Annotated in this window: 46 protein-coding genes and 2 riboswitches (1 of these 48 running past the window's edge); of the genes, 33 read left to right on the forward strand and 13 right to left on the reverse strand. The window is 66.5% G+C overall.

Going from position 1 to position 57671, the window contains the following annotated elements:
- The first annotated feature begins 141 nt into the window (after window positions 1–141).
- From ABY44_RS20370 to ABY44_RS20405, 8 genes are read left to right on the forward strand one after another with little or no spacing between them, the layout of a single operon-like run.
- A complete protein-coding gene (locus tag ABY44_RS20370; protein WP_059648656.1) occupies window positions 142–438 on the forward strand; it encodes a hypothetical protein in 297 nt (98 codons plus the stop codon).
- Between the two features lie 25 nt (window positions 439–463).
- Window positions 464–1735: a pilus assembly protein TadG-related protein gene (locus ABY44_RS20375; protein ID WP_060084646.1), complete on the forward strand. Its 1272-nt coding sequence runs from the start codon at window positions 464–466 to the stop codon at window positions 1733–1735.
- A gap of 13 nt (window positions 1736–1748) precedes the next feature.
- Entirely contained in the window at window positions 1749–2282 is a 534-nt protein-coding gene (locus tag ABY44_RS20380) for a TadE/TadG family type IV pilus assembly protein (protein ID WP_059688284.1), read from the forward strand.
- Window positions 2279–2722 carry a TadE/TadG family type IV pilus assembly protein gene (locus ABY44_RS20385; protein WP_059688219.1) on the forward strand — a complete coding sequence of 148 codons (444 nt, stop codon included), beginning with the start codon at window positions 2279–2281 and terminating at the stop codon, window positions 2720–2722. The genes ABY44_RS20380 and ABY44_RS20385 overlap by 4 nt, the downstream gene beginning before the upstream one ends.
- Window positions 2723–2744: 22 nt before the next feature.
- The gene (locus ABY44_RS20390) at window positions 2745–3953 is read left to right on the forward strand and encodes an AAA family ATPase (protein ID WP_060084647.1); all 1209 of its coding nucleotides are present in this window, start codon (window positions 2745–2747) and stop codon (window positions 3951–3953) included.
- A gap of 18 nt (window positions 3954–3971) precedes the next feature.
- Complete coding sequence (locus tag ABY44_RS20395) at window positions 3972–5339, forward strand: CpaF family protein (protein WP_060084648.1); 1368 nt, start codon at window positions 3972–3974, stop codon at window positions 5337–5339.
- 33 nt (window positions 5340–5372) lie between these two features.
- A complete protein-coding gene (locus tag ABY44_RS20400) occupies window positions 5373–6350 on the forward strand; it encodes a type II secretion system F family protein (protein ID WP_060084649.1) in 978 nt (325 codons plus the stop codon).
- Window positions 6351–6386: 36 nt separating this feature from the next.
- Entirely contained in the window at window positions 6387–7367 is a 981-nt protein-coding gene (locus tag ABY44_RS20405; protein ID WP_060084650.1) for a type II secretion system F family protein, read from the forward strand.
- Window positions 7368–7647: 280 nt separating this feature from the next.
- Here the strand turns inward: ABY44_RS20405 and ABY44_RS20410 are convergent, their stop codons facing one another.
- The 6 genes from ABY44_RS20410 to ABY44_RS20435 form a co-directional block, all read right to left on the reverse strand.
- Window positions 7648–8910, reverse strand: a complete 1263-nt coding sequence (locus ABY44_RS20410; RefSeq protein ID WP_060174392.1) for a serine hydrolase domain-containing protein — start codon at window positions 8908–8910, stop codon at window positions 7648–7650.
- 135 nt (window positions 8911–9045) lie between these two features.
- Window positions 9046–10002: a SphA family protein gene (locus ABY44_RS20415; protein WP_060174391.1), complete on the reverse strand. Its 957-nt coding sequence runs from the start codon at window positions 10000–10002 to the stop codon at window positions 9046–9048.
- Between the two features lie 36 nt (window positions 10003–10038).
- Window positions 10039–10566 (reverse strand): flavin reductase family protein, encoded by a 528-nt coding sequence (locus tag ABY44_RS20420; protein ID WP_059699362.1) that lies wholly within the window; start codon window positions 10564–10566, stop codon window positions 10039–10041.
- A 5-nt stretch (window positions 10567–10571) separates the two neighbouring features.
- A complete protein-coding gene (locus ABY44_RS20425) occupies window positions 10572–11810 on the reverse strand; it encodes a styrene monooxygenase/indole monooxygenase family protein (protein WP_060174390.1) in 1239 nt (412 codons plus the stop codon).
- Between the two features lie 64 nt (window positions 11811–11874).
- Window positions 11875–12663, reverse strand: coding sequence for an SDR family oxidoreductase (locus tag ABY44_RS20430; RefSeq protein WP_060174389.1), 789 nt, complete (start codon window positions 12661–12663; stop codon window positions 11875–11877).
- Between the two features lie 40 nt (window positions 12664–12703).
- Complete coding sequence (locus ABY44_RS20435) at window positions 12704–13951, reverse strand: dienelactone hydrolase family protein (RefSeq protein ID WP_060174388.1); 1248 nt, start codon at window positions 13949–13951, stop codon at window positions 12704–12706.
- 352 nt (window positions 13952–14303) lie between these two features.
- Here ABY44_RS20435 and ABY44_RS20440 point away from each other — a divergent pair, with 352 nt between their 5' ends.
- Window positions 14304–15329 (forward strand): AraC family transcriptional regulator, encoded by a 1026-nt coding sequence (locus tag ABY44_RS20440; protein ID WP_060084656.1) that lies wholly within the window; start codon window positions 14304–14306, stop codon window positions 15327–15329.
- 348 nt (window positions 15330–15677) lie between these two features.
- Window positions 15678–17855 carry a TonB-dependent siderophore receptor gene (locus ABY44_RS20445; RefSeq protein WP_431641688.1) on the forward strand — a complete coding sequence of 726 codons (2178 nt, stop codon included), beginning with the start codon at window positions 15678–15680 and terminating at the stop codon, window positions 17853–17855.
- 22 nt (window positions 17856–17877) lie between these two features.
- On the opposite strand, the gene ABY44_RS20450 is transcribed toward ABY44_RS20445, so the two are convergent.
- On the reverse strand, window positions 17878–18684 hold the full coding sequence (locus ABY44_RS20450) for a response regulator transcription factor (RefSeq protein ID WP_027792706.1): 807 nt from the start codon (window positions 18682–18684) through the stop codon (window positions 17878–17880).
- Between the two features lie 1145 nt (window positions 18685–19829).
- Between ABY44_RS20450 and ABY44_RS20455 the strand changes: the two genes are divergently transcribed.
- From ABY44_RS20455 to ABY44_RS20475, 5 genes are all read left to right on the forward strand, one after another.
- Window positions 19830–24164, forward strand: a complete 4335-nt coding sequence (locus tag ABY44_RS20455; protein ID WP_060174386.1) for a YadA-like family protein — start codon at window positions 19830–19832, stop codon at window positions 24162–24164.
- Window positions 24165–24341: 177 nt separating this feature from the next.
- On the forward strand, window positions 24342–24590 hold the full coding sequence (locus ABY44_RS20460; RefSeq protein WP_060174385.1) for a hypothetical protein: 249 nt from the start codon (window positions 24342–24344) through the stop codon (window positions 24588–24590).
- A 31-nt stretch (window positions 24591–24621) separates the two neighbouring features.
- A complete protein-coding gene (locus ABY44_RS20465) occupies window positions 24622–25536 on the forward strand; it encodes a hypothetical protein (protein ID WP_060174384.1) in 915 nt (304 codons plus the stop codon).
- A gap of 315 nt (window positions 25537–25851) precedes the next feature.
- Entirely contained in the window at window positions 25852–26259 is a 408-nt protein-coding gene (locus ABY44_RS20470) for a VOC family protein (RefSeq protein WP_027792704.1), read from the forward strand.
- A gap of 237 nt (window positions 26260–26496) precedes the next feature.
- Window positions 26497–27246 carry an SDR family oxidoreductase gene (locus ABY44_RS20475; RefSeq protein WP_060174515.1) on the forward strand — a complete coding sequence of 250 codons (750 nt, stop codon included), beginning with the start codon at window positions 26497–26499 and terminating at the stop codon, window positions 27244–27246.
- Window positions 27247–27280: 34 nt separating this feature from the next.
- Here the strand turns inward: ABY44_RS20475 and ABY44_RS20480 are convergent, their stop codons facing one another.
- Window positions 27281–27811 carry a toxin gene (locus ABY44_RS20480; protein ID WP_060174382.1) on the reverse strand — a complete coding sequence of 177 codons (531 nt, stop codon included), beginning with the start codon at window positions 27809–27811 and terminating at the stop codon, window positions 27281–27283.
- Window positions 27812–28214: 403 nt separating this feature from the next.
- Here ABY44_RS20480 and ABY44_RS20485 point away from each other — a divergent pair, with 403 nt between their 5' ends.
- The 4 genes from ABY44_RS20485 (at window position 28215) to ABY44_RS20500 (ending at window position 36827) form a co-directional block, all read left to right on the forward strand.
- Window positions 28215–29429: an MFS transporter gene (locus ABY44_RS20485; RefSeq protein ID WP_081072695.1), complete on the forward strand. Its 1215-nt coding sequence runs from the start codon at window positions 28215–28217 to the stop codon at window positions 29427–29429.
- Between the two features lie 644 nt (window positions 29430–30073).
- Window positions 30074–31771 carry a M4 family metallopeptidase gene (locus tag ABY44_RS20490; RefSeq protein ID WP_021158125.1) on the forward strand — a complete coding sequence of 566 codons (1698 nt, stop codon included), beginning with the start codon at window positions 30074–30076 and terminating at the stop codon, window positions 31769–31771.
- A gap of 569 nt (window positions 31772–32340) precedes the next feature.
- Entirely contained in the window at window positions 32341–34443 is a 2103-nt protein-coding gene (locus ABY44_RS20495; protein ID WP_060174381.1) for a putative bifunctional diguanylate cyclase/phosphodiesterase, read from the forward strand.
- Between the two features lie 53 nt (window positions 34444–34496).
- Entirely contained in the window at window positions 34497–36827 is a 2331-nt protein-coding gene (locus tag ABY44_RS20500; protein ID WP_060174380.1) for a putative bifunctional diguanylate cyclase/phosphodiesterase, read from the forward strand.
- 104 nt (window positions 36828–36931) lie between these two features.
- Here the strand turns inward: ABY44_RS20500 and ABY44_RS20505 are convergent, their stop codons facing one another.
- Window positions 36932–39043 carry a radical SAM protein gene (locus ABY44_RS20505; protein WP_060174379.1) on the reverse strand — a complete coding sequence of 704 codons (2112 nt, stop codon included), beginning with the start codon at window positions 39041–39043 and terminating at the stop codon, window positions 36932–36934.
- 516 nt (window positions 39044–39559) lie between these two features.
- Here ABY44_RS20505 and ABY44_RS20510 point away from each other — a divergent pair.
- Window positions 39560–39847 (forward strand): hypothetical protein, encoded by a 288-nt coding sequence (locus tag ABY44_RS20510; protein ID WP_226151172.1) that lies wholly within the window; start codon window positions 39560–39562, stop codon window positions 39845–39847.
- Between the two features lie 118 nt (window positions 39848–39965).
- On the opposite strand, the gene ABY44_RS20515 is transcribed toward ABY44_RS20510, so the two are convergent.
- A complete protein-coding gene (locus ABY44_RS20515; RefSeq protein WP_060174378.1) occupies window positions 39966–42110 on the reverse strand; it encodes a tryptophan 2-monooxygenase oxidoreductase in 2145 nt (714 codons plus the stop codon).
- 435 nt (window positions 42111–42545) lie between these two features.
- A complete protein-coding gene (locus ABY44_RS20520; RefSeq protein WP_060084667.1) occupies window positions 42546–43568 on the reverse strand; it encodes an ABC transporter substrate-binding protein in 1023 nt (340 codons plus the stop codon).
- Window positions 43569–43706: 138 nt separating this feature from the next.
- Window positions 43707–43828, reverse strand: a riboswitch (guanidine-I (ykkC/yxkD leader).
- A 434-nt stretch (window positions 43829–44262) separates the two neighbouring features.
- A riboswitch (guanidine-I (ykkC/yxkD leader) is annotated at window positions 44263–44396 on the forward strand.
- A 57-nt stretch (window positions 44397–44453) separates the two neighbouring features.
- Between ABY44_RS20520 and ABY44_RS20525 the strand changes: the two genes are divergently transcribed.
- The 7 genes from ABY44_RS20525 to ABY44_RS20555 all read left to right on the forward strand — a co-directional run bounded on the left by ABY44_RS20525 (window position 44454) and on the right by ABY44_RS20555 (window position 53779).
- Window positions 44454–45209 (forward strand): urea amidolyase associated protein UAAP1, encoded by a 756-nt coding sequence (locus tag ABY44_RS20525; protein ID WP_060174377.1) that lies wholly within the window; start codon window positions 44454–44456, stop codon window positions 45207–45209.
- A gap of 11 nt (window positions 45210–45220) precedes the next feature.
- The gene (locus ABY44_RS20530) at window positions 45221–45877 is read left to right on the forward strand and encodes an urea amidolyase associated protein UAAP2 (protein ID WP_431641703.1); all 657 of its coding nucleotides are present in this window, start codon (window positions 45221–45223) and stop codon (window positions 45875–45877) included.
- On the forward strand, window positions 45874–49482 hold the full coding sequence (gene uca / locus ABY44_RS20535) for an urea carboxylase (RefSeq protein ID WP_060174376.1): 3609 nt from the start codon (window positions 45874–45876) through the stop codon (window positions 49480–49482). Before ABY44_RS20530 ends, uca begins: the two co-directional genes overlap by 4 nt.
- Entirely contained in the window at window positions 49479–51338 is a 1860-nt protein-coding gene (gene atzF / locus ABY44_RS20540; RefSeq protein WP_060174375.1) for an allophanate hydrolase, read from the forward strand. The genes uca and atzF overlap by 4 nt, the downstream gene beginning before the upstream one ends.
- A gap of 64 nt (window positions 51339–51402) precedes the next feature.
- Window positions 51403–52377 (forward strand): ABC transporter permease, encoded by a 975-nt coding sequence (locus ABY44_RS20545; RefSeq protein ID WP_027792689.1) that lies wholly within the window; start codon window positions 51403–51405, stop codon window positions 52375–52377.
- 45 nt (window positions 52378–52422) lie between these two features.
- Window positions 52423–53337 (forward strand): ABC transporter ATP-binding protein, encoded by a 915-nt coding sequence (locus tag ABY44_RS20550; RefSeq protein ID WP_060174374.1) that lies wholly within the window; start codon window positions 52423–52425, stop codon window positions 53335–53337.
- Between the two features lie 124 nt (window positions 53338–53461).
- The gene (locus ABY44_RS20555) at window positions 53462–53779 is read left to right on the forward strand and encodes a hypothetical protein (protein WP_060174373.1); all 318 of its coding nucleotides are present in this window, start codon (window positions 53462–53464) and stop codon (window positions 53777–53779) included.
- A 271-nt stretch (window positions 53780–54050) separates the two neighbouring features.
- Here ABY44_RS20555 and ABY44_RS20560 read toward each other — a convergent pair whose 3' ends face one another.
- A complete protein-coding gene (locus ABY44_RS20560) occupies window positions 54051–54434 on the reverse strand; it encodes a hypothetical protein (RefSeq protein ID WP_431641708.1) in 384 nt (127 codons plus the stop codon).
- A 249-nt stretch (window positions 54435–54683) separates the two neighbouring features.
- On the opposite strand from ABY44_RS20560, the gene ABY44_RS20565 reads away from it, so the two are divergent.
- From ABY44_RS20565 to ABY44_RS20590, 6 genes are all read left to right on the forward strand, one after another.
- Window positions 54684–55124 carry an Hsp20/alpha crystallin family protein gene (locus ABY44_RS20565; RefSeq protein WP_060174372.1) on the forward strand — a complete coding sequence of 147 codons (441 nt, stop codon included), beginning with the start codon at window positions 54684–54686 and terminating at the stop codon, window positions 55122–55124.
- A 15-nt stretch (window positions 55125–55139) separates the two neighbouring features.
- The gene (locus ABY44_RS20570; RefSeq protein WP_027792686.1) at window positions 55140–55547 is read left to right on the forward strand and encodes an Hsp20/alpha crystallin family protein; all 408 of its coding nucleotides are present in this window, start codon (window positions 55140–55142) and stop codon (window positions 55545–55547) included.
- A 153-nt stretch (window positions 55548–55700) separates the two neighbouring features.
- Window positions 55701–55871, forward strand: coding sequence for a hypothetical protein (locus ABY44_RS20575; protein WP_230948777.1), 171 nt, complete (start codon window positions 55701–55703; stop codon window positions 55869–55871).
- A gap of 19 nt (window positions 55872–55890) precedes the next feature.
- On the forward strand, window positions 55891–56454 hold the full coding sequence (locus ABY44_RS20580; RefSeq protein WP_060174370.1) for an Hsp20/alpha crystallin family protein: 564 nt from the start codon (window positions 55891–55893) through the stop codon (window positions 56452–56454).
- 67 nt (window positions 56455–56521) lie between these two features.
- Complete coding sequence (locus ABY44_RS20585; protein ID WP_027792683.1) at window positions 56522–56764, forward strand: hypothetical protein; 243 nt, start codon at window positions 56522–56524, stop codon at window positions 56762–56764.
- Window positions 56765–57280: 516 nt separating this feature from the next.
- Entirely contained in the window at window positions 57281–57466 is a 186-nt protein-coding gene (locus ABY44_RS20590) for a hypothetical protein (RefSeq protein WP_060084676.1), read from the forward strand.
- Between the two features lie 181 nt (window positions 57467–57647).
- Here the strand turns inward: ABY44_RS20590 and ABY44_RS20595 are convergent, their stop codons facing one another.
- Window positions 57648–57671 carry the end of a hypothetical protein gene (locus ABY44_RS20595; RefSeq protein ID WP_027792681.1) on the reverse strand. The gene runs 291 nt beyond the window's last position, so 24 of the gene's 315 nt are visible here — the last part of the coding sequence; its start codon lies beyond the right edge, outside the window; it ends in the stop codon at window positions 57648–57650.

Consider the following 57671-nt stretch of genomic DNA (forward strand, 5'->3'; position numbering starts at 1 on the left):
AGCCACCGCCGCGCGTCTTGCCGCGGCCGGCCCGGCCACACCGGCCCAGCCGACGCACCGGCTCCCGGCGGCCGCCCACGCGCAGGTCGCACGCTCGGAATCCGGGTCCACCGATCGTTGATGCCATCCAAGGGGACACTCATGAAATCCGCCTACTTCGTATTCGTGCGCCGTGCGGCGCTCGCCGCACCGCTCGCCTTCGCGCTTGCCGGCTGCATGTCGTCGACCCCGGTGTGGGACACCCGCTTCGGCGAATCGGTCCGCGCCGTGACGCAGGCCCAGATCATCGACCCGCATGCCGCCGAACACGCGGCCGCGACGACGGTGGTCGACGGCGGCGCGGCAGCGTCGGCGCTCGACAACTACGAAAAGTCGTTCAAGCAGGTCGATCCGCCCGCCAATGCGTTCGTGATCGGCATCGGCAAGGCCACCCAGTAACGACGGCACGCTCAGGGAGAACGCCATGAACAGCGCAGCCCGCTATCCGAAAGTCATGCGTCGCAGCCTGCATCGCCAGCGCGGTGCCGTCGCGATCATCGTCGGTCTCGCACTGGCGGTGATGATCGGGTTCGTCGGTCTCGCGCTGGATCTCGGCAAGCTGTACGTCACGCGCAGCGAACTGCAGAACAGCGCCGATGCATGCGCGCTGTCGGCTGCGCGTGACCTAACTTCAGCCATCAGCCTGTCGGTGGCCGAGGCGGACGGTATCGCCGCCGGCCACCTGAATTTCGTGTTTTTCCAGAACAAGTCGGTGCAGATGTCGACGAACGCGAACGTGACGTTCAGCGATTCGCTGTCCAACCCGTTCCTGACGAAGAGCGCGGTCACGACGCCGGCTAACGTCAAGTACGTGCAGTGCACCGCGACGCTGAGCAACATCGCGCACTGGTTCATCGAGGTGCTGAACGTGCTGCCCGGCACGAAGCTCGCGAACGCGGCGGAGGTGTCGGCCAGCGCGATCGCGACTGTCGGCGGCGGGCAGACGACCTGCGCGATTCCGGTGTTCGTGTGCCGCGCGGCGGGCGCACCGGCGTACAAGGTCGGCGACTGGATCACGTCGCCGTCCGGGTCGTCGTCGACCTACGGCCCCGGCAGCTTCGGCTGGGCCGCGCTCGACGGCTCGACGAACGAAACCACCCTGGCCGGCGAGCTGTCGGGCAACACCTGCAACATCACGAGCCCGCCGGACCTCAGCACCACGGGCCTGAAGTCCGCGTCGCTGCGTGCCTGGAATACGCGCTTCGGCATCTATACGAACGGCGCGAACGGGTCGAGCGGCCAGCCCGACTTCACCGGCTACGCGTACGTCGGCCCTAACTACGGGCCGCCCGGAACGGCCGGCATCAAGGGCGACGCGTACACGCAGTTCGTCGCCGACCGCGCGAGCTTCAAGCCCTACCAGGGCGACGGCGCGCCGCCGTCAGGCAGCGGGATTTCGACCAACGGCACCGCGACGGCGAGCAATTACCAGACCTTCGGCGGCGACCGCCGCGTTGCGCTCGCGCCGGAGGGCGACTGCTCGACGCTGAACGGCAATAGCGGCAAGGTGCACGTCACGCAATGGGATTGCGTGCTGATGCTCGATCCGCTTCCGTTCAGCGCCGGCAGCGGCGCCGTCGTGGCGCACCTCGAATACCTCGGCTCGTCGGTCTCCGGCAACAACCCGTGCGCGACGCACGGCTTGCCCGGCAGCGGCAGCGCGTCCGGGACCCAGGTTCCGATGCTCGTTCAATAGCGGAGAGACGATCATGAAAAAGCCGCCGTTTCGCCGTTCGCGCACCCGTGGCGTCGCCGCCGTCGAGTTCGCGCTCGTGCTGGTACCGATGATCATGCTCGCGACCGGCGTGGCCGAGTTCGGCCGCGCGATCTACCAGTACGAGACGCTGACCAAGGCGACGCGCAATGCGGCGCGCTACCTGTCGGTCTGGCTGCCGACCGACAGCGCGTACCCGGTGTCGCAGGCGCAGTGCCTCGTCGTCTACGGCAGCACGACGTGCGGCTCGTCGGGCACCGAGCTGGTGCCTGGGCTCACGACGTCGATGGTGACGATCTGCGACGCGCAGCGCACGACCGGCTGCAGCGACACGTCCGATCCGTCGCAGTTCGCGAACCTGCCGACCTACGACTCGAACAACAACACGGCAAGCGGGACGGCGACGGGCGCGATCAACGTCGTCGAAGTGAAGATCACGGGCTACAAATACCAGCCGATTCCCGCCTACCCGTGGCTGCCGTCGATCACCTTCAACAACATCGTCACCGTGATGAGGCAAGTGTCATGAACGCACGCCATGCCCCCCAGTCACGCCGCCGCGCCCAGCGCGGCTCGACGATCGTCGAGTTCGCGCTGATCGCGTCGGTCCTGATCATGCTGCTGATCGGCATCTTCGAATTCGGCCGCGTGCTGTTCTACTGGAACACCGCGAGCGAAGCCGTGCGTCTCGGCGCGCGCACGGCGGTGGTGTGCGACGTGAACGCCGCCGGCGTCGCGAAGCGCGTGAGGGCGCTGCTGCCGCTGCTGTCGAACGCGAACGTGTCGGTGAACTACTCGCCGGCGAGCTGCGACGTGAATTCGTGCGCGTTCGTGACCGTCAGCGTCACGAACGTCACGGTCAAGACGATGATCCCGTTCGTGAATGTCTCGGTCAGGATGCCGGCTTTCGCGACGACGCTGCCGCGCGAAAGCCTGACTTCCGCGACCGGCGGCCCAAACTGCAATTGATCGAACAGGCGAGGCACACGACATGATCAACATCCTCGTAGCTTCCGACGATACCGCGCGACTCACGCAGATCGCGCGCCTCGTGGCCGACTGCGGACGTTATCGCGCCACGCGCGCGACCGGTCGCCCGTCGCAGATCGAACATCGCACCGACGGGCTCGACGCGTTCGACATCCTGCTGGTCGACGGCACGTCGCTCGAGCCGTCCGAACTGTCGGCGATCGAGCGCATCTGCCGCGCGCACGCGGGCCTGACCTGCATTCTCGTGACGGCGGACACGTCGCAGCACATGCTGCTCGACGCGATGCGCGCGGGCGCGCGGGACGTGCTGCAGTGGCCGCTCGATCCACAGGCGCTCGGCAATGCGCTCGAGCGCGCGGCCGCGCAAAGCACGCGGCGCGACACCGACGATACGCGGATCGTGTCGTTCATGTCGTGCAAGGGCGGGGCCGGCACGAGCTTCGCGGCCAGCAACATCGCATTCGAGATCGCGGAAGGCTTCAAGCGCCGCGTGCTGCTGATCGACCTGAACCAGCAGTTCGCCGATGCGGCGTTCCTCGTCAGCGACGAAACCCCGCCGTCGACGCTGCCGCAACTGTGCACGCAGATCGAGCGGCTCGACAGCGCATTCCTCGACGCGAGCGTCGCGCACGTGACGGAGAACTTCCACGTGCTCGCGGGCGCAGGCGACCCGGTCAAGGCCGCCGAGATGCGCGAGGACGCGCTCGAATGGATCCTGGGTGTTGCCGCGCCGCGCTACGACTTCGTGATCTTCGACGTCGGTGTCTGCATCAATCCGCTGTCGATGGTCGCGCTGGATCGCAGCGACCAGATCCAGCTGGTGCTGCAGCCTGCGATGCCGCACGTGCGCGCGGGCCGCCGGCTGCTGGAGATCCTCGTGTCGCTCGGCTACTCGACCGACCAGTTGCGTCTGATCGTGAACCGCGCGACGCGCGCGAGCGACCGTACCCGCACCGCGCTCGAGGAAGTGCTCGGCCTGCAGGCGGCCTGCACGATCCCCGACGATGCGGACACCGTGCTCGAAGCGATCAACCAGGGCCATCCGGTGTCGCGGCTCGCGCGCGGCACGGCGGTCGTGCGCGCGTTGCAAGGCTGCGCGAAGCAACTCGTCGACGGGGAGGTGCGCGCGGGGCACTCCACCACGCACAGCGAACCGCTGATGTCCCGGCTTTTCGGCCGCAGGGCCACGCCGAAGCTCAAGTCCATGTAAATCTTTCGGGGAACCATCATGTCATTGCGCGAACAGATGTCGTTGCACCGGGCCCAGCCGCACGCGGCGGGCAGCGAACCGGCCGGCCCGGCGCATTCGTCGGTGCGCGACGCATACCAGAAGCTGCGCCGCGAAATCCACCTGGCCGTGCTCGAACGCGTCGAGCTCGAGCGCCTGTCTCGGATGCAGCAAGAGTCGGTCCGCATGGAGATCGGCGCCCTGATCGCGCGCATCCTCGACGAGGAGCGGCTGCCCGCGAACGACATCGAGCGGCGGCAGCTCGCGATCGACGTGTACGACGAGATGTTCGGCTTCGGCCCGCTCGAAGCGCTGCTGCGCGACCCCGGCATTTCCGACATCCTCGTGAACACGTACCGGCAGGTCTATGTCGAGCGCGCCGGCCAGCTCGAACTGACCGACGTGACGTTCTACGACGATGCGCACCTGATGAAGGTGATCGAGAAGATCGTGTCGCGCGTCGGGCGCCGCATCGACGAATCGAGCCCGATGGTCGATGCACGCCTGCCGGACGGCTCGCGCGTGAACGCGATCATCCCGCCGTCCGCGATCGACGGGCCGCTGATGTCGATCCGGCGCTTCGCGGTCAACCCGCTGAAGATGGACGACCTCGTGCGCTACCACAGCCTGACGCCGCCGATGGCCGAACTGCTCGATGCGCTGTCGCGCGCGAAGGTGAACGTGCTGGTGTCGGGCGGCACCGGCAGCGGCAAGACGACGCTGCTCAACATCCTGTCCGGCTACATTCCGCGCAACGAGCGGATCGTGACGATCGAGGACGCCGCCGAGCTGCAACTGCAGCAGCCGCATGTGCTGCGGCTCGAAACGCGCCCGCCGAACATCGAGGGCAAGGGCGAGATCACGCAGCGCACGCTGGTGCGCAACGCGCTGCGGATGCGCCCCGACCGGATCATCCTCGGCGAAGTGCGCGGCGCCGAAGCGCTCGACATGCTCAACGCGATGAACACCGGCCACGAAGGCTCGCTCGCGACGATCCACGCGAACACACCGCGCGACGCGCTGACGCGGCTCGAGAACATGATCAGCGTCTCCGGCCTGACGCTGCCGCCGAAGACGATGCGCCAGCAGATCGCATCGGCGATCTCGGTGGTCGTGCAGGCGGCGCGGCTGACGGACGGCAAGCGCAAGATCGTCAGCATCCAGGAGCTGACCGGGATGGAAGGCGACATCATCAACATGCAGGAGATCTTCACGTTCAAGCGCTCGGGTGTGGATCGCGACGGCTCGGTACGCGGCCACTTCTGCGCGACCGGCGTGCGGCCGAAGTTCGTCGAGCGGCTGCAGGCATTCGGCATCAACCTGCCGGATTCGCTGTACGACCCGTCTCAGCGGTACGAGACGAACTGACGACAGGGCGCTGTTCGCTGCCGGGGAGGCTTCATGAACACGATCTTTTACGGTTTTGTGATTCTCACCTTCGTCGCAGTGGTGCTCGCGATCGAAGGGGGCTATCAATGGTGGAACGCGCGGCACGGCTCCGCCGCGCGCCGGATCGAATCGCGCATCCGCTCGATGTCGGCAGGCGGCAACGTTCAGCAGGAACGGCTGTCGATCCTGAAGAAGCGAATGCTCGACGAATCGAAGCCGTTCGACCGGTTGCTGCTGCGGGTGCCGCGCGTGCACCGGCTCGATCTCGTGATCCAGCAATCGGGGCTCGACTGGACGCTGCCGAAGCTGATCATGCTGAGCACGGTGTTCACGGCGTTCGCGTGGCTCGTACTGAGCTTCGCGACGCTGCCGCAACTCGCGGTGCTGCCGCTCGCACTGTTCGCCGGATGCGCGCCGATCATGTACGTGCTGCGCTGCCGCGGGCGCCGGATGCGCAAGCTCGAGCGGCAGTTGCCGGACATCTGCGACATGATCGCGCGCGCGTTGAGGTCCGGTCACTCGTTCACGAGCACGCTCGGGATGGTCGGCGACGAGTTTCCCGACCCGATGGGCGGCGAGTTCCGGGTCACCTTCGACGAGGTCAACTACGGCGTGCCGCTGCACGACGCGCTGATGAACCTCGCCACGCGCGTGCCGGTACAGGACCTGCGTTACTTCGTGATCGCGGTGCTGATCCAGCGCGAGACGGGCGGCAACCTGGCCGAGCTGCTCGACAGCATCGCCGCGCTGATCCGGGAGCGCTTCAAGCTGTTCGACAAGGTGCGCGTGCTGTCCGCGGAAGGGCGGCTGTCGGCATGGATTCTCGGGCTGCTGCCGTTCGGCACAGCCGCGGTGATGGCCGTGCTGAACCGAGAATTCCTGTCGGTGCTCTGGGAAGATCCGGCCGGGATCAGGATGGTCGGCACGATGCTGGTGTCGATGTTGTTCGGCCTGTTCTGGATCCGCCGCATTGTCCGCATTCGCGTCTGACGCGCGAATCGTATAACGAACCGTTGCGAGGCTGTCATGCAAAACCTGAGCGTAGTCCAGGCCGTGATGCTGGGCGGCTTGTTCATCTTCGTGGCCGGCGGCGCGCTTGTCGCGATGCTGCTGTTCGCGCCACGCAGCATCCAGCGCCGGATCCAGCAGGCCGGTGGAACCGGGGCGGGCGCGACTGCCGTCGCGGGCACCGGCGACGGCGACGACCTGGCGTCGCGCTGGGTTGCGAAGCTGGTGGAGCTGTCTACCCCGATCTCGAGGCTGTCGGTGCCGAAGCAGGGCTGGGAGAATTCGCCGCTGCGCATCCGGCTCATGAATGCCGGCTGGCGCAACCAGAGTGCGGCCGCGCTTTATTTCACCGCGAAGACGGCATTGGCACTCGGGTTGCCGTGCGCGGCGCTGCTGGCGCTGATCACGACCCGGCTCGGCGACGAGCGCGAGATCCTGTCGGTCATCCTCGTCGCGCTTGCCGGCATCGGCTACTACATCCCGAACATCGTGCTGTCGCAGCGGGTCAAGGTGCGCCAGCAGAAGATCTTCGAGGATTTCCCGGACGCGCTCGACCTGCTGACGGTCTGCGTCGAAGCGGGGCTCGGGCTCGACGCGGCGCTGATGAAGGTGAGCGAGGAGCTGCGGTTCAGCAGCGAGGTGGTCGCGAGCGAACTCGACCTGCTGCTGCTCGAGATGCGCTCCGGTTTCACGAAGGAGACGGCGCTGCGCAATCTTGCGCTGCGTACCGGCGTGGAGGACATCGAGGCGTTCTGCGCGATGCTGATCCAGGCCGACCGGTTCGGCACGAGCATCAGCGAATCGCTGCGCGTGCTGTCCGACATGCTGCGCACGCGGCGCCGGATGCGTGCAGAGGAGCGGGCCGCGAAGATCGCGTTGAAGCTGCTGTTCCCGTTGATCTTCTGCATCTTCCCCGCGCTGATGGTGGTGCTGCTCGGGCCGGCCATGATCCACGTCTATCGCGTGCTGCTGCCGACATTCGTTGGCATCGCACAGTGAACGACGAGCCGGAATTGCGCCGGAATCGACACTGAAGGTTCAGCGTGCCGGGCGGCCACCCCCGCCGGCCGGCACGGCGACAGGCTTCATGGAGGCTCCCTCCCCAGGCGGCGCCGCGAGACAGGTTGACCATAGCGGCGTCAATGCATCCTGGACCCATGGTCGGCCATGGAAGTAGCCGTAGTCCACCGCCTGATCGGCTGCCCCCTACTGCTAACCTGAATGCCGGCAAAGTTTGCCGGCATCACGTTGTACGCGATGCAGCGGTGTTCGCGCGGCATCACGGCCGCCCTTCGCTCGGCACTTCGGCCGCCTTGCTGAGCTCGCCCATGACGATCTGCGCGATCACGTTGGCCGGTGCGCGCCCATCCGGCGCGGCCGCCGTGTTCGCCCACGTGACGATCGTCGTCTTCGTGACCGGGTCGTAGCCCATGAAGGTATTGAAGCCCGGGATCTCGCCCGTATGTCCGTAGAACGTGCCGAATTTGGCCAGGCCCAAGCAGTAGCTGGCCGACCTCGGGTCGGACGAATCGATCGGCGTGCAACTGGCGAGCCGTTGCGCCTGAAGGTTGGCGTTCAGGTAGCCGCCGCCGACCATCCGCTGCACGTATGCGGCCAGTTCCGTCACGGTTGAAATGCCGGAGCCCGCCGTCCACGCCCACGACGTATTCACGCGGGTCACGTTCGTCGGTTGCAGCGTGCCGTTTTTCGCGTCCGCCTGGCGTTGGGGCGACAGCGCGTCGCTGTCGGTCGTCTCGGCATTGGTGCCCCATTGATAGCCCTGCGGCGCCGGTGCCGGCAGCGACGTATCCTGCTGCGGCGGGAGCAAGGTATTGACCAGGCCGAGCGGCGCGAACAGGCGCGCGTTCATCGCATCGGCCGCGCTCATGCCGGTCAGTTGCTCGATGATGAGCCCGAGCAGCACCGTGTTCGTATTCGAGTAGCGAAAATCCGCGCCGGGCGCGAAATAGACCGGCTGGCCTTCGGCGATCCCCAGCAGTTCCGACGTGGTCCACACCTTGTCCGGCTGCGCGTCGAGCGTCTGGTTGAACGCGAGATTCGTCGAATAGTTGTAGAGGCCGCTGCGCATGGTCAGCAACTGTTCGATCGTGATCGTATTGCCGTTGGGCACGTTCGCGACGAACTTGCTGACGGTGTCGCCGAGGCTCAGCCGGCCTTCCTGGACGAGTTGCAGGATCACCGTGCCGGTCCATGTCTTGGTCACGCTGCCGACGCGAAAGTGCGCGTTCGTCGGTATCGGCGTGTTCGTGCCCCGCACGGCCGTGCCGAACGATTCGAGCCAGTTCCCCTGCGGCGATTGCACATAGACGACTGCGCCGGGTGTCTGCGTATCCGCGAGCAGTGCGTTGATCTGCGGGCGCGCCGCGTTCGCGAACGCCGGCACGCTCGAGCCCGGCGAACTGTCGCCGCCGCACGCGGAAACGGCGATGCCGATGACCACGGCCGGCGCGACGGCCACCATGCCGTGCGCCAGCCGCCGCGATACGTTCGACAAGAACCGGGAGGTTGCTGAAGGATTCATCGCGCGGGTCCTCCGTGGTCGTGACGTATTGCCTGCGTTGTCTTCTCCAAAACTATAGGACAGGCGCGCCGGTGCGGGCAGCATGCATCATTCGTCCGATGAAACCGACCGGGCTCGTTCGTCCGGTCGCGGCCGTCACTGAAAGTGATGCACGTACCGCAGCACCATCCGCGTGCCCTGCGGCCGGTTCCGCGCATAGGTCTCGAAATACGCGTTGAACATCAGGTGATCCTGCTGCGAGAAGCTGTACATGGCCCCCGGGCCGATCGCGAACACGGCCTCCCGCGTGCCCGGCACGTCCTGCCCGTTTTCCTTCATGTCGGTGGTCTGGCGCAGCCAGTAGCCGTTGAGCCCCAGCCGCAGGCCGGGGCGCACCTCGTACTCGGTCGCGAAGTTCGCGTGGATCGCCTGGCCGGCCTGCGTCGACGTCACGTCCGGGCCGAGCGACGTGGCAGGCCGATGGTTGGTCGTGTTCCACAGATAGTGCAGCCGCCACGAAACGGTCCATTTCGGCGTGAGCCACAGCGTCGCCGCCCAGTACGGGTCGAACGACCAGACATGGCTGCCCGGGTTGATCGCACGCGACGGATCGTACGCGCCGGTCGGCGCGATGAACTGGAATTCCACGCGCTGCGCGAAGCGCGGGCCTTGCGCGCCCATTACCGGGTCGAACTGGACGAACGGGCCGATCAGCAGGTCGCCGAAGCCGGCGCGCGCATTCAGCGCGACGTTGCCGATGCCGTCGTCGGTCCGCGCCGACGCGACCCACGGCAGGATCACGTCGAGGCCCGGATGCATGCCCGCGAACGTCAGCGGCGACTGATAGACGAGCTGGCTCAGCCCCGCGAACAGGTCGATGTCCTGCTTCGGCAACCCGACCTTGTTGCCCGCGTTGTCGTTGACGCGGCCGGCCGTGTAGTACTGCAGGTACTGCGTGCCGTACCAGCCGGAGCCGGCCGGCGGCATGCCGTCGAGGAAGCTGGTCATGCCGAGGTTGACCGCCGGCAGGTCGGTTGCGCGGGCCGGCGTGCTTGCGGCCATGCCGGCGATCGAGAGGCCCGCGACGACGAGCAGGCGAGAGCCGAATTTCATGTTCACCACCTCCTGGTTGTTTATCGGTATAACTAATCAAACGGTGCGAAAAAGATCGGGGTGATCGGCGATCGCACGATACTGGCCGGCATGGAACACGAGCGGCGCCTTGCCGAACGCGTCGAACTGTTCGATCTGGCCGATGAAGAGCAGGTGATCGCCGCCTTCGTAATGGCCGACGTTGCGGCACACGAAGCGCGCGCTCGCGCCGTCGAGGCAGGGCACGCCGCCGGCGTCCGAATCCGCGTGCGGCACGCCGTCGAACTTGTCGGCGCTGGGCGTCGCGAAGCGGCGCGACAGGTCGATCTGGTCGTGCGCGAGGATGTTGATCGCGAAATGGGTGGCCGCGACGAAATCCGGGCGGCTCGGCGCGACCTTGCGAAGGCTCCACAGCACGAGCGGCGGATCGAGCGACAGCGACGAGAACGAATTGGCGGTGAGGCCCACCTTGCGTCCGTCGGCCGCGCACGTGGTGATCACGGTGACGCCGGTCGGGAACTGCCCGAACGCGGCGCGCAGCTGCATCGGGTCGAGGGTCGGGCGGTCGGTAGCGATCGTTTCCATGCCGGTTACTCCGAACGCGCACTGTGTTCGCGGATGAACGCCGCGCAGGCCGACGGCTCGAACCACCACGGCGAGAACCGGCGCGGATCGTCGAAGCCGTCGACGATCGCCGCGGCGAGCGACGGCAACTGGCCGGCCGCGCCGAGCAGTTCGAGGATGTGCGGCGGCGGCGGGGTGAGCAGCGAGTTGGTCCAGCGCACGACATGCTGCGCATAAGCCCAGTAGCCTTCGAACGTCTGCTGCATCCAGTCTTCACTGAACGGCGCGGCGTCGCGCGCGACGATCGCATCGAAATATGCGTTCGCGCATTTCGCGGCGTTGTTCGAGCCTTGCCCGGTGATCGGATCGTTGACGACCACCGCATCGGCCATCCCGAACACCGTGCGGCCCGACGGCAGCCGGAAGAACGGCTTGCGCACCGTCGGCGCGAAGCGGCCGGCCAGCGTGCCGTTCGAATCTGTGAGCTCGACGTCGCGACAGCGCTCGAATTCCCACGGCACGTATTGCCGCAGGAACGACAGGCTCCGGTCCAGATGCTGCTCGGGCGTCTTCACGTCGGCCCAGCAATCGAGCGGGCCGCCCGGAATGCCTTCGAACACCATGATTTCGCACGGGCCCGTCGTGGTCAGCGCGGGGAACACGAAATACTCGCCGATGCCGGGCAGCAGGTTGAAGCGCACGCGCGAATACGGCTGGCTCGGCGTCATCCCTTTCACATAGGTGAGGGCCAGCGCGCGTTGCGGGCGGTCGAACGCGCTGCGCGCGTCGTCGCGGCCGAGCAGGTTGACGATCTCGCCCTTGCCGGCCGCGAGCAGCACGAGGTCGTGGCTGCGCGCCAGTTCCTCGAGTTCGGGCACGCCGATGTCGCCGATGCGCACGTCCGCGCCGCGGCGGCGCACGCCGTCGAGCCAGTCGGCCATTTTCATGCGCTGGTCGACCGACTGCGCGTAGCGGGTCAGCCGCGACGACCAGTCGATCGCCTTGCGGCCGCCGCCGTCCGGATGCGGCACCGCGATGCCGATCCCTTCGACGGACGGGCACGCTTCCTCCCAGGTGTTCAGGCCGAGGTCGCGTTCGATCTGCAGTGCGGTATGGAACATGCACTGGCTCGACATGACCTTGCCCGTGCGGATCTGTTCGGCGTCGCGATTGGTCGCGAGCGTCACGTGGTAGCCCTGGCCGAGCAGGGCGAAGGCGAGTTGCAGGCCGGACTGGCCGGCGCCGACGATGGCGATGCGTCTCATTGGGATGTCCTTGGTTGGCCGGATGCCGGCCGGAATGATTGCGGGAAGCGGCGGCGGGGAACGGTCACTCCGCGAGCCGCGGAATGGCCGGCACCGCCTGTTCGGGGCCCATCGCGGAATAACCGCCATCGACCGCGTAGTCGGCGCCCGTCACGAAGCTCGCCGCGTCGCTGCACAGGAACGTCACGACCTGTGCGACCTCGGAAGGATCGCCGACGCGGCCGAGCAGGTGGAACGGCGCGGCGACGCGATCGGTCTTCGCGCGGTCGCCGTGCGTCAGCTCGTCCATCACGCGCGACCACGTCCATCCCGGCGATACCGAGTTGACGCGAATGCGCTCGGGCGCGAGATCCATCGCCATGCTGCGCGTGAGCTGGCGGATCGCCGCCTTGGACGTCGGGTACAGCCAGCGGCCGGTCTGCGCGCACTCGGCCGAGATCGAGCTGAAGTTCACGATCGCGCCGCCGCCGCGCCGGGCCATGTGCGGGTGGACGGCCTTCGCGAGCATCGCGGCCGACACGACGTTGACGTCCATCGCGGCGAGCCAGTCGTTGCGGGTCGCCTGGATGCCGTTGTCGACGTAGCTGCACGCGAGGTTGACGAGCACGTCGATCGCGCCGAACCGCTCGACGATCGCCGATATCGCACGTTCGATCGCGCGATCGTCGGTGATGTCGAGCGCGACGAACATGGCCTTGTCGCCGAGCGAACCGGCGACGCGCGCACCGTTGTCCGCGTCGAGATCGAGGATCGCGACGTATGCACCGGCGCGGCTCAGGTCCTGCGCGACCGCGGCGCCGATCAGCGTGGCGCCGCCGGTGACGATCGCGACTTTGCCAGCAAGGGCAGTCATGGGGTGTCTCCGTGAATCGTGGGGTGAGGGAGGGGGCGCGTCAGTGCGCACCCGTCGACGGCTCGCTGTCCTGCCAGCGACGCATCAGGCCGTTCGACGGCACGGTTTCGTCGAGCAGCTTGCGGGCCGTTTCGACGCCCGCGACCGGCAGGCCGGCCGGATCGAGCAGGCCGATCTGCACGAGCACGCTCGCCTGGTCCCAGTAGATATGCTCGTGATAGAGCTTGTCGCCGCGAAACTTGACGATCGCGACGAGTGGAATCTCGACGCGCTTGCCGGTGGGCGCGACGCCCGGCAGCATCCAGTCGATCTCGGTGGTGTGCGTGAAGCAGAACAGCAGCTCGTCGACGACCTGGCTCGCGCCGATCGTGCGCGAGATCGGGGTGATCGTCGTGTCGGGCGGATTCGCATGCACGAAGTGATGCGTGTAGAAGCGCTTGAGCTCGTCGTGGCCGACGCCGCCCGTCAGCGTCGGAACATGGTTGACGTACGGCTCGGCGACCATCGTCGCCATCGTGGCATCGACGTTGCGCGTGGCGAATTCGTGTTCGAGATGCGCTTCCCACAGTGTGGACAGGTCGTAGTGCGGGCCGAGCGCGGCGCGGAACGCGGCGATCGCGCGCTGGTGGGCCATGACCGCGGCGGCCTTGTCGAAATGATCGCCGCCGACGCGGGCGAACGCGTGATCGACGCCCGGATACACATACACTTCGACGCCGTCGCGGCCGGACAGCGCGTCGGCGATGCGCTGCTGCGCGTCGGGCGGGCAGAAGCGGTCCAGCCCCGCGATCTGCAGCACGAGCCGGCCCTGCAGGTGCGCGGCCTCGTCCAGCGCCTGCTCGATGCCCACGCCGTAGTAGCTGACCGCCGCGGCCACGCCCGGCAGCCGGCACGCGGCGAGATAAGCGAGCTTGCCGCCGAGGCAGTAGCCGAGCACGCCGGCTTCGCCCGTGCATTCCGGTTGCTGCCTGAGCGCGTCCAGCGCGGCACCGATGTCCTCGACGCCCTTGTCCTCGTCGAACTCGCGATACAGGGCCATCGCGCGCTCGACATCGGCTGCCGCATGGCCGAGCTCGATCCCCGGCGCCTGGCGCCAGAACAGGTCGGGCACGAGCACCGTATAGCCTTCCTCCGCGTAGTAGTCGGCGGCCTCCCGCATCGTCGCGTTCGCGCCGAAGATCTCGTGACACAGCACGATGCCCGGCCCCTTGCCGCCGGCCGGCGTGCTCAGGTAGGCGCGAAACGTTCCGCCGTCCGGCGACGGAATCCCGATGTGACGTCCTTTCATCTGTCCCTCCGTTGAATTCATTGCTGCGACGAGCCCAGTATTGGCGGACGAAACGTGTGCTTCTATCCGCTTTCTTCGGCCGGTATCCGCGAATTCCGGAAACCTGCGGCACCGGCCGCCGCGCGTGGGCAGGCGCGCGGCCGACTGCGGGTATGTGCGGATGCGGAAAGCCCGCACAGTTTTCTACGATGCGCGAACGGTCCGTTTCTTGCGTCGTTTGCGCGGGACTTGCGTGCTTTGGCGGCCGGACTGTCCGGATTCTCCGGGCGCTATCCGGATCGTGCGGCGAATGCCCCCACACCGGGAACGCATGCACGGCGCGAGTGCAACCGAGCATGACGGGAGAACATCGATGGCGCAATTTTCCGGAACGGGCTGGCTGGACGACACCGCCTGTTTCAATCACGACAACCTGCTGCTGCAGTCGAACGATGTCGACGAGGTGCGCGCGCGTGTCGCCGACGTCTTCAAGCCGCACCGGCTCACGCCGACCGGCGAATCGCGCGCGTTGCACAGCTGCATGCATCATGCGCGCTGGGGCAACCTGTCGTTGAACCTGCTCGATTACGGCGGCGGGGTCAGCATCGAGCCAGGGCCGCTCGAGCACTTCTTCCTGTTGCAGATCCCGCTGCGCGGCGATGCGGAGATCGAGTGCGGATCGGCGCGTTTCGTGTCGTCGCCGGGCACCGCGTCGTTGATCTCGCCGACGCTGCCGCTGAAGATGCGCTGGGGCGACGCGTGTCCGCAAGTCATCGTGCGCATCGAGCGCGAAGTGATGGAGCGCCATGCGCAGCGGCATTTCGGCGACGACCGGCGCGCACCGGTCGAATTCGAACCGGCATTCAGCCTGTCGTCGTCGCAAGGGGCGTGTCTCGCGCAGTTGCTGCCGGTCCTCGCCGGCGCGATCGCGACGGACGCGCATCCGCTGCGTCATCCGCTCGCGTTCGAGCCGCTCGAATCGACGCTGCTCAACCTGCTGCTGCACGGCCACCCGAACAGCGCGCGCAACGGCACGCGGCACCTGCCGGTGGCGCTCGCGCCGTTCTATGTGCGGCGCGTCGAGGATTACATTCGTGCCCATCTCGACGAGCCGCTGACGATCGAGCGGCTCGCCGACCTCGCCGGCGTGAGCCCGAGCACGCTGTTCGCGGGCTTCCGCCATCGCCACGGGATCACGCCGATGGGCTTCGTGCGGCAGTTGCGGCTGCAACGTGTGCGCGAGGAACTGCTGGCCGACGAGTCGCCGGGGCTCGCATCGGTGACGGACATCGCGCTGAAATGGGGCTTCGCGCATCTCGGGCGATTCGCGATCGAGTACAAGCGGGCGTTCGGCGAGTCGCCGTCGGCGACGCTCAGGATGCGGCGCGTGCGCGCCTAGTACCGCCGACGGCAGCCCACGGCCGTTCCCGGGGCGCATGCAGCCTGGCGTTCCCGTCTTTCATCTGCCTTCCTCGCGGGCCGCCGCGCGGATCGATCCCGTGCCGGCCCCGCCTCCAACGCGCCAATCGCCGGCTTTTCCCGCCGGCGCACTTTTTTTAAAGACTCCGTTACGTTCGCCCGGTATGATCGCTGCGCTCGCGAACGACGCCATTGGCCGTTGCATGCCGACTCGCGCGCAACCAGCATCGCCGGCATGACAACACGGGGCGGGCGCCGGCGCTGCGTCGCGCCGAGATCGCGCCGCGATCGGGTCGAATCGGCCACCAGCACGACGGAGCATGGAACGATGGTAACGGGGACGGGCGCGGCGAAACGCGCGATGGTGATCGCCGCCGGAGGCGCGTTGTACGTGGCGGCAGCGGGCGGCGCGCACGCGCAGGCATCGGGTGCGGCAGCGCCGCCGGCGGCCGTGATGCCGGAAATCGACGTAACGGGGAAGGGCGACCGCTCGTCGAGCGGGCTCGTCGGGCTGCGCACCACGGCCGGCACGAAAACCGACACGCCGGTGGCAGAAGTGCCGCAGACGATCAACATCGTGACCGCGCAGCAGATCGAGATGACCGGCGCGACCGACCTGAACCAGGCGCTGCGCTACGTGCCGGGATTCGCGACGTTCGGCGCCGACAGCCGCACCGACTCGTATGCGGCGCTGCGCGGCTTCACGCCGACGCTGTACGTCGACGGCGTGGCCGCGCCGCATACGGCCGTGATCGCGGACTGGCGCGTCGACCCGTACACAATCGACTCGATCGCGGTGCTGCGCGGGCCGACGTCGGTGCTGTACGGCGCGGGCGAGCCCGGCGCGATCGTCGACGCGCACACGAAGCTCGCCGACGGCGAACGCGTCCGTGAAGCCGGCGTGCAGATCGGCAACGACGCGCGCAAGCAATTCATGGTCGATGTCGGCGATACGCTCGACCCGGACGGCCGGTACGCGTATCGCTTCGTCGGCGTGGCGCGCGACGGCAACGCGGAAACCGGCCCGAACGGCGACCGTCGCGTCGCGCTGGCGCCGTCGTTCCGCTGGCGGCCGAACGCCGACACGTCGCTGACGCTCTCGGCAACGTTCCTGCAGGACAGCGGCGATATTTCGTCGAACTTCCTGCCTGCGTCGGGCACGGTGCTGCCGAACCCGAACGGCCGCCTGTCGCAGGGCATCTACATGGGCGACCCCGGGTTCAACGACTACCGGAAGAAGCAGTGGTCGCTCGGCTACGCGCTGGAGCACCGCGTGAACGCGATCTGGTCGCTGCACCAGGACGTGCGCTGGTCGCACCTGTCGCTCGACGACGCGACGGTGTTCGGCAACGGCTTCGCGCCCCGCAGCACCACCAACATGATGCGCACCGCGGGGCTGTTCCAGCTCAACTACAGCCGGCTCGACATCGACAACCACGCACAGGCCCGCTTCGGCACGGGGCCGCTCGAACATACGCTGCTGCTCGGCGCGCAATACGACCGGCAGACGACGACCAACAGCGTGTGGCTTGCGATCGCGCCGTCGCTCAACCTGTATCACCCCGTGTACCGGCCCGTCACGGACGCGATTTTCTCCGGCCCGACGTCGCTCGGCCACGTCGACCAGTACACGGCGATGAACACGTTCGGCGTATACGCGCAAGACCAGATCCGCTGGAAGCGCTGGACGCTGACGCTCGGCGGCCGCGAGGATTTCGTCAATGCGCGGTTCGACGACCGGACGGCCGGCAAGCAGGCGCGGCAGGACGTCAGTGCATTCTCCGGGCGCGTCGGGCTCACCTATCGGGGCGACGCCGGGCTGTCGCCGTATGTGAGCCATTCGACGTCGTTCGATCCCGTCATCGGCGTGCGGTTGTATGGCGGCGGGCTGCCGAAGCCGACACGCGGCACGCAGACGGAAGCCGGGTTGCGCTGGCAGCCGCCGGGCCGGAACCTGATGCTGAGTGCGGCCCTCTACCAGATCGACCAGACCAACGTCGTGACGCCGACGCCGGTCAATCTCGACCCGACCGGCACGACGTCCGTGCAGACCGGCAAGGTCCGCTCGCGCGGGATCGAGCTGAGCGCGGTCGGCAAGGTCACCCGCGAGCTGTCGGTCGTCGCGTCGTACGTCCATCAGGACGTCAAGAACGTGCAGGCGAACGACGCGTCGCTGAACCACTGGCCGGTGGCCGTGCCGCTGCCGCGGCAGATGGCTTCGATGTGGGCCGACTGGACCTGGCGCACGGGCGCGCTGTCGGGCCTCGGGTTCGGCGGCGGCGTGCGTTACCAGAGCGCGTCGGCGGGCGCGCCCGACAACTCGCTGACGGTGCCGAGCGTGACGCTGGTCGACCTGGCGCTGCACTACGAGATGCCGCACTGGCGGTTCGCGCTGAACGTCGCGAACCTGTTCGACCGGCGTTATGTCAGCGGTTGCCAGTCGTACAACGTGTGCGTGTTCGGCAACGAGCGGACCGTGCTGGCCAGCGCGAAATACAACTGGTAGGCGCGAGCGCGCGGAACGCGTCCTACGCGTCGCGTTGCGGCTCCCGGCGCGCGGCGCGTTCACCGGCGTGGCGCTGGCGCCGCCACTCGGTCGGCGTGAGGCCGAAACGTTCGCGGAATGCGGTGGCGAAATTCGCCGGCGTAGAAAAACCGATCTCCTTCGCGATGCTGGCAATGCTGAGCGACGTCGAATCCAGCAGATCCTGCGCGATCCTCAGCCGCTCGTGCCGCAGATACTCGAACACCGTCTGGCCGAGATTGTCGCGAAACGCCCGCGACAGCCGCTTTTCATGCGTGCCGACCGCGCGTGCCAGTTGTTCCACCGTCGGCGGATCGTTCAGCGTCCGCGCCAGGTGGCGGATGGCCGCGCGCACGATGATGTCGTCGTCCTTGCCGGTCACGAACACGCTTTCCGTGTCGACGGGCCGCTCGCGCGTCGCCCGCGCGAGCTGCACGCGAATCCGCGCGAGCACTTCGGCCGGCTCGAACGGCTTCACCACGTAGTCGACGCAGCCGATCTCGAACCCCTCGAGGCGTTCGTGCAACGCGCCCGCCACGGTCAGGAAGATGACAGGAATCGCGCACGTCAGCGGATCGGCGGCCAGCAGCCGGCACGCGGTGAAGCCGTCCATGCGCGGCATCCGGACATCCATCAGGATCAGGTCGGGCATGAGCGCCTGCGCGCGCTGGCACGCCTGCAGCCCGTCGGATGCAATGCTGATCCGGCACCCGGTGCCGCGCAGGATGTCGATCAGCAAGCGGAGCTGGTCGGGCTGATCGTCGACGATCAGGATATGGGCGTCGCCCAATGCGGAGGTCGATGGATGCATCGTGCACCTGTTCTGGAATGGCTGCTGGCTGCGTTCCTGCGGGTGGCCGGCCCGGCTCGGATAATCGTTGGAAACTGCTCTATGGCAACGCACAAGCGCATCGATATTCGGATTTCGCGTAAACCGCGCGACAGACGACCGGTCGGCGTAATACCCGGCGTTGCTTGTATTGATCGCTGATCCGGTAAGGACGCGAAGCGTTGCCGTCGCCGCGCGTGGAAAAGGGTGCGGCTGACCGTGTCGATGCGAGCCGAATTGTAGGGGGATATTTCGATTCTTGCCAGACGCATTGACTCTATTTACTTCATTCCAGTTTTCTGATTCTTAATCAGATATTGTGATTTGCGTTAGCGGTGTGGCACCCTGATGCCTGTCCATTTCCGCCATTTTCATTCTTGCCCGCACGCGATCGCGCGGCCCGGTGGTTTTTCTGCAGAAATATTTTCGCTGGAATTTGTTTTTAATCCGCTTCGGCAAAGCATTTGTCCGCTCGACAAAACATCTGGATTAATTCCGGCGTCGCGAAATCGTTTGCGAGATGCGCATTTTTAACGCAACTTATTGAATATATTGGATTTTACAATCTATAAAGAATGTCGCCTTCAATAATTTGAGTGCGTGTCTCATAATTCGTCCGAACTTTGAACGCAGGGTTGCACGGGGCAGCACAAGGCACGGAGGGTTGTGACGGACGTTGCGTGATTCGGGGCCGTGGCATCAATTGATGCTCGTCCGAACGCAAGTCCGTAGCGCTCAGGCGCACGTCCGGTTGCCGTCGATGAAATAAAAGAAGCGGGGTTGGTCGCGGTCGGCGCGACATCAAATCAGGGGTGTCCATAACGGCGGGTTGAATCTCCGGATTCAGTCGATGGGCGAATTCGCCCATATAAAACGATATGCACTCCTAATGAATTAACCGGATTAACGGAACGGGCCGTCACACCAACGGCGTGCCCGGGCTTTCGAACGTCCCGTCGCTACGGGCGGGCGGTGCGTGTCGCCTTCGGCACGCTCGGGCCGGGCATCGGAATCGGGTTCCGCACTGAAGTCGTAATCGTAATCGCAGTCGCAATCGCAGCTGAATCCTTCAAGCAAATTAAGTAGTCCGTATACAAACCAGACGCTACAAAACGGAGCAGAAGACCATGAAGAGGAAGCAGATTTCGGCGCTCGCCGCCGCCATGTTCACGGGTGCAGGTGTCCTGATCGCGGGGGCCGCGCATGCGGACAACTTCGTCGACCGCGGCAACCCGGACAACGCGCTGAACGGCCAGTGCATCGACGGGACGAACCCGCTGTGCGTGTCGACCAAGAGCGGAAGTTACGTGGCGGTGAGCACGGCAAACGTCACGATGGGGACGAACGCCAGGGCCGGTACCAGCGGGATCGCGATCGGCGACCAGTCGAATGCGAGCAGCAAGGGCGGCACCAGCAGCGGGGGCGCGATTGCGATCGGCGTCGGTTCGCAGGCGCTGGCAAACTCGGCCACGGCCATCGGCACGGTAGCCGTCGCGCAAGGCAATACGTCGCTCGCCGTCGGCCGTCAGTCGGCCGCGGTCGGCGACTTCTCGATGGCGCTCGGCAACGTCGCCGATGCGCGCGGCACGAGCTCGATCGCACTCGGCCACTCGGCGCTGGCAAGCGGCGACCGTTCGGTTGCGATCGGCGGCGCGAACCCGACTTCGAGCGACGGCGTGTCGGCCGGCGCGTCGTATGACGCGGCGACACAGACGCGCGCCGGCGGTACGCAATCCGTGGCGATCGGTGCGGGCGCGCAGACGAACGACAACAACCAGGTGGCGATCGGCTCGGGCAGCGTCGGCGCGAACAACGGCGGCACGCCGGTGTTCGGCGGCACGGCCGCGCCGGTCGGCGGCGCGGTGTCGTTCGGCGCCATCGGCGCCGAGCGTCAGCTCAAGAACGTCGCGGCGGGCGCGGCCGATACGGATGCCGTCAACGTCCAGCAGCTGAAGAACGTGAACGGCACGCTCAGCACGAGCATCGCCAACGTCGACGCGCGCGTGACGTCGGTCGGCAATTCGCTGTCGACCACGATTTCGAACGTCGACCAGCGTGTGACCAGCGTGGGCAACAGCCTCAGCACCAGCATCGTGACGGCGACGAAGAACGTCGTGAAATACACCGACGATTCGCACGCAGCGATCGCGCTCGACGGCAGCAACGGCACCACGATCGGCGGCGTCGCGGCCGGCGTCGCCGACACCGATGCGGTCAACGTCGGCCAGCTGAAGGGCAGTGTCGCCCCGCTGCAGACGTCCATTTCGACGGCGTCGTCGAACATCACGAACCTGCAAAGCAGCGTCACGGACATCAATACATCGCTGAGCACGGCAACCACGAATATCGGCAACCTGCAGGCGGCCGACGCACGCAACGTCAAGTACGACGGCCAGAGCGGCTTCGATTCGGTGACGTTCGCCGGCACGAACGGCACGACGCTGCACAACGTCGCGGCCGGTGTCGCCGATACCGACGCGGTGAACGTCGGGCAACTGAACGGCGGCCTGTCGTCGCTCAGCACGAGCGTGACGAACAACCTCAGCACGACGCTCGGCAACCTGAGCACGTCGATCACCAACCAGATCGGCGACGCGACGAAGAATGCGGTGCAGTACGACGATGACGCGCACAGCGGCGTGACGCTCGGCGGCAAGGGTGCCCAGTCGCCGGTCGGCCTGCACAACGTGGCGGACGGCGTTGCCGCGAGCGATGCCGTGAACGTCGGCCAGCTCGGCAAGGCAACCGATACGCTGAACCAGTCGATTACGAATGTCGGCAATCAGGTCACGACGAACACGGGCAACATCGCGGCGCTCCAGCAGGACGCGCTTCTGTGGAACACGAACCTCGGCGCATACGATGCGAGCCACGGCGGCAACGGCCCGCAACGCATCGGCAACGTCGCGGCCGGCATCGCCGACACCGACGCGGTCAACGTCGGTCAGCTGAACGGCAGCATCGCGCCGCTGCAATCGTCGATCTCGACCGCCGCGTCGAACATCACGAACCTGCAGAGCAACGTCACCGGCATCAATGCGTCGCTGAGCACGGCGACCACCAACATCAGCAACCTGCAGGCGGCCGACACGCGCAACGTCAAGTACGACGGCCAGAGCGGCTTCGACTCGGTGACGTTCGCCGGCACGAACGGCACGACGCTGCACAATGTCGCGGCCGGTGTCGCGAACACCGACGCGGTGAACGTCGGGCAACTGAACGGCGGCCTGTCGTCGCTCAGCACGAGCGTGACGAACAACATCAATACGACGCTCGGCAACTTGAGCACGTCGATCAACAACCAGATCGGCAACGCGACGAAGAACGCGGTGCAGTACGACGACGCTGCGCACAGCGGCGTGACGCTCGGCGGCAAGGGCGCGCAGTCGCCGGTCGGCCTGCACAACGTGGCGGACGGCACTGCCGCGAGCGACGCCGTGAACGTCGGCCAGCTCGGCAAGGCAACCGATACGCTGAACCAGTCGATTACGAACGTCAGCAACAACGTGACGACGCTCGGCAACCAGGTGACGACGAACACCGGCAACATCGCGGCGCTCCAGCAGGACGCGCTCCAGTGGAACGCGAACCTCGGGACCTACGACGCGAGCCACGGCGGCAACGGCCCGCAACGCATCGGCAACGTCGCGGCCGGCAAGAACGGCACGGACGCGGTCAACGTCGACCAGTTGAACGCGGCGATCCAGGACGGCACGAGCCAGCTCGATGCACTCGCCGTGAAGTACGACGACGCGAGCAAGAAGCAGGTTTCGCTCGGCGCAGGCAACGGCGGGAGCCCGGTGCGCCTGACCAACATCGCGGAAGGCAACGTCGCGGCCGGCAGCACGGACGCGGTGAACGGCGCGCAACTGCGCCGTGCAACCGACGGCGCGGCGGCCGCGCTGGGCGGCGGCGCGACGGCGAATCCGGACGGCTCGATCAGCGCGCCGGACTACAAGGTCGGCGGCGGTTCGTTCAACAATGTCGGCGACGCGCTCACGAATCTCGACGGCCGCGTTCTCAACAACACGACGACGCTCGAGAATCACGAAACGCGCATCGGCAATGCGGAAACGAACATCGCGGGCAACACGGCCGCGATCGCGGGGCTGCAGCAGGACGCGCTGCAGTTCGACCCGACGCTCGGTGCCTACAACGCGGCGCGCGGCGGTGCACCGACGAAGCTGACGAACGTGGCCGACGGCAACGTCGCCGCGGGCAGCACGGACGCGGTGAACGGCGGCCAGTTGTCGGGCGTGAAATCGTCGCTCGAACAGCAGATCACGCAGGTGTCCAACCAGGCGGGCGAGGCCGTGAAGAACGTCGTCAAGTACGACGTCGACGCGAACGGCAACCGGATGAATTCGGTATCGCTCATCGGCGGCGACGCGAATGCGGCCGTCGTGCTGAAGAACGTCGCCGCGGGCACCGCCGATACCGACGCGGTGAACGTCAAGCAGCTGAAGGGTGTGCAGTCGAGCCTCAACCAGCTCGGTGCGCTCGCGGTGCAGTACGACGACGCGTCGAAGAGCTCGATCACGCTCGGCGGCGCAGGCGGCACGCGCATCACCAACGTGCAGGCCGGCACGCTCAGCGCAACCAGCACGGATGCGGTGAACGGCTCGCAGCTCTACGCGACCAACCAGCAGGTCGCGAAGAACACGACCGACATCACGAACCTGCAGGGGAACGTGAACAACATCGCGAACGGCAAGGCCGGCCTCGTGCAGCAGCAGGATCCGAACGGCGCGATCACGGTCGGGAAGGACACCGGCGGCACCAGCGTGAACTTCTCCGGCACGTCGGGCGACCGCGTGCTGACCGGTGTCGCGGCGGGCGTGAAGGACAACGACGCGGTCAACATGGGCCAGTTCAACAACGCGCTGAAGAACGCGGCGGCCAACGACCAGATCCGTGCGGCGGCGACCGATGCGAACACGACGTGGATCGCACGTGCCGATGCGGGTTCGATCGGGTCGACGGCAACCGCAACCGGCAAGAACGCGGTGGCGGTCGGCCAGGGCTCCGTCGCCGATCGCGACAATTCGTTCTCGGTCGGTGCGAAGGGCAGCGAGCGCCAGGTCACGAACGTCGCGGCCGGCACGGCGCCGACCGACGCGGTGAACGTGCAGCAGCTGAACGACAACCTGTCGACCGCCACGTCGCAGGCGAAGGGCTACACCGACCAGCGCATCGGCCAGGTGTACAACTCGTTCAACGACCTGAAGAAGGACATGTACGGCGGCGTGGCATCGGCAATGGCCGTGGCCGGCCTGCCGCAACCGACGGGCGCGGGCCGCTCGATGGTCTCGGCGGCGACGTCGAACTATCACGGCCAGCAGGGTTTCGCCGCCGGGTACTCGTACGTGACGGAAAGCAACCGCTGGGTCGTCAAGGCGTCGGTGACGGGCAACACGCGTTCGGACTTCGGCGCGGTGGTGGGCGCGGGTTACCAGTTCTGACGTTGTCCGCGCAGTATCGATCGAACGGTGGTGTCGGGCAGCGGTCGTGATGCCCGGCACCGGCGGGAGATCCGTGGCCCGGGGTGTGTCTGTCGACCCCGGGCCATCGACGCTTGAGGCGTCGCGAAGAGCGGTATGGCTACGCCGGGCTCGTCCGGCAGGCGATGCCGTCGATGGATGATTTATTCGCCGATTGTGGAGATAATCGGCGCTGGCGCAATGCACTCCGCATTGAGCGTGTCCGAGCACGTCTTCCAGTCCCGTATTGGCGCCGACAACGACAAAATGAAAACGATGAAACCCGAGAACAGGATGCTTCCCGCGCAGCGCGTCGCGTTGCCGCGTCAGATTCGGCGGCACGCCTTCGCGGCGAGCGCCGCCATCGCGTCGGCTTTTCCGCCCGGTTACGGCGGCAGGTACCGCTGAGCGCCCGGACAATCCACGGGGGTAAAGGCACATGATCGGGAAGTTTGCGTGGCTGTCCGTCGTTTCGCTTCTGGTCGCGGCATGCGGGGATCGTTCCGGTGAGGTCGATACGGCATCGAATGCGCAGCCGGCGGCCGCGTCGGCGACGCAGGCCATTACCTCGCAGCGCGAAGGGCGCGACTCGCCCGTGCCGCCCAGGCCCGGCCAGGTGCTCGAGGGCATTTACCAGAAGGACGCGCATGGCGAGGCGACGATGGAGATCGCCAACGGAAGCCAGGCCACGTATTGGTACGGCCACGCGTTCGACCTGAACGGCGGCCACTACTTCACCGGCTTCGCGTACGAGACGCCGAACATGTACGCCGAACAGGAGAACACCGCCGAGCCGGCGCCCGATGCCAGGGTGACGATCACGGAGGCTACCTTCGAATGGATCTCGGACGGCGGCGTGGCCGGCTGGAACATGGTCGAGTCGGAACGCTCGATCGGCGAGTTTGGCCGCTACGAAAAGGCTGACACGATCGACGACAGGGAACCGGCCGTGAGCACGACCCTGCCGGACGGGCGGATCGTGCTGGCCGTGCCGACCTGGTACCTGGCTTCCGGTACCCGGATCAAGTCGTTCGGCATGTTCGTCTATCGGCGCACCGATGCGTCCAGCAATCCTGACGATACCGACTGGACCTATGCCGGCAACGTATTTCGCGGCAATGACAGCGGCGCGGCATGCGATGCCGCGGGTACCGGCAACCGGATACCGTGCGTGGAAGGCTCGGCGACGCTGACGTTCCTGCCGGCAGACGGCCGGGACTGGCCGCGCCTTCGCGTGGCGATGACCGGGACGGGTATCGACAACGCCGGCCGGAAAAAGACCGACGGCGCCGCGGATGTCGTCGAATACCGGTTCAATCCGAAGACGAAGGTTTACGAAGCGGCGAAGACGTAGGGCGGCATGGGGCGTGTCGCTTTCAACGATGGTTCCACCTGTCCGGAAAGAGGATCCAATGGAGATGGCTCTCTCGAGAAACAACGTGGGCGGCTGCTGGAAGTGATGTGGCTCAGCCAAATCACGGACAAATGCGAATGGCGCGATCCGCAGCGCTCGCAACCGCGCCCCGATCCGCGATTTCTCGCGGGTTCGCGCGCTGTCGAGCCAGGCGGCGAATGCGAATTGTCGAATGCGAGCCGCGGCTCGTATTCTGGGTGCGTCGGGCGGAACGGCATGGGGCCTCCGCCGATCGACGCATGACGGAGACTCGCAATGACTGCCATGACGCAAACCATGAAGCTCAATCACCTGAGCTTCCCCTCCGCCGACACACTGGCGACGGCCCGATTCTTCGAGCGGCATCTCGGCTTCACGATCGCGGGAAGCTGGGACAAATCCTGGATCCTCAAGCGCCCGGGCTTCGACGTAGTGATCGATCACGCCGGTGACGATGAGACCGCGTGGCCGACGAATTTCCACGTCGGGTTCGAGCTGCCGAGCCTCGATGCCGTTCGCACGTTGTTCGAACGCTTCAGGGAAGAGGGCGTCGAGATGGTGACGGACGTCTTCAACAACGGGCGCGGTTCGCGTTTCTTCTGCCGCGCGCCGGGCGGCGTGATGTTCGAGCTGAACACGCGCGCGGATGCCGCGCCTGAATATCAAGGCACGTTCGACGACTGACGCCGGCAAGCGTCATACCGCGTTCGGGTGCCGGCGCGGGCCGCCGTTTCAATGACCGTGCAGGTCGGGAAGGCTGCGCATCTCCATCACGTGCAGATCGCTGCAGCGCGCGACATGGCCGTGCCGCACCACCCGCGATGCAGTTGCACCGGACTTCAACAGCAAGAAACGGAGTGTCTGCCTGCAAACGGTCGCCTACATTGCCGTGACTGACCTCACTCACGGGATGTGAAGAAGATGACCTTACTCGACGGGAAAGTCGCCATCGTCACCGGTGCCTCCACCGGAGTCGGCCGGGCGATCGCATTGATGTTCGCGGCGCATGGCGCGTCAATCGTATTGGGTGCGCGAAGCGAATCCGCGTTGAATCAGGTGGCCAGCGAGATTCGTCGTCACGGCGGGCAGGCGTTCGCCTGCGCCGGCGACGTCTGTCACGTCGATACGCATCGAAGGCTCGTCGCGACGGCCCTGCGCGAGTTCGGCGGTCTCGACATCGCGATCAACAACGCGGGAACCGTCGGGCCGCTCAAACCGCTCGCGGACATCTCGCTCGACGATTGGCAGCACACGCTGTCTACCAATCTGACGGCCGCCTTCCTGGGCGCAAGCAACCAGATTCCCGCGATGCTCGAACGCGGAGGCGGCTCGATCGTCTTCACGTCCAGCTTCGTCGGGACCAGCGTCGGGCTACCCGGCATGTCCGCGTATGGTGCGTCCAAGGCCGGCTTGATGGGACTGGTGAAGGGCATCACCGCCGACTACGCGGCACGGGGGATTCGGGCAAACGCACTGTTGCCGGGCGGTGTGGACACCGCGATGGGGGGAGACCCCGAGCAGAAGGAATGGGCGGCCGGGCTCCACGCGATGAAGCGCATCGCCCGCCCCGACGAGATCGCATCCGCGGCGCTGTTTCTGGCGAGCCCGATGGCCAGTTTCGTTACCGGCTCGGCCCTGTTCGCCGACGGAGGCAATGCGGCCGTGAAGTGAATTCGCATCGCCGCAAACGCGCGTCGCGCCGCGCTCAACCGCCGGCGCGAGCCAGCATGTCGATGACCGCGCGGGTGCGCGAAGGCCGGGTGACTTCCGTCCAGTGCAGATGCGCGTATTTCGGGTCGTCGCGCAGGCCGGCGAACTTGACGCGATTCCTGGCGAACGTGGTGTACGACCACAGCAGCACCGACTCTCGCGAAAATGCCATCCGCAGCGACTCGCGGTTGCCGTGCGAAAGCTCGGTGCGCATGAGCCCGCGGCTCAACGTGCGCCAGAGCACCCGGGAGAACACTGTCCGCCGCCCGAAGTTGAGCCAGATCACGTGAGTGGCTCTCGACCAGAGCACGTCGCGCACGGCGCTGTAGTTCCCGTCGGCGACCCATCGGTCGCCGGCCGTCGCGGCCAGCACGGCGCGCTCGAACTGTTCCGGCGGCACGGCTGTCCAGTCGGGGCCCCAGTAGAGTCGATCCAGCTCGATGTACGGGCAGCCTGCTGCCACCGCCAGTGCGCTGGAAAAGGTGGATTTCCCCGCTCCGCTGGTTCCAACGACGACGAAGCGCATGGGTTTGATCGCGGTTGAATGTTGAGGCCGGCTATTGTGCCTCATGCACGAAGCGGTCGCTCGACTGCGGTTCGTCATTGAATATCGGCTATGGCCCTGCTTGCCCCACCACACTTCCTGCATTGTCGCGGCGGGCGGAGCCGGGAGCCCCTCGCCGCTCCGCAACGGTCATTTGAATTCGGCGTCTACCATTCGTTTCCCGCACCTTTGTACAATCAGCCGCTTCAGTCCTGCCGCCCACTGCTGCGGCAAACCCCGAAAAAAATAACGTGAGAGAAACGATGGCGACCGAACCCGGATTTCAGACGCGCATGTACGCGGATAGCGCCCGCGACGGGAGCCCGTCATGTGCGCTCGAATGGGCAACGACCGGGTGCGCGTTCCGACCGGATCGAGGGCTGGCATGAGCGACAAACCCGTTCTTGCCGCCGGTGCGCCGTGCGAACCTGCGGCGTCGGCTGCTTCCCTGATGGCGCTGGCGTGCCTGGTCGTATTCATGGCGCAAATGGCGACGACGGTGTACCTGCCGTCGCTGCCTGTCGTCATGCGCGAGTTGAAGATGACGCAAGGCGGCGCCGAGTTATCCATCTCCGCCTATGTGATCGGTGCCGCGCTGCCGGTGCCATTCTGGGGCGCTGCCGCGGAACGCTGGGGCCGGCGCGGCCCGCTGCTGATTTCGCTGCTGCTGTTCATTGGCAGCAGCCTGCTGCTCGCCGGCTGCACGGTCGCACCGACGCTGCTCGTGTTGCGCGCCATCCAGGGCATCGGCGGCGGCGGCGCGGCGATCATCGCCCGAATCGTCGTCCGCGACAACTGGCGCGGCGACGAACTGGCACGACGCCTCTCCGTGTTGTCGATCGCCTTCATCACGGCCCTGGGCGGCGGCCAGTTCATCGGCGGGCTCATCGGCCGATACAGTCATTGGCAAACGGGTTTCGTGCTGATGGCCGTCGTCGCCGCGCTGGCGATCGCGCTGTCGTACGCGTTGCCGTTGAAGGCGGGAAGCCGAGCCGCCAAACCGTCGGGCCTGGCCGGTACCTACTGGCTCCTGCTGCGGCGCCCGGGCTTCCTGTGGCCAGCCTGCGCGGGCGGATTGGGGTTCGCGACGACCGTCACCTTGCAGGAGGTGAGCCCGTTCGTGTTCCAGGAACATTTCAAGCTGGCCGTGACGAGCTTCGGCAGTATCGGCCTGCTGCTCGGCGTGGCCTATTTCAGCGGGGCGATGCTGGTCAACCGCCTCGTGAGACGGCATGGCGGCGTCCGGCTGATGCATGCCGGTGCTGCGTTGCTTGCGTTCGCAACCACGTTGATGCTGGTGTCGTGGCTGAGCGGCCTGCTGACCCATTTCACCGGCCTGTGGATCTTCATCGCGCTGTATTGCCTGGCGATCTTCGGCCAGGCGGTGCTGTTTCCGAACAGCATGGCGACCGCCGTCAGCGATGCGCATGAACACGGCGCGCATGCGATGGCCTTGTGCGGCTTCCTGCAGCAGGGACTGGCGGGCATCGCCGCGACGGCCGCGGTGCTGCAGCACCATGGCGGCGCGTGGACGCTCGCCGTATTCGTGCTGGGGGCGCTGACGTGGCTGGTGGTGCAGGTCAAGGTGCGGGGCAAGTAGGCGGCCGACGTCAACGGACGGTTCATCGGCCGTATGCATCTCTCGCGAAAACAGCGGCGTGCGGCCGCGCATCCGCGTCACGCTGCGCGGATATGCCGATACAAGAGGCAGTGTGACGCGCTCATGCTGCCGGCTGTGCCGTGCGGCTCAAACGAAAGATTCGTAGAAGTCATGTTCTCGCGCGTCGTTCGCGAGGCTTTTACTACGAATTAAAAGGCAGTGTCATCAAGGACGAGAATCGGAGGGGTATTAAAAATCCCTGCGGCGCGCCCGGAATGGCAATAATCAAAATCAATATTTAATAAAGCAAATAGCATCTGCCGCGCTACCTCGAGCTTCACATCCTCCATTCCGTCCGACCCGCGCCACGCACGCCTTTCCCCAGTAACGACGGGCCCGGCACGCACATTCCGCCGATGCGGTGTTGCCGAAACCGGCATCGCAGCCGACGAGATCATTTCAGATTTCTCACCAAATCATGACTCGATTAACATCGCCGATAGAAAATATTAACCTGTCAGAAAATATCTTGTAATTATAAAAATGACCTTCTAGCATCCCTCTGCAGTTCGTGACATGTCCTGGATCAAAGTCTGTACTTGATGCATTCCTCGAACATCACCCATACATAACCGGGGGATTACATGAAGAAACTGTCTCGCCTGCTGTCCATCACCGCGATTACCGTCGCGAGTCTCAGTGCTTTTGCCCAGGCCGGCGACCAGTCGGCCACGGTCGACAAGGCACTGCAACTGATCCAGCAGAACCCGTCCGCCTTCAGTCTGGCCGCCGGCGGCGCAGCACGCACGTTGAAGTTCGCAGGGCCGCAGGCGAGTGCGCCGACGGACGGCGATCAATTCGAGGTGCGCGACGTGATCGTCGATCCCGACGGCACCGAGCACGTGCGTTTCGACCGCTTCTACGCGGGCCTGCCCGTGATCGGCGGTGACGTGGTCGTCCATTCGAGCAAGGGGCAGTTGAAGCAGGCGAGCGTGACCCAGCTCGCGCCGATCAATCTCGCCGGCACGATCGGCAAGGTCGGAAACCGCTCCGTGATACGCAACGCGCCCGACATCGGCAACGCCAGGGTCAAGCGCATCGCGACCGCGCGTTTCAACTCGGACGTGCGCCGCGTCGACGACGCGGAACTCGTGGTGTTCGCACGCGACGTCACGCCGACGCTGGCCTATGCAGTGCGCGTATACGGCAAGTCGAACGACGTGCACGGCGATGCGGTGCTGTACTACGTCGACGCACGCACGGGCGCCGTGCTCGATGCGCAGGACCTGATCAAGACCGCCGCCGCGACCGGCACCGGCCGCTCGCTGTACTACGGCAACCTGACGCTGACCACCGACCAGACCGGCACGAACGCGTACCGGATGCTCGATCCGAATCGCGGCGGCGGCTCCGTATACGACGGCCGCGGACTGATCGCGGAGGACGTCGAGCAGGCGACCGACCTGCCGATCTTCACGAGCAGCACGAACGTGTGGGGCAACAACGCGACCACCGACCGGCAGACCGTCGCCGCCGACATCGATTACGGTCTGGCGTTAACTTGGGATTACTACAAGACGACGCACAACCGCAACGGTATCTTCAACGACGGGCGCGGCGTGAAGAGTTTCGCGCACGTGGTGTTCGACACCGGCAGCGGCACGACCGGCGCGAACGCGGCATGGATGCCGTCGCACATCATGGTGTACGGCGATGGCCAGCCCGGCACGAGCTTGCCGAAGCCGGTCGTGTCGGTCGACGTGGCCGGACACGAGATGAGCCACGGCGTGACCGAGGCCACGGCGAACCTGAACTATTCGGGCGACGCGGGTGGGCTGAACGAAGCGACTTCCGACATTTTCGGCACGCTCGTCAAGTACTACGCGAACAACCCGAACGATCCCGGCAACTACGTGATCGGTGCGCGCGTGGTGAGCGGCGGCCTGCGCAAGATGTACAAGCAGGATCTCGATGGCAGGTCGTTCAGCTGTTACCCGTCCGGCGGATTCTCGTGGTCGAATCCGCGCCACGATCCGCATTTCACGTCGGGTGTCGGCAACCGCCTTTTCTACCTGCTGGCGGAAGGCCCGACGGTGCCGTCGACCGATACCGGCCTGACGAAGGCGAAACTGGTCTGCAACGGCGACACGACCTTCACCGGGTTGGGCCGCGAGAAAGCCGGCAAGATCTGGTACCGGACGCTGACCGTGTATCTGAACGCCAACTCCAGCTACCCGAACGCGCGGCGTGCGTCGATCCAGGCGGCGAACGACCTGTACGGCGCGAATTCGGCCGAAAGCGCGACGGTCGCTCGTGCTTGGAGCGCGGTCGGGGTGAATTGATGGCGTGTGTGCCAGTGCGTTGAATGCCCGATGATCGATCGCGTGGCGGCATTTCGTGTCGGAGAACGGAGAGCCGATCGAGGCCACGCGACGCCCGGGCAAATGACGGACGCGTGTTGATCGACCGCCTGCGATTGCGGGCGGTCGATCTCTGGAATCCGGTTTTTGTCCCGCCAGCCACGTAGCCCGCTTTTCGGCACTGCGTGCCGACATGGTCGCGCCTGCCGCACCTTCCTCGATAACCGCGCCGCGTTCCCCGGCTGTCCGTGACGAACCCGGAAGAAACCTGACGGTGAAGCGCGGCGGAATCCAGCCATATCACCCATCTCCCACACCCGTCGGTCGATCGGCAAACCATCGGCCGATCCTTCGATATCCCGCCCCGTCTCGTTCCGGCACTTTTCCCAGAAAAAATATCTTCCGGGCAATCGTTTGCGTGCCGCCGCGCGGCGTTCAGTTTATTCATCGCATGCCGATATCCGGAAGGCGCGCCTGATCGAAGCGGCATCGCCCCGCGGTTTCGATCGGGAACGGCATCCACGCATGCGACGGATAGGGGAAGAAAGGTTTTGGCGACAGTTTTAGGGTGCATCGTTCAACGGCACAATCACTGGCTGGTCCTGCTTGCCGCGCTGTTGTGCGGGGCCGGCTCGTGGGTCACCGCGCGCCTGTTCCAGCGCACGGTGAACACCTCCGGCACGCAGCGGTTCGGCTGGCAGGTGCTGACGGCCATTTCGGCCGGCGTGGCGATCTGGTGCACGCACTTCATCGCGATGCTCGGCTTCGATGCCGGCGCGCCCGTGCAATTCGACCTGCCGCTCACGCTCGTGTCGCTGCTCATCGCGGTCGGCGGCAGCACGATCGGCTTCGCGCTGACGACCTGCCGCATCGTCAGGATCGCGCCCGCGCTCGGCGGCGCGATCGTCGGCGTCGCGATCGTGCTGATGCATTACACCGGCATGCTCGCGTGGCGGGTCGAGGGCATCGTGTCGTGGGACATCGGCTACCTGGTCGCATCGGTGCTGCTGGCGATGACCCTCGCGGCGCTCGCGCTGCACCTCGCGATGCGGCCGTCGCCGCACGCGGTCAACCAGATGGCCGGCGTGCTGTCGCTCGCGATCCTCGCGCTGCATTTCACCGGGATGTCCGCGCTGCGCATCACGCCGCTGACGCTCGACGGCGCGTGGACCGACGTGAACACGCTGCGTCCGCTGGCGCTGGCGGTCGCGGGTACGTCGCTCGTGATTGTCTGCACGGGGCTCGTGAGCTACGTGATCGACAGCAACGTGCGGGCCGAATCGCTCGAGCATCTGCGCCGGCTGGCACTGAGCGACATGCTGACCGGCCTGCCGAACCGGGCGAGCTTCAACGAGCGGCTGGACCTCGAAATCGCGCTGGCGCAAGAGCAGGGCACGAAGCTCGCGCTGATCGGCATCGACCTGAACCGCTTCAAGGAAATCAACGACCTGCGCGGCCACCACGCCGGCGACGAGGTGCTGCGCATCCTCGCGCGGCGCATGTCGAACCTGCTGCGCGAAGGCGAATTCGTCGCCCGCATCGGCGGCGACGAATTCGCGGCACTTTGCCGGATGGGCGACGACACCCGCCTGATGGATCTGCTCGAACGGCTCGAGCCGGCGCTCTACAAGCCGGTCAGGCTGGACGACTACGAGGTCGTGCCGGGCGCGAGCTTCGGCGTTGCCATTTACCCGGACGACGCCACCACCAAGGCGATCCTCATCAACAACGCGGACCTCGCGATGTACCGTGCGAAGGGCAGCGTCGCGCAATCGATCTGCTTCTACGAACCGGCGATGGACCTGATCGTCCGCGCGCGCCGCAGCCTCGCGGCCGACCTGCGCCGCGCGGTGGCCGACAACCAGCTGAGCATCCACTACCAGGTGCAGACGTCGCTGACGACCGGCGAGATCCGCGGCTACGAGGCGCTGCTGCGCTGGCAGCATGCGACGCTCGGCACGATACCGCCCACCGAGTTCATTCCGCTCGCCGAGGAAAACGGCGTGATCCTGGAGATCGGCGCGTGGGTGCTGCGCGAGGCATGCGCGCGCGCGGCCACGTGGGAGCCGCCCTATACGGTCTCGGTGAACGTTTCGGCCGTGCAGTTCATGCACGCGGACCTGACGGCGCTCGTGGCGGACGTGCTCGAGGCAACCGGCCTGCCGGCGTCGCGCCTGCAGCTGGAACTGACGGAATCGACGATCTTCGCCGGCCGCGAGCGCGCGCTGGATACGCTGCGGCAGATCAAGGCGCTGGGCGTGAGCATCGCGCTCGACGATTTCGGTACCGGCTATTCGTCGCTCGACACGCTGCGCTCGTTCCCGTTCGACCGCATCAAGCTCGACCAGTCGTTCGTCGCGGACGCGGAAGCGAAACCGCAGGATCGCGCGATCATCCGCGCCGTGCTCGCGCTCGGCAAGAGCCTGGGCATTCCGATCCTGGCCGAAGGCATCGAGACGCGCGACCAGCTCGTGCTGCTGGCCGACGAAGGCTGCGACGAAGCGCAGGGCTTCCTGCTCGGCAGGCCCGCACCACTCAACGAGATTGTCGGCAGCGGGCAGATCGCGCTGACCGGCAGCAACCGCGCCAGCGCGACGGTTCCCGCGTCCGGATCGGCCGTCACGGCCGAGCTGGATCCGGGCCCGCGCCGGTAAGCGACAACGCCGGATACGGCAATCCGAACGCAGGTTGCAGCAGGCAGGCTCACATGAAAACCCACTACGCACGGATGGTCAGACTGGCAAGCATCGCGGCGCCGGCCCGGAACCCGGACCTGCTCGCGGCGCAATTCCGGGTATTCGCCGGCCAGCTACCGGTGATGTACCTGATCCTCGTCTCGAGCACCTGGAGCCTCGCCGTCACGCACCTGCGCAGCACGCCGTGGTGGCTGTCGGTCGCGATGCCGGCCGGGATGACGCTCGTGTCGCTCGCGCGGCTGCTGCACTGGCGCCGCGCGCGGCTGGTGGAGCCGACGCCGGACACCGTGTCGCGTGCGCTCACGATGACGAACTGGCTGGTGATCCCGATCGCGGTGACGTTCACCCTCTGGGCGCTGCTGCTGTTCCCGTACGGCGACGCGTGGCAAAAGGCCCAGGTCGCGTTCTACATGGCGATCACGGTGATCGGCTGCATCTTCAGCCTGATGTACCTGCGCACGGCCGCGCTGATCGTGGCCGTGATCGTCAACGCCGCGTTCATCGCGTTCTTCCTTTCGACGGGCCAGCCGACGCTCGTCGCCACCGCGGTCAACATGGCTTTCGTGTCGGCCGCGCTGATCGCCGTCATCTCGGTCAACTACCGGGGCTTCGTGCGCACCGTCGACGCGCAGGCCGAATCGCGGATGCGCGAGCAGGCGCAGACGCGGCTGATGCGGATGATCGACGACATGCCGGTGGCCGTGATGACTGCCGACCCGGAGACGTTCCGCATCAACTACCTGAACACGGCGTCGCGAAACCTGCTGCGCTCGATCGAGCATTTGCTGCCGATCCGCGCGGACGATGCGCTCGGTGCGTCGATCGACTTCTTCCATCCGCACCCGCAGCACCAGCGCCGCCTGCTCGCCGATCCGGCGAACCTGCCGCATCGCGGCCGCGTGCGGCTCGGGCCGGAAGTGCTCGACCTCCAGGTCTCGGCGGTGCGCGATGCCGAGGGGCGCTACATCGGCCCGATGCTGTCGTGGTCGATCGTCACGCAGCAGGCCGAGGCGGAAGCGCGCATCCACCAGCTCGCGCATCACGATTCGCTCACCGGCCTGCCGAACCGCGCGACCTTCCTCGCCGAATTCGACACGAGCCTGCGCCGCTCGGACAAGACGCTCGGGCTGCTCTTCATCGACCTCGACGGCTTCAAGCTGATCAACGACGCGTGCGGGCATTCGGCGGGCGACGAGGTGCTGCGCCAGGTCGCGGAACGCCTTCGCGGGCAGTGCCCGGAAGCGAGGACGATGTTCGGGCGCATTGGCGGCGACGAATTCGCGGTGCTGCTGCGCGACACCGACGCGGACGGCGCGATGGGCGCGGCCGCGCGGCTCGTCGACACGCTCGTCGCGCCCTATGCGCCGTCGCCCGAGCGGCAGTTCCGCATCGGCGCGTCGATCGGCTGCGTGCTGGCGCCGCATCACGGCAACGACGCCGGCGTGCTGCTGTCACGCGCGGACATGGCGCTCTATGCGGCCAAGAAAGCCGGGAAGGGGACGTACCGGATGTTTTCGCCGGACATGGAAACGAGCGCGCAGGAGCGGATCGCGCTCGAATCGAAGCTGCGCGTCGCGCTGGACGAGAACCAGGGGCTGTACGTGTTCTACCAGCCGATCGTCGATGTCCTGACTCGCAAGGTGACGGCGCGGGAGGCCCTGCTGCGCTGGCATCACCCGCGCGCCGGCTGGATTTCGCCGGGCTACTTCATTCCGGTGGCCGAGCGCGGCGGCCTGATCGACCGGCTCGGCCGCTTTGTGCTCGACCATGCATGCCGGGAGGCGGCGCGCTGGCCGGACGGCGCGCGCGTCGCCGTGAACGTGTCGGCGGCGCAGCTCGGCCACGGCACGATCGTGCCGGCCTTCGCGGCGGCGCTGGCCGGCGCGGGCCTCACGCCCGACCGGCTGGAAATCGAGGTGACGGAAACCGCGCTGCTGCATGACGAGGGCAAGGCGATCGCGGACCTGCGCGCGCTGCGTTCGATGGGCGTGCGCGTCGCCCTCGACGATTTCGGCACGGGCTTCTCGTCGCTCGCGCATCTGCGCGCGTTTCCGTTCGACAAGATCAAGATCGACGGCAGCTTCGTGCGCGATGCGATCTCGCGACCGGACTGCGCGGCCGTCGTATGCGCGGTGGCCGATCTCGGCAAGCGTCTCGGCGTGACGACCGTCGCGGAAGGCGTCGAGACGGAGGAGCAACTGGCGTGCATCACGGATGCCGGCTGCCGCGAGGTGCAGGGCTTCCTGATCGGCAAGCCCGCGCCGGGCGAGCACGATGCGCCGGCCATTCGCTGGATCGAGCGGGCCGCGCTGGCTGCGCAGTCGACGGGCAGGCGGGCGTGAGCGACGGCGACGCGACCGGACTGCGCGATACCCGGATCGATTGAAGGCCGAAAACGTGCATTCCGGGATGACGATTGCGCGCGCCGGGCGGGTTGCGTTGCGGGTCAGGAATGCACGTCCGCGATCACGCGTCGAACGGCAAACGCCAGCGGATCGACCTCGTGCACCCCGATGCTGAGTCTCGCATCGAACGACGCCGCAAGCTGCTCGAGTTGACCGAAAGCGTATCCGGGGTCCGCGGTGACGATGGTCACGAAGGCCATACCCCGGCGATATCCCGCCTTGACATCGATGCGAACGCCGCCCGGAAAGCGCTGGTGAAGCGCTTCGCGAACCAGGCCGATATCGATCTCGCCGGGTTCCGCGCGCCGGCCTTTCCGAGGGGTGACATCACGCACGAAAAAACAGGCGCTGACGCGCACTTCCGGGCCGTCGATGGCGCCGACATGCGCACCTTGCCGATAGGCGAGCACCGCGAGCCGCTTGCGCCGCTCGATTCCCGATACCAGGACACACGTGCCGGCGACGTTGGTCTGGCCTTCCGCGATCATTTGCGCGAATCGAACCGCCCGCTCGCCGGAATCCTCACGCGAGCCGAAATGCAGCGCAAGCCTTGGCGTTCGACCGATTTCCGCGCCGAGCCGCTTCTTGACCGACAGCATGGCCGCGTCGTCGATGTCGTCGAACACGAGTTCCGCGGCGAGCGGGCGACCGGCGGAATAGCCGGTGAGCAGTTGCCGGATCTCGACGAGTTCACCTGGCGCGCCATCCCCCTGCAGTTCGAGCGTGACGAGGACGACCTCTCCATGCAGCCAGGTCCTGGCGGCGGGATGGGGCTTCCGGGCGGCCAGATCGCGTGCGTCATCCGCGCCTGACGCACGCACCGCGGCCAGCAGGAACACGTCGTGGGCGTGGATGCCGCCGGGCACCACGTATGCGCCTTTCTTCCAGGCCAGCGCACGCAATTCCGGAAACAGGTCGTCTGCCTCGTATCCCGTCGCGATCACCGAGCGGCCGATCGCCGCCAGCTCGCGAGGCGACCCTCCGCCCGACAAGCCCGGCCCCGCGACCGCTTCTTCCTTGAACAGGCGCTTCCACTCGGACGAATACTCGGCATCGGGCGCCCATGACGGCAGCAGTTGTGCGAGGTAGGCGTCCGCGTCCGCGATGGTCTCGAATTTCGCGACCATCACGCACTCACCGCTGTTGTTGCCGGAGAAGGCCTGCCACACGCTGACCGGCGGCGTTGACCGGGTTCGGCCGGCATCTGCGCCGCGACGTGCACAACCGCGCCGCGCACTGGGCTGCTCGAGATGCGCACGCGCGTTGCGCCACCCGTGCAGGATGTCCTCCGCACTGGCGGCGGGCAGGCCGCCGTCCTGGAACGAGCAGCCCTGCATGCGCTGATCGGGCGTGATGGAGACGAAGTCCAGCCCCGCGCCGCAGTCGCCACTGCCGTCGGCACCGTCGAACAATCTGGATACGGGCACCGCGTCGCCGAAGCACACCGACAGGCGGCAGGCGATCGGCGAATCCTGCACGGTGACCGCGAGCTGCGCGCGCCCCCTCGGCGAAAGGTGCCTGCGCAAATCGGGGCCGATGTAGGACAGCAACGAGACATCCTGACAACCCAGCGCGGCCAGTTCGGCCAGCAGGGCGGGGAGGCCCGGCAGCACGGCGTCGTCGACGATCAGGTTGGCGCCCCACCTTTGCCCGTATTCCGACAGGACCGTGCCCGCGTCGCGCCAGCGCACGTCGTCGTAGAGCGAGACGCGGACCTGGCCGAAGCGGCCCGCGTAGGGCGCGAACGTGTTGCGCCGGATCAGCGTTCCATTGGTCGTGACATTCAGTGCAAGCGGCGTGGTGTGATGGAGGATGTCGATCAGCTCGGCGAATCCACGGAACGCGAACGGCTCTCCGCCGCCGAAGGCGACTTCCAGCGTGCCTGCCGCGGCGAGGCCGCGAAGGACGCCGGCGGCCGACTGGACGGACCAGGCGCTGTCGCGCCGCACATCACGCGAGCAGAAGTCGCAAGACAGATTGCACTTGTTCGTTATCCCGAACATCACGACCCGGGGTGCGAGGCGCCGCAAGTGGCGGGTCGCCGCGTTCTCGATCCGGACGTGCGTTCCTGTCGCGGGGTGAAAGCGCAGCAGCGCGCCGTCCAGCGGATACGCCCTGAATGCATTGCGGTCAAAACCAGTGGAAACCGGCATCGGCGAGGCCCTCTGTCTTTTTGTCGAGGATCCCCGTGAACCCGGTGGCAGCACGGGAAACCGTCATATTTGAAGCAACTCGCGCAGTCACCATCCGTTGCCCGGCCGAGCATGAGTGGCAGGCGCGGGGAATGGCGCAAGGCGCTTCACGCTCGGGGAGAAAGAAATCATCGAGCGCGTCGCGCCCGAAAGGGAAATCATCCCGGCGTGTAGCCGGCAGCCGACACGCGCGGCCGCCGTAGAGTCGCACCGATTATAACGGCGGCCCGATCACGGCCCGGCCTGCGAGGTCAGATGCGGTCGAAGTCGAACGGCGTCACGTCCGGCAGGCCTTCGACCTGTTGTACCTCGACGCCGCACCCAGTGCGGAGCGTGTCGATCGTGCGGCGCGCCTCGAGTGCCTTCTTTGAAACGACCCATCAAGCCGGACGGCAAGCGGATCGCGGAGAAGTGAACTGCGATGCTTGCTCGAGGTCATTGCGGTGCATGCGCAGCCGCCGTAGGATGGCGGGAGACGTGCGTTTCACATCACGTCATCTTGGCGACATCTTTCTCACGTACATCTATTGCACTTCGCCAGTCGGCGGGGTGCCGATTTTTCAAGGAAGACCGACCATGGCGGCAAAACGCCTTCGCATCAACATGATTACCCGTCGCCAGTCGACGTTCGACGGCCGTCATCTCGACACCGAGGCGGTACGCCGCTACGACGCGCAAGTGCAAGACGCGATTCCCGCCCAATTGAAAGGCACGCAGGGTGCCGAGGCGGAATGGCTGCCGCGCGTGAAGGTGAGCGAGCGTTAATCCGGATACACCGATTCCGCCGTCCGGCCGCGCGCCCCTGTTTCGATCGATGTGAAACGCGCCCGCCGGACGGCGGGCGCATGATGACGCGCGACGCGCGCGTCTCTTCGTTCGCGAATTACTGGCTGGTGGCCAGCTCCGCTGCGGGGACCTTCACGACGGGCCGCAGACCGATCACGAGCGGACGTGCCTCAGTGGACAGCGCGCTCACGTCGCCGCGATTGGCGCGCACGATCAGGCCCGCCACCGCATTCAGTGCGCTCATGAACGCGCCTTCGAGCCAGCCGCCGAGGTGGCTGTAGCTGTCGCTGGCGATGAAGAAGCGGTTGTCGAGCGACGCGGCGAGCGCATGCGTGTGATACCGGAAGCACAGGTTGCTCTGGTGATGGTCGCCCGTCATGTCGAGCTTGAAGCCGCCGGCCGTCTTGTTGGTCGTCCAGTCGAAGACAAAGCGGTCCGCCGTGCGTGCTTCCGCGAGCAGCTGATAGAACCACCACGGTTGTGCGTTCGACGCGCCCGCATACTTCACGTACCGATACGCGCGATTCACCATCGTCCGGTACATCCCATCCGCCGTACCGGTCTCGGTTGCCGGGTTTTGCGGATACAACCCGAAATCGTGCTGAAGCCGGGTCGAATCGTCCTCCCACGTGTAGCTGGCGAGCAGGCTCGAATACTCGGGCGCCTGGCCGTCTTCGACGATGGGGCTCGGTACCACGTAGCTCGCCGCGAGGCCGCTGTCGGAGACGACGGCCTTGATCGGTTCGCCGCGCCATTGCGGGACCCACGGCTGGTCGAGCGCGGTGGTCTTGACGGTGGCGAACACCTTCGACGAGCGCGCCATGTGAAGCTGGCCGATCGCCGTGACGATCCGGGCGTTTGCAGCGGGGCTGCTATCGCTCAGCAGAAGCGGCGGATAGACCTGGTTGTACGTATGCGTTTCGAGGCCCAGGCCCGCGTCCCCCAGATTCTGGCTGGCGGCATGTTCGAAGCCGCTGCGGCTGACGATCGGCGTCAACTGATCGTGCGGGACGGCGAGAATCACGAAATCGTAGGCTTCGGAATGGACGGCGTTATGGCTGTCGTATGACAGCAGTTGTGCGCGCGCCGACGCGGTGCCGGAATGACAGGCGTTCGCGACGCGTTCCTGACGAACCTGGACGGCCAGCTTGCCGGCGCCGACGTCCTGGGCCTTGAGGAACAGATTCCGGATGAACTCGACGTTTTCCGTGACCGGCAGCGTGTATTCGTTCGAATAGTCCCAGAGGATCAGCCGCATCATCTCGACCAGCGAGATGTTGTACAGCGGCTTGAAGCCGCCGGTGCCGAAGCCGAAGCGGCCGAACAGTTCGACGTAGTAGCTGATCGATTCATCGACGTCGAGCACACCGTCGACCGGCGGCAGCGTTCCCTTCTCGAACGCAACCGTCACGATCTCGCGGACGGCCGCGCCGAGCGTCAGGCCATCGTATTGCGCGATGAACTCGGGCCAGTACTTCGTCTGAATCCGCTCGAGGGCATCGGCCGGCGGCGTAGCCGCATTCAGGATCGCCGCGATCTTGGCCGGATCCACATTGGCGATCGGATACATCGCGACATTCTCGCCTTGCGGGTTGCCCACCAGCCCGCCGGCGACGACACCCAGTACCTTCAACGTCGGCGAATCCGGATCTTCCCAGTCTTTCGGATCGCTCCCGACATAACGGTCGACCCGATTGCCGAACACGAATTCGGTCGGCACCTTGCCGGGATTCGGAAATACCTTGATCGGCGCCGCGTCCCCGAATGCGGCGGACGCATAATGCCAGGTCAATCCGGCGATTTCCGGAAAGCGCATCGCGCCTACTTCGTAAATGGTGTCGCCGCTGGCAGGATCGCCGTTGTGAACGAGTGCCGCCGACACTCTTCCGGCCTTGAGCCCGCGTACCTTGATCGCCTTGATTCCCGGCCGGTCATGAAGAAACGAATCGGGATCGGCTTCGTAGATCTGCACGTCGATGCCGCTTCCTGCCGGCAGCGTCGCCGCGAGCCGGCCCAGTTCGTAGAGTGCGGCGATGCCGCCTGCTCCGCCGCCGACGATGGCGATCCTGTAGTTGCCGGCGGGCAGCGTACCCAACGGCGCGGCGGCGGCGACCGGATAGGACACCAGCGCGGAATCGGGATGCCGGTAGTTGATCCCGCTCAACCGGGCTTCACCAACGGTGGTGGCAATCTTCTTCTCGTCCTTCAGGCCGAGCAGCCGGGGAATGACGGTAACGCCCATGACGTTTCTCCATCGAGAGAGTGGAAACCGCGCGATATCGATCCCGCTTGCCGCTGGCACAGCGCGTCGGGACCGATTCAGGACAACGACAACGCATTGCGAACGAAGCTTGCGCAGTATGCGAATGCGGTTTCGCCAAATCAATCAATTTTTGTTTGAGAAACGATCGAGGAGAATGAGCGAAATGATGGAAAAGAGGCGGGCTTGGGAAGGGGGGGGCGTGACGGCAAACGTCACGGGATCCCGATCGAATCGTCGATCATCTTCGGATTGCCGAACACGCGACCGGTGAAGCGTGCGATCAGCTGCGCAAGCACCGCTGACGGGTGACGCCTGCCTCGACATCCTCGAAAATGCGCCTCCCCGTGCTCGATGAATCGGGGAGGCGCCTCGCCAGCCTGACAGAGACGTCAAAGGTCCGACCGCACGCAACGGTCAGTTCGACATCCCGAATCGCGGATCGATATACGCATCGATATTCTGCGACTGCTTGTACACGCCGTTGCGCACGTTGAACGCATTCGCGTTGCGCGTCGAGCCGTAGATCGAATCGAGACCGTCGCCCTTGCGGAACGCACGCTTCGCGGCGGCTTCGTCGAGCAGGTGCGTGCCTTTCAGCAGCGGGAGGTATTGCTCCGGCGTGAGCCCGACGCGCGCGGACATGATCCTGACCGCATCTGCCTGCGTCTTCGGGTCGTTGATGTACGCGACGCAGCGGTACCACACCTTGATCACCTTGGCCCAGTCGGCCCGGCGCGCGGCGAGGCTCGCGGGCGCGACCGTGATCGCATCGTAGATCAGCCCCGGCGCGTCGGCCGACGTGAAGATTGCGCGTGCGCCCGGTGCGCGCTTCAACGCCTCGTTTGCGTTCGGCTGCCATGCGGCGACGGCGGCGACATCGGTCGACGAGCCGAGCACCTGCGGCAGTTCGTTGGTCTTCGCATTGACCAGCGTCACGTCGCCATCCTTCAATCCGTGCTTTTGCAGCGCGGTTTCGAGCAACAGGTGATCGACGAGGCCGAGCTCGACGCCGACCTTCTTGCCCTTCAGCCCCTCGACGCTGCGCAGCGGCGGCTTCGCGATGATCATGTCGTTACCGGCGGAATAGTCGGTCAGCAGGATCATCACGTTCTTCGCGCCGGATGCGCCCGTCACGAGCGCATCGCCGTTGGTTGCCGCGACCGCGTCGAGCTTGCCCGCGGAAAACGCGTCGAGCGACGCCGAGTAATCGAACCATTCGAAATCGACGTCGACGCCGGCCTCCTTGAACCAGCCCTTGTCGAGCGCGACCTGGAACGCGACCCAGCCGGGCCAGTCGCTGTAGCCGATCTTCAGCGGCGCCGCCGCGTGAACGGCGGGCGCCGCGAGCAGCGCCGCAGCCGTGGCGGCGGCACCCAATGCACGACGGGCGGAACGGAAGGACAGCAGGCGGCGGAGTGCCGAGGCGGGACGGGTCATCGTGTTTCTCCAGGAGACCGGGATCGGGATCGTCGATACGGACCGTGCAGGAGCACGGTCCGGCTGCGTAGCCGGTTCCTGCGGATGCGGAACGAACGAAGCGGCCACGGAGAGGCGCGATGGCCGTTGCCATCGCCAGTCTCCCGGGCTTTTGTCCCGCCGTGTAGCGCGTGCGCGTCCGCTCTCGCGATCGGACGAACCCGTGCCGGGCTGCTCTCGGACCAGACGTTCGATGAACCGGAACCCTAGCATCCCTAAGATGCGACGCCGCCGCACCTCTCGGCGTCATGCCGAGCGAGAACCGTGCCAACGACGTGCGACGAGGGCGGCTCAGCGGCGGCGCGCGGCGCGTTGCAGTTCGATGAAGCGGGCGGAGAAGAGGGCTGTCAGCGCGCGCCGGAGCAGGTCGAGCTTGTTCATGAGCGGTCGGATGTCGAGTGTAGGTGCCGCCATCGATGCAATGCCCATGCCATTGCGGATCGTGCCGTGCATGTGCATGCGACACGCACTGCGCCGGTGCGGGATCGCGTTCGCCTGGTGCGAGGCACGCCCGCCGCGAGGGCACGGGGCCGCCGCCATGTCGTGCACGCGGCGCACGTGCGGGCCGCCGCACCGCGTTGTGCGGCCGTTTCGTCGTGGCTGGCACGCAACTCGCTTGATCGTTGCCCGAGAGGTGCGAAGCAATTTGCATCATCTTCAGGATCGCTAGGGTTCCGGTCATGCGGCGTTCGCGCCGCACGATGCCTGGTCCGAGAGCAATCCGGTCTTGCCTTCGCCTCGATACGAGGCAGCGGCGAGGCTCCACGGAGGGATAAAAGCCCGGGAGGTCGCGATGTCGTTCGGTCGCCCTCTCACGCCTTTTATCCAACCGACCACGGAGCCGCCATGTCGCCGAGCCCCCAAGCCGTCCTCGCCCCACTACCGCACGTCGCGTGGGAAACGCTGATTCCCGCCGGGACCCACTGGTCCGGCATCCTGCGCCGCGGCCTCGCGCTGCGCATCGTCGATGTCGAAGGCGGCGCGAACCTGTCCGCCGTATTTCATCGCCAGGAAGACCCGCTCGAACGCTACAACATGGCCGATACGCTGAAGGCGCAGCACACCGCGCATCTCACGCGCGGCCATGCGCTGTACACGGACATGGGGCGCGTGATCGCGTCGATCACGGCCGACACGCTCGGCTGGCACGACCCGCTCGGCGGCGTCGGCGATGCGCGCCTGTTCGCACACAAGTACGGCACGACGACGTACCAGGCCGATCGCAACGCGATGATCCGCAACGGTCGCGACAGCCTCGTGCTCGAGCTCGCGAAGTACGGGCTGTCGGCGCGCGACCTCGCCGCGAACGTCAATTTCTTCAGCAAGCTCGAGACGGGGGGCGACGGCACGCTCGATTTCGTCCCCGGCCATTCGACGGCCGGCAGTGCCGTCGACCTGCGCTTCGAGATGAACACGCTCGCGGCATTCTCGACCGCGCCGCATCCGCTCGATCCGCGTGCGGACTATGCGCCGAAGCCGGTGAAGCTGATCGCGTACCGCGCGTATCCGGCGGACGCCGCCGCACCCGAAGACGATCCGTGCCGGCGCGCGTGCGCCGAGAACATGCGCGGCTTCACCAACACCGACCGCCTGTTCGCGTAAGGAGCCGCACCATGCCGATCATCGAAAGCCGCCTCGACCCGCGCGACGCGATCCACGACATCACGCTGAACGCGGGCGAACCGTGGCTGCACGACCTGAAGCGCGGGCAGGTCTTCCGCATCCTCGCCCTCGAGGGCAACCAGGCCGTCGACACGCTGTTCTACCGGTCCGACGACCCCGAGGAGCGCTACAGCGCACAGGACACGATCCGCGCGCAGCGCAACCTGTACCTGAGCGCCGGCAGCGTGCTGCTGTCGAGCCGGGGCAACGCGATGGCGACGATCGTCGCCGATACGTGCGGGCGTCACGACACGCTCGGCGGCGCATGCGCGGCCGAGAGCAACACGGTGCGCTATGCGCTCGACAAGCGGCACATGCACAACTGCCGCGACAGCTTCCTCAATGCAATCGCGCACTGCACGTGCGGCACGGGCGCGCGGCTCACCAAGCGCGACCTCGTCGGCAACGTCAACTTCTTCATGAACGTACCCGTCACGCCGCTCGGCGGGCTGACGTTCGAGGACGGCATTTCCGCGCCCGGCAAGTACGTCGAGATGCGCGCGGAGATGGACATCACCGTGCTGATCTCGAACTGCCCGCAGCTGAACAACCCGTGCAACGGCTACAACCCGACGCCCGTGCGTCTCACCGTGTGGGAGGCCGAATGAGATTCGCCAAAGTCCTCGTTGCGAACCGCGGCGAAATCGCGTGCCGCGTGATCCGGACGCTGAAGCGGCTCGGCATCGCGTCGGTCGCGATCTACTCGGACGCCGACCGCGACGCGCGTCACGTGACGCTCGCCGACGAAGCCGTGCGGGTCGGCCCCGCGCCGGCGGCGGAGAGCTACCTGAACGTCGCGGCGATCCTCGCAGCTGCGCGCGAGACGGGCGCACAGGCCGTGCATCCCGGCTACGGCTTCCTGTCCGAGCATGCCGGTTTCGCCGATGCATGCGAAGCGGCGGGCGTGCGCTTCATCGGGCCGCGCGGCGACCAGATGCGCGCGTTCGGCCTCAAGCACACCGCGCGCGCGCTCGCGGCCGCACAGGGTGTCGCGCTGCTGCCGGGCACGGGCCTGCTCGACGACGTGGCGACGGCGCTCGCCGAAGCCGATGCGATCGGCTATCCGGTGATGCTGAAGAGTACGGCCGGCGGTGGCGGGATCGGCATGTCGTTGTGCCGTGACGCCGCGCAGCTCGAGGCGGCCTTCGAATCCGTCGTGCGGCTCGGCAACGCGAACTTCGCGCATGCGGGCGTGTATCTCGAGAAATTCGTCGAGCACGCGCGGCATATCGAAGTGCAGATCTTCGGCGATGGCCGCGGCGGCGCGATCGCGCTCGGCGAACGCGATTGCTCCGTGCAGCGCCGTAACCAGAAGGTGATCGAGGAGACACCCGCGCCGGACCTGACCGATGCCGAGCGCGACACGCTGCACGCGAGCGCGGTGCGGCTCGCCCGCGCGGTCGGCTACGCGTCGGCCGGCACGGTCGAGTTCGTGTTCGACGCGAACGCGCGCCGGTTCTATTTCCTGGAAGTGAACACGCGGTTGCAGGTCGAACATTGCGTGACCGAAGCAGTCACCGGCATCGATCTCGTGGAATGGATGATCCTGCAGGCCGAAGGCGACCTGCCGCCGCTCGACACGCTCGCCGTCGCGCCGCGCGGCGCGAGCATCCAGGTGCGGCTCTATGCGGAAGATCCGCACAAGCAGTTCCAGCCGAGTGCCGGCGTGCTCACGCATGTCGCCTTTCCGGACGACGTGCGCGTCGACGGCTGGATCGACGCGGGCACCGAGGTCAGCGCGCATTACGATCCGTTGCTCGCGAAGCTGATCGTGCGCGGCGATACGCGCCGCGACGCGCTGGCGGCACTGCAGGCCGCGCTGGCGCGGACCGAGCTGTACGGGATCGAAACCAACCTCGACTACCTGCGCGCGATTGCCGGCTCGGACACGTTCGCGCGCGGCGCGCCGACGACGGCGTTCCTGTCGCGCTTCGCATTCGCGCCGCACACGATCGACGTGCTCGACGGCGGCGTGCAGACCACCGTGCAGCAGGCGCCCGGGCGCGTCGGTTACTGGAGCGTCGGCGTGCCGCCGTCCGGTCCGATGGACGATCGCGCGTTCGATCTCGCCAACGCGCTGCTCGGCAACGCACGCGACGCGGCCGGGCTGGAATTCACGATGGTCGGCGCGACGCTGCGCTTCAACACCGCGACACTGTTCGTGCTCGGCGGTGCGCCGCTCGCGGCAACGCTCGACGGCGAGCCCGCGCCGTTCTGGCAGGTGCTGCGCGCTCGACCGGGCGCGGTACTGAAGCTCGGCGGCGTGACGAGCGCGGGCGTGCGCGCGTGCCTGGCCGTGAAAGGCGGGCTGCAGGTGCCCGACTATCTCGGCAGCAAGGCCACCTTCACGCTCGGCCAGTTCGGCGGTCACGCGGGGCGCGCGCTGCGCAAGGGCGACGTGCTGCATCTGCACGCGGACGCGGGGCGCGGCGACGCCGGCGCGACGCTGGCCGAAGACGACATTCCCGCCTTGACGCATGCATGGACGCTCGGTGTGCTGGACGGGCCGCACGGCGCGCCGGACTTCTTCACGCCGGACGACATCGCGATGCTCTACGGCACGCAGTGGACGGTCCACTACAACTCGAGCCGCACCGGCGTCCGGCTGCTCGGACCGAAACCGCAATGGGCACGCGCGGACGGCGGCGAGGCCGGCCTGCATCCGTCGAACATCCACGACAACGCGTATGCGATCGGCGCGGTCGATTTCACCGGCGACATGCCGGTGATCCTCGGCCCGGACGGCCCGAGCCTCGGCGGCTTCGTGTGCCCGGTGACGGTCGTGCGCGACGAGCTGTGGAAGCTCGGCCAGTTGCGCCCGGGCGATACGGTGCAGTTCGTGCGCGCGGCCGCGTCGGCCGGGAAGCCGGCTGCTGCGATCGCGCAACCGACGCGCGACGTCGCCACGGCTGCCTCCGCCGCGCCCGGCGAATGCGTGCTGCATCGCGATCCGTCGGCGGGCGGCGGCATCGGTGTCGTCTACCGGCGCTCGGGCGACCGCAACGTGCTGGTCGAATACGGGCCGCTCGTGCTCGACCTGAACCTGCGTTTTCGCGTGCATGCCCTCATGTGCTGGCTCGACGCGCACAGGTTGCCCGGCATGCTCGACCTGACACCGGGCATCCGCTCGCTTCAGGTGCAGTTCGATGCACGCGTGCTGCCGCTCGATGCACTGCTCGCGCATCTGCAGACTGCGGAGCGGGAACTCTCCGACGTGGCCGACATGCGCGTGCCGAACCGCATCGTGCACTTGCCGCTGTCGTGGGACGACCCGTCGACGCGCGTCGCGATCGAGCGCTACATGCAGTCGGTGCGGCCCGATGCGCCGTGGTGTCCGAGCAATATCGAGTTCATCCGGCGGATCAATGGGCTGGCGAGCATCGACGACGTGAAGCGCATCGTGTTCGACGCGCGTTATCTGGTGATGGGGCTCGGCGATGTTTACCTCGGTGCGCCGGTCGCAACGCCGATCGATCCGCGGCACCGGCTCGTGACGACCAAATACAACCCCGCGCGTACCTGGACACCCGAGAACGCGGTCGGCATCGGCGGCGCGTATCTGTGCGTGTACGGCATGGAAGGGCCCGGCGGCTACCAGTTCGTCGGCCGTACCGTCCAGATGTGGAACCGTCACCGCACCACGCGGGAGTTCGAAGCCGGCAAACCGTGGCTGCTGCGCTTCTTCGACGAGATCCGCTTCTACGAAGTCAGCGAGGCCGAGCTGGCTGCGCTGCGCGCGGATTTCATCGCGGGCCGCGCGTCGCTGAAGATCGAGGAATCCGTGTTCGACCTGGGCGCGTACAACCGCTTCCTGCGCGACGAGGCGGAGTCGATCGCGACGTTCAAGGCCGCGCAGCAAACCGCGTTCGAAGCCGAGCGCGAGCGGTGGCGGGCGGCCGGGCACGCGGAGTACGTCGGCGAAGCGGAGCAGGGCGACGCGCAGGCGGCGCGGGAAACGGCCGCGCTCGACGATACGCAGCGCGCGATTGCCGCGGACGTGTCGGGCAGCGTGTGGAAGGTGCTGGTCGAACCCGGCGAGCGCGTGACCGAAGGGCAGGTCGTCGCGATCGTCGAATCGATGAAGATGGAGGTGGCGGTGACGGCAATGGAAGACGGCACGATCGAGACAATCGATTGCGCGCCGGGCGCGGCGGTCGTGGCCGGCCAGCGGCTGATGGTGCAGAAGACCGGCGCCGCCGAGGAGGTGGCATGAGCACGACACAACGTTCGCCGCTGCCCGGGCCGGGCTCGATCGCCGCACTGCGCGCGTGCTACGAGGCGGGCACCCTGACGCCGCACACGCTCGTCGACGCGATCGCCGCGCATTTCGACGCGGGGGATCCGCATCATGCGTGGATCCGGCCGCTGACGCACGCCGAGATGACGACCTACGCCGACGCGCTGGCCGGACGCGACATCGCGTCGCTGCCGCTCTACGGCGTGCCGTTCGCGATCAAGGACAACATCGACCTCGCCGGCATTCCGACGACGGCGGCCTGTCCGGCCTATGCGTACACGCCGGATCGCAGCGCGCCCGTCGTCGAGCGATTGATCGCGGCCGGCGCGATTCCGGTCGGCAAGACCAATCTCGACCAGTTCGCGACCGGGCTGTCGGGGCAGCGCTCGCCGTACGGCGCGTGCCGCAATGCGCTCGATCCGCGCTATGCGTCGGGCGGATCGAGTTCCGGGTCGGCGGTGGCGGTCGCGCTCGGCGTCGCGGCGTTCTCGCTGGGGACCGACACGGCCGGTTCCGGGCGCGTGCCGGCAGCGTTTCACGGGCTCGTCGGACTCAAGCCGACCCGCGGCGTGCTGAGTACGCTCGGCGTCGTGCCGGCTTGCCGGTCGCTCGATTGCGTGTCGGTGTTCGCGCACTCGCCGGCCGACGCACGGTCGGTGTTCGCCGTCGCGCAGGGCGTGACGGAAGGCGATCCCTACGGGCGCGCATGGCAGCCGCTGCCGGATGTCGACCGGGGGCGTTCGCTCGGCCAGTGGGGTTTCGGCGTACCGCGTGCCGATCAGCTCGAATTCTTCGGCGACGAATCGTATCGCGCGGCCTGGGAAGCGGCGCTCGAACGCCTGCGGGCGACGGGCGCGCGGATCGTCGAGATCGATTTCAGCCCGTTCCTGGCCGCCGCGCGGCTGCTCTACGAGGGCCCGTGGGTTGCCGAGCGGCTTGCCGCACTCGGCGCATTCGCCGCGCGGGAGCCCGATGCGCTCCATCCGGTGATTCGCACGATCGTCGGCGGCGCGTCGCGCTTCAGCGCGGCCGACGCGTTCGCCGCATTCGACCGGCTCGCGACGCTGCGCGTCGAGGCGGGCCGCGCATGGGCCGGGCTCGACGCGATCGTGATGCCGACCTCGGCCACGACCGCGACCGTGGACGCGCTCGAAGCCGATCCGATCGGCATCAATTCGCGCTTCGGCTACTACACGAACTTCGTCAACCTGCTCGACCTGTCGGCGATCGCGGTGCCTGCCGGCGTCTGCAAGACCGGGGCGCACACGGGCTTGCCGTTCGGGATCACGTTCGTCGGCCGCGCGCACGACGATGCGCGGCTGCTCGATCTCGCCCAGGCGTGGGGCGACGGCGATCAGGCTGTCCGTGAGTCCGGAGGCGCTGCAACGGCGGATGCGGCGCCGACGGAATCCACCGGCGTCGTGCGCGTGGCCGTCGTCGGTGCGCATCTGCGAGGCGAGCCGTTGAACGGGCAGCTCACGCAGCGACGCGCGCGTTTCGTCGCGGCGACGACGACGGCGGCCACGTACCGTCTCTACGCGCTGTCCGGCGCGGCATCCGGCGGCAGCGTCGCCAAGCCGGGGCTCGTGCGCGTGCCGGACGGCGGTGCGCCGATCGCGGTCGAGATCTGGGAGATGCCGGTCGACGCGTACGGCAGCTTCGTCGCGGGCATTGCGGCGCCGCTCGGCATCGGCACGCTGACGCTCGCCGACGGCTCGCGCGTGCAGGGCTTCCTGTGCGAAAGCGCGGCGCTCGACGAGGCGACGGACATCACGCGCTTCGGCGGCTGGCGGGCTTACCGCGCCCACGCCGCGAGCAGCGCCTCGCAATGAACGTCCGGTCGCGCGATGCCACGGGCACCGCGCGACCGGCACCCGAAACGATACGGAGATCCCCATGTCAATGACCCGCAACACGACCGGATGGCTGGCCGTGCGCCGCGAACTGACGACGCGCGGCAAATGGACGCTCGGCCTGGCGTCCTTCCTGCTGCCGTTCGCCGTCTGGTGCCTGATCAGCTATGTGCCGTTCGTCTGGCATCCGCAGATGCGCATCACGAATCCGGGAAGCGTCGACTATTTCCAGACCGGCATGCAGATCGATCGCGACGTCTTCGACGACGAGCTCGCGCATGCACGGGAGATGCATGCGGCCGTGCCGGAGGGCGTGCGCGCGAATCCGGTCTACCTGCCCGCGCCGCACCAGGTGTTGCGCGCGTTCTACACCGCATTCACGACCCCGCCCGCATCCCGCGACGGCGTATGGCTGCACGAGAGCCTGTGGCACAGCATCCGGATCATTTTCTGGGGCTTCGTGATCTCGTCCGCGATCGGTGTGCCGCTCGGCATCGTCTGCGGCACCTTCAGCGCACTCGCGAGACTTCAGGAGCCGTTCCTGGAGTTCTTCCGCTACCTGCCCGCGCCGGCCTTCGGCGCGCTGATGGTCGCGATCCTGGGCATCTACGACGCACCGAAGATCGCGATCATCGTGATCGGGACGCTGTTCCAGCAGGTGCTGATCATCGCGAACACGACACGCAAGCTCGAATACGGGCTGTTCGAGGCCGCGATGACGCTCGGCACGAAGAAGCTCAAGCTGCTCACCCACGTCGTGATTCCCGGTGTGCTGCCGGACCTGTATCGCGACCAGCGGATCCTGCTCGGCTGGGCGTGGACTTACCTGATCGTTGCCGAACTCGTCGGCACCAGTTCGGGCATCACGTGGTACATCAGCCAGCAGGCGCGCTACCAGCATTTCGACAACGTGTATGCGGCGATCCTGATGATCGGGGTCATCGGCCTCGGGACCGACATCGTGCTCGGGGTGCTCGGCCGCAAGCTGTTTCCGTGGGACCGCACGCTGAAAGCGTGATGCCCCTCGATTCGCAACCGTCAACCGATTTCCGCAGAGGGCATCATGCAGAATCCGCAAGCCGTTCCCGAGTACCTGATGCAGTCCGACGCGGTGCGCGAGCGCTTCGCACGACTGAAAACCCGCGACGTGATACTCGACGTGCGCCACGTCGGCAAGCGATTCGCGACGCCGCAGGGCGAGTGCGTCGCGCTCGACGACATCAGCTTCCGTACGCACCGCCGCGAATTCGTGTGCGTGATCGGCCCGTCCGGTTGCGGCAAGTCGACGCTGATCCGCATCCTGGCGGGGCTCGAAGCGCAGACAAGCGGCGAAGTGCTGCTGGACGGCAAGCCTGTGCAGGGGCCGGGCGCCGATCGCGGGATGGTGTTCCAGGGCTACACGCTGTTTCCGTGGCTCACCGTGAAGAAGAACGTGATGTTCGGTCTCCGGATGAACGGGAGCAGCAGCGGCGAGGCCGAACGCGAAGCGCTGCAGTGGCTCGATCTCGTCGGGCTGACGCGCTTCGCCGACGTGTATCCGCACCAGTTGTCCGGCGGGATGAAGCAGCGCGTGGCGATCGCCCGTGCGCTGGCGAACCGCCCGCGCATCCTGCTGATGGACGAGCCGTTCGGTGCGCTCGACGCGCAGACGCGTGCGCGGATGCAGATGCATCTGCTCGACATCTGGCGCAATATCGACGTGACGATCCTGTTCATCACGCACGATCTCGACGAGGCGATTTTCCTGGCGGATCGCATTCTCGTCCTCAAGGCGAATCCGGGCGCGGTGCAGGAGTTGATCGAGGTGCCGGTGCCACGGCCGCGCGATTATTCGCAGGTCAATTCGCCGGCGTTCGTCGCGACGAAGGCGCGGCTCGAAGCGCTGATTCATCCGAAGGAGGCCGTGCCTGCCGATGACGACGACGGCGTGAAACCGCACATGATCCGGATGACGGACGTGTCGGACAACGTCGAGTAGACCGGGACGGGGAACGGCCGGGCGATCGGCACGGACGCGGTCGGGCGCGTGCCGGCGGCGACGTGTTCGGGCTCCGTCCACGTCGGTAGTCGTAGCCGACGGCACGGGTCTGGCGCGTCTGGTCTTGGCCGCCCGCGTCGCGGCCAAGACCCTGATCGAGCCGCATCTGGAGGAGTGCGGCACGCGTCTTTCCGCGCTCGGCCTCGAGCTGGTCATGGACGACAGCCTGGCCAACATCGTGGCGGACGGATGCGATGTCGGCATCCGGATCGGCGAGAGCCTCGCGCCGCACATGATTGCCGTCTCCATCACGCCGTCACTGGAGAGGGCGGTGGTCGGCACGCCGGCGTATTTCAGGGGCCATGGCGTACACGCGACGCCGGCCGATCAGCGGCGCCATTCATCCGTGCATCGGACGACTCGCGTTTCATCGGTCGCATGATCCGGATCGGGGGATGATGCGGATGAAATGGACGCCGCGCACGGTAGTGCATGCGCCCTGGAAGCGCTCTCGCCGGGGCAGCCGATCGGAAATGCGAGGTCCGGCGTCGGTGCAAACCGGGTTCCGGAATCCGGTCAGGTAATACGTCCTTTCACCGCGACCCGCTGGTTAAGCTACGGCAACAACAGCAAGTGCACGGTGCTGCCGGCCTGGCCGAGCTGAAAGTCGGTGACGACCCCGTCGACGCATGGCGGAGCGCTGGGCCGATCGGTCAGCGGGGCGGCGCAGCCGTACTCAGCCTCTCCGACAGCATCCGCTCGTACACGCCAAAGTGCAGATCGACCTCCTTTTGCGTGACCGGGGTGACCGTGATGTTGATCTGGTCGGGCAACAGGCCCAGCACAACCGCAACCGCGGCTTCAAGTTGCGGTGCACAAACCTTGTCCTCCGCCATCGTCGTGCCGACCAGCACGTCGTAGGTCTGTTCGTGCCGGCAGACAACCTCGACGCGTCGCGCCCGCGCGCTCATGTTGTTGTCGATCGCGAGCCTGACGACCTCGGTCACAGTGCGCATCGTCTCGGTCGGAAAGCCCTTCGTCGAGCGCAGCCGGATACGATGCCTGCCCAGCGTAAGCCAGTCCGTGTCGAATTCCATGGCGTCCTCCGCATGCAGTTCCAAGCCGCTGCGATGATAGGTTCCAGCACCGGAATTTCAAGTGCAAAAATCTGCCGACGCACCTTGAAATTTTTCGCAGAGTGCCTATCTTAGGTTTCGCTCAGGCAGACGCGCGGGCCTCCGGATCCCGCGCGCTGCGTGTTTCGATTTGTTTGCCGACAGTCTGGCAGGCGAACTGGAGCGCGTAGGCCCGTTCGCCTCCCGGCTGCATTCAAGGAGGATACGATCATGAGCGATCTTTACTTCGGAACCGACCTCTTCAGCGAGTTCGACCGCCTGCAGCAGCAGATGGCGCAACTCCTCGGCGGCTTCCCGTCCAGCATCCGCGCTGGCCGGCTTGGCGCGTTTCCTCAGATCAATATCGGTGCGACCGACGAGTCGATCGAGATCGTCGCCTTCGCCCCGGGCATCAACGCCGCCGAACTCGACGTATCGATCGACAAGGGCTTGCTGACCATCAGCGGCGAGCGCAAATCGACACAGCCCGACACTGGCAGCGAGACGCGTATGTATGCGCAGGAGCGCTTTGCCGGCGCCTTCAGGCGCGTCATCGAGCTGCCCGACACTGCCGATCCCGACAAGGTCCAGGCGCGCTACGAAAATGGCTGTCTGTCGATCAGTGTCGGCAGGCGCGAATCGTCCAAGCCGCGCGCCATCACTATCCAGTAATCCGAGGAGCCGATCATGAATGACACGACCCAACTGGCTGAACGCGGCCCGTCCACCGTGGCACGTCGCGACACGGAACAGCCCAAGCGCCGGATCACGCTCGTCCCGGCCGTCGACATATACGAGGACAGCCAGGTCGTCACGCTATGGGCGGATCTGCCCGGCGTGACGAGGGACAAGCTGGACGTCAAGGTTCACGACAACAGCCTCTCGATCGAGGCCGAGGCGGCGGTGCCGACGCCGGCAAATCTGCGGCTGCAGCATGCCGAGGTCCGCGAACCGCACTTCGCCCGGACGTTCACGCTGTCACCGGACTTCGATACGTCACGGATAGAGGCGAGCCTTCACGACGGGGTGCTGAAGCTGACAATCCCGCGCCGCGACGAGGCGCGCCCACGGCGCGTTGAAGTCAGGACCAGCTGATCCTTCGGCAACGGCACGTCGGCAACCAGGGCGGCAGCGATCGCGCTGCCGCCTGCGCGGACCAGGAGCAGCGGGGGGCGGGTGTCTGAGGTTACGCAGGAGCCCTGGAAAGGACACGCGATCGATCTCCGCGCCATTCCCGTGCGACGGATCGTGACCCGCCTGTCCGCACTGGAGGGCTACATCGCTATCGTCCGGATAGTCCGAATCGAACGGAACGATGAGGTGTCGGACGACCGGCATCCGCCGCGTTTCAGCGAACGCTGGACAAGCGCGACCGAAGCGCGGCGCGATGCGGTCGAGTACGCGGTGAAATCAGATTGAAGCTGAATCGGAGGACGCCATGAATACCGATTTGAAAAAGTGGAACCCCTTCAAGTTCCTTCGCGGAACTGCCTGCAAATCCGATGCGGAAGGCGCGGAAAGCACGCCGACAGGCGAACAGTGGCGGGCTTCGTGGCCTGACATCCCGCGATTGTTCTCACGCGACCCGTGGCGTGCAATGGAGGCGTTCTTTCACGACCCGTTTGCAGGCGGTGGCGCGCTCGAACGCTGGTTTGGCGACTTCAGCTCGTCGCGCTTCCAGCCGCGCATCGACGTCGTCGATGAGGGGCAGGTGCTGCGCGTGACCGCCGAACTGCCCGGAATGGAGCGCGAAGATCTGAAGTTGAGCGTCGAGGATGGAGCAATCGTGCTGCGTGGAGAGAAAAAGCAGGATGTGCGCAGCGAGGAAAACGGCTGCTACCGGCTGGAGCGCGCCCATGGAAGCTTCATGCGCACGATCCCGATGCCGGAAAACGCTGATCCCGACCACACCCTGGCAAAGTTTGATAACGGTGTACTCACGTTGACCGTGCCGAAATCGGAACCGGTGCAGTCCGCCAGTCGCACGATCGATATCGGCTAGGGCAAGCACGCCAAGATCCCGCATCGCCGGGCTCGCTTCGGGTGCAACACGCTGCAGGAGGTGTCATATGCAAACGGACAACGTCATGGAGTATCACGGCTGCGAGGTCCGGCCGGTGGTAACCGCCACCGGAAACAGCCGCTACGCGGCGGCGGCCATTGTCACCGACCGGGCTGGCGAGACACGCACGCTCGGCGTCGATGGCGATTTCGCCAACGCCCAGGAGGCACGCGATGAAGCGCTGGAGCTTGCCGTCGCATGGATCCAGCAACGCTCGGTCGTTTCAGAGCGGTATGTCCGGCGGATCTAGCGTGCCGGTCGAAAGCCGAGGGCCGGGTGCGAAGCAGGCACCTGCGGAATTGATGGGCGATTCGCTCCCGGTTCCGGTGGCTACGGCCGGTTAGCGACCGTGAATACAAGCGACGGGAAAGGGTAGGGTCAATACCGGGCCGATAACAAGAGATGTCATGACGTCACGGCTTATGATGGGGAATTGCGCTTACCTTGCTCATGCCCCTGACAGGGCGCCTCAATGGATTGCGGGAGCAAAGAGCCGCGATCGTTTTTTTGATCAAACAATGAGTCGAGTCGACGATTGAGCACAAAGCCGCTAACCCTGGAAAACGGGAAATACTGGGCGACGTGTCGCGAGCGAACGGTTTTCGCTGCCACGGCAAATGGATATGGTGACGTCTTTCCCGGTGCAGAGGTGATCGTCAAGGACGGATGGGCTACCTTTACCCGTGACGGCGTCGAAGTGTGGAACTGCAGTGCACGCTATGCAGCCGCACACTTCGACGTTCAGACTGCTTAGGAAAATCCGCACATGAGCCAGCTTGTTCAGATTGCGCCCGGCGTTGTGTTCTCATCTGATGTGCTTGGCGTCGATTGGGCGCGGAAATATCGACAGGACGACGGCGATGCTCAGTCCACGAACCGGCAGGACCTGACGGTAAAGGAAAGCGATCAGGCAGGTCGCACAAGCATGCCGGCTCAGTTGTCGTTGTTGTAGAGAACCGCCGATCACGGGCACCTTGCGCCTGTCGCGCCTTCGCGTTGCCGCCGACGTTCGCTCCCGAGTCGATGCCCGACGCAGGCACCGGTTTCTTCCGCGAGTGAGTGCCGGGCCTGACCAAACGTCAACGGGTAGCGCGCACGCGAGCGCGAGGTCGTGCTTCCGTTCCCACCGCCTCTTACGCGTCTTTCAGCCAGGGCAT

Origin of the sequence: Burkholderia sp. ZZQ-2, assembly GCF_050768715.1 — a bacterium.
In the GTDB taxonomy this organism is placed as follows: domain Bacteria; phylum Pseudomonadota; class Gammaproteobacteria; order Burkholderiales; family Burkholderiaceae; genus Burkholderia; species Burkholderia cepacia.

What these genes read in the sequence shown, in the direction of transcription:
- ABY44_RS20370 (WP_059648656.1), top strand. Translation starts at nt 142, where the DNA reads ATGAAATCCGCCTACTTCGTATTCGTGCGCCGTGCGGCGCTCGCCGCA.
- ABY44_RS20375 (WP_060084646.1), top strand. Translation starts at nt 464, where the DNA reads ATGAACAGCGCAGCCCGCTATCCGAAAGTCATGCGTCGCAGCCTGCAT.
- ABY44_RS20380 (WP_059688284.1), top strand. Translation starts at nt 1,749, where the DNA reads ATGAAAAAGCCGCCGTTTCGCCGTTCGCGCACCCGTGGCGTCGCCGCC.
- ABY44_RS20385 (WP_059688219.1), top strand. Translation starts at nt 2,279, where the DNA reads ATGAACGCACGCCATGCCCCCCAGTCACGCCGCCGCGCCCAGCGCGGC.
- ABY44_RS20390 (WP_060084647.1), top strand. Translation starts at nt 2,745, where the DNA reads ATGATCAACATCCTCGTAGCTTCCGACGATACCGCGCGACTCACGCAG.
- ABY44_RS20395 (WP_060084648.1), top strand. Translation starts at nt 3,972, where the DNA reads ATGTCATTGCGCGAACAGATGTCGTTGCACCGGGCCCAGCCGCACGCG.
- ABY44_RS20400 (WP_060084649.1), top strand. Translation starts at nt 5,373, where the DNA reads ATGAACACGATCTTTTACGGTTTTGTGATTCTCACCTTCGTCGCAGTG.
- ABY44_RS20405 (WP_060084650.1), top strand. Translation starts at nt 6,387, where the DNA reads ATGCAAAACCTGAGCGTAGTCCAGGCCGTGATGCTGGGCGGCTTGTTC.
- ABY44_RS20410 (WP_060174392.1), bottom strand. Translation starts at nt 8,910, where the DNA reads ATGAATCCTTCAGCAACCTCCCGGTTCTTGTCGAACGTATCGCGGCGG.
- ABY44_RS20415 (WP_060174391.1), bottom strand. Translation starts at nt 10,002, where the DNA reads ATGAAATTCGGCTCTCGCCTGCTCGTCGTCGCGGGCCTCTCGATCGCC.
- ABY44_RS20420 (WP_059699362.1), bottom strand. Translation starts at nt 10,566, where the DNA reads ATGGAAACGATCGCTACCGACCGCCCGACCCTCGACCCGATGCAGCTG.
- ABY44_RS20425 (WP_060174390.1), bottom strand. Translation starts at nt 11,810, where the DNA reads ATGAGACGCATCGCCATCGTCGGCGCCGGCCAGTCCGGCCTGCAACTC.
- ABY44_RS20430 (WP_060174389.1), bottom strand. Translation starts at nt 12,663, where the DNA reads ATGACTGCCCTTGCTGGCAAAGTCGCGATCGTCACCGGCGGCGCCACG.
- ABY44_RS20435 (WP_060174388.1), bottom strand. Translation starts at nt 13,951, where the DNA reads ATGAAAGGACGTCACATCGGGATTCCGTCGCCGGACGGCGGAACGTTT.
- ABY44_RS20440 (WP_060084656.1), top strand. Translation starts at nt 14,304, where the DNA reads ATGGCGCAATTTTCCGGAACGGGCTGGCTGGACGACACCGCCTGTTTC.
- ABY44_RS20445 (WP_431641688.1), top strand. Translation starts at nt 15,678, where the DNA reads ATGGTAACGGGGACGGGCGCGGCGAAACGCGCGATGGTGATCGCCGCC.
- ABY44_RS20450 (WP_027792706.1), bottom strand. Translation starts at nt 18,684, where the DNA reads ATGCATCCATCGACCTCCGCATTGGGCGACGCCCATATCCTGATCGTC.
- ABY44_RS20455 (WP_060174386.1), top strand. Translation starts at nt 19,830, where the DNA reads ATGAAGAGGAAGCAGATTTCGGCGCTCGCCGCCGCCATGTTCACGGGT.
- ABY44_RS20460 (WP_060174385.1), top strand. Translation starts at nt 24,342, where the DNA reads ATGATTTATTCGCCGATTGTGGAGATAATCGGCGCTGGCGCAATGCAC.
- ABY44_RS20465 (WP_060174384.1), top strand. Translation starts at nt 24,622, where the DNA reads ATGATCGGGAAGTTTGCGTGGCTGTCCGTCGTTTCGCTTCTGGTCGCG.
- ABY44_RS20470 (WP_027792704.1), top strand. Translation starts at nt 25,852, where the DNA reads ATGACTGCCATGACGCAAACCATGAAGCTCAATCACCTGAGCTTCCCC.
- ABY44_RS20475 (WP_060174515.1), top strand. Translation starts at nt 26,497, where the DNA reads ATGACCTTACTCGACGGGAAAGTCGCCATCGTCACCGGTGCCTCCACC.
- ABY44_RS20480 (WP_060174382.1), bottom strand. Translation starts at nt 27,811, where the DNA reads ATGCGCTTCGTCGTCGTTGGAACCAGCGGAGCGGGGAAATCCACCTTT.
- ABY44_RS20485 (WP_081072695.1), top strand. Translation starts at nt 28,215, where the DNA reads ATGAGCGACAAACCCGTTCTTGCCGCCGGTGCGCCGTGCGAACCTGCG.
- ABY44_RS20490 (WP_021158125.1), top strand. Translation starts at nt 30,074, where the DNA reads ATGAAGAAACTGTCTCGCCTGCTGTCCATCACCGCGATTACCGTCGCG.
- ABY44_RS20500 (WP_060174380.1), top strand. Translation starts at nt 34,497, where the DNA reads ATGAAAACCCACTACGCACGGATGGTCAGACTGGCAAGCATCGCGGCG.
- ABY44_RS20505 (WP_060174379.1), bottom strand. Translation starts at nt 39,043, where the DNA reads ATGCCGGTTTCCACTGGTTTTGACCGCAATGCATTCAGGGCGTATCCG.
- ABY44_RS20515 (WP_060174378.1), bottom strand. Translation starts at nt 42,110, where the DNA reads ATGGGCGTTACCGTCATTCCCCGGCTGCTCGGCCTGAAGGACGAGAAG.
- ABY44_RS20520 (WP_060084667.1), bottom strand. Translation starts at nt 43,568, where the DNA reads ATGACCCGTCCCGCCTCGGCACTCCGCCGCCTGCTGTCCTTCCGTTCC.
- ABY44_RS20525 (WP_060174377.1), top strand. Translation starts at nt 44,454, where the DNA reads ATGTCGCCGAGCCCCCAAGCCGTCCTCGCCCCACTACCGCACGTCGCG.
- ABY44_RS20530 (WP_431641703.1), top strand. Translation starts at nt 45,221, where the DNA reads ATGCCGATCATCGAAAGCCGCCTCGACCCGCGCGACGCGATCCACGAC.
- uca (WP_060174376.1), top strand. Translation starts at nt 45,874, where the DNA reads ATGAGATTCGCCAAAGTCCTCGTTGCGAACCGCGGCGAAATCGCGTGC.
- atzF (WP_060174375.1), top strand. Translation starts at nt 49,479, where the DNA reads ATGAGCACGACACAACGTTCGCCGCTGCCCGGGCCGGGCTCGATCGCC.
- ABY44_RS20545 (WP_027792689.1), top strand. Translation starts at nt 51,403, where the DNA reads ATGTCAATGACCCGCAACACGACCGGATGGCTGGCCGTGCGCCGCGAA.
- ABY44_RS20550 (WP_060174374.1), top strand. Translation starts at nt 52,423, where the DNA reads ATGCAGAATCCGCAAGCCGTTCCCGAGTACCTGATGCAGTCCGACGCG.
- ABY44_RS20560 (WP_431641708.1), bottom strand. Translation starts at nt 54,434, where the DNA reads ATGGAATTCGACACGGACTGGCTTACGCTGGGCAGGCATCGTATCCGG.
- ABY44_RS20565 (WP_060174372.1), top strand. Translation starts at nt 54,684, where the DNA reads ATGAGCGATCTTTACTTCGGAACCGACCTCTTCAGCGAGTTCGACCGC.
- ABY44_RS20570 (WP_027792686.1), top strand. Translation starts at nt 55,140, where the DNA reads ATGAATGACACGACCCAACTGGCTGAACGCGGCCCGTCCACCGTGGCA.
- ABY44_RS20580 (WP_060174370.1), top strand. Translation starts at nt 55,891, where the DNA reads ATGAATACCGATTTGAAAAAGTGGAACCCCTTCAAGTTCCTTCGCGGA.
- ABY44_RS20585 (WP_027792683.1), top strand. Translation starts at nt 56,522, where the DNA reads ATGCAAACGGACAACGTCATGGAGTATCACGGCTGCGAGGTCCGGCCG.
- ABY44_RS20590 (WP_060084676.1), top strand. Translation starts at nt 57,281, where the DNA reads ATGAGCCAGCTTGTTCAGATTGCGCCCGGCGTTGTGTTCTCATCTGAT.